Source organism: Pseudomonas sp. Pse79 (genome assembly GCF_024519615.1).
GTDB lineage: Bacteria > Pseudomonadota > Gammaproteobacteria > Pseudomonadales > Pseudomonadaceae > Aquipseudomonas > Aquipseudomonas veronii.
Genome location: NZ_JALJRR010000022.1, coordinates 57672 through 102438, shown reverse-complemented (window position 1 = coordinate 102438; position 44767 = coordinate 57672). Strand labels below are relative to the sequence as shown.

General features: G+C 62.6%; 39 protein-coding genes and 2 riboswitches (1 of these 41 running past the window's edge). Of the genes, 19 read left to right on the top strand and 20 right to left on the bottom strand.

Going from position 1 to position 44767, the window contains the following annotated elements:
* Window positions 1-227: 227 nt before the first annotated feature.
* Genes NR164_RS23635 through cobW form a run of 4 tightly spaced genes read right to left on the bottom strand, consistent with a single transcriptional unit; the run spans window position 228 to window position 6717 of the window.
* Complete coding sequence (locus tag NR164_RS23635) at window positions 228-830, bottom strand: VWA domain-containing protein (protein ID WP_256823334.1); 603 nt, start codon at window positions 828-830, stop codon at window positions 228-230.
* 53 nt (window positions 831-883) lie between these two features.
* The gene (locus NR164_RS23630) at window positions 884-1885 is read right to left on the bottom strand and encodes an ATP-binding protein (RefSeq protein ID WP_256823332.1); all 1002 of its coding nucleotides are present in this window, start codon (window positions 1883-1885) and stop codon (window positions 884-886) included.
* The gene (gene cobN, locus NR164_RS23625) at window positions 1885-5646 is read right to left on the bottom strand and encodes a cobaltochelatase subunit CobN (protein WP_256823331.1); all 3762 of its coding nucleotides are present in this window, start codon (window positions 5644-5646) and stop codon (window positions 1885-1887) included. The genes NR164_RS23630 and cobN overlap by 1 nt, the downstream gene beginning before the upstream one ends.
* A 3-nt stretch (window positions 5647-5649) precedes the next feature.
* Window positions 5650-6717: a cobalamin biosynthesis protein CobW gene (gene cobW, locus NR164_RS23620; RefSeq protein WP_046383143.1), complete on the bottom strand. Its 1068-nt coding sequence runs from the start codon at window positions 6715-6717 to the stop codon at window positions 5650-5652.
* 91 nt (window positions 6718-6808) lie between these two features.
* Window positions 6809-7009, bottom strand: a riboswitch (cobalamin riboswitch).
* Window positions 7010-7050: 41 nt separating this feature from the next.
* Window positions 7051-7261: riboswitch (cobalamin riboswitch) on the top strand.
* A 96-nt stretch (window positions 7262-7357) separates the two neighbouring features.
* On the opposite strand from cobW, the gene NR164_RS23615 reads away from it, so the two are divergent.
* From NR164_RS23615 to cobM, 4 genes are all read left to right on the top strand, one after another.
* On the top strand, window positions 7358-7546 hold the full coding sequence (locus NR164_RS23615) for a CbtB-domain containing protein (RefSeq protein WP_017846597.1): 189 nt from the start codon (window positions 7358-7360) through the stop codon (window positions 7544-7546).
* Between the two features lie 11 nt (window positions 7547-7557).
* Window positions 7558-8262 (top strand): CbtA family protein, encoded by a 705-nt coding sequence (locus tag NR164_RS23610; RefSeq protein ID WP_057005417.1) that lies wholly within the window; start codon window positions 7558-7560, stop codon window positions 8260-8262.
* Window positions 8259-8651: a cobalamin biosynthesis protein gene (locus tag NR164_RS23605; RefSeq protein ID WP_128192522.1), complete on the top strand. Its 393-nt coding sequence runs from the start codon at window positions 8259-8261 to the stop codon at window positions 8649-8651. Before NR164_RS23610 ends, NR164_RS23605 begins: the two co-directional genes overlap by 4 nt.
* Window positions 8652-8721: 70 nt before the next feature.
* Complete coding sequence (gene cobM / locus NR164_RS23600; protein WP_256823330.1) at window positions 8722-9468, top strand: precorrin-4 C(11)-methyltransferase; 747 nt, start codon at window positions 8722-8724, stop codon at window positions 9466-9468.
* 253 nt (window positions 9469-9721) lie between these two features.
* Here cobM and nfuA read toward each other — a convergent pair whose 3' ends face one another.
* Window positions 9722-10306, bottom strand: a complete 585-nt coding sequence (nfuA, locus tag NR164_RS23595) for a Fe-S biogenesis protein NfuA (protein ID WP_003190728.1) — start codon at window positions 10304-10306, stop codon at window positions 9722-9724.
* A gap of 94 nt (window positions 10307-10400) precedes the next feature.
* Complete coding sequence (locus tag NR164_RS23590; RefSeq protein WP_079444079.1) at window positions 10401-12695, bottom strand: fatty acid cis/trans isomerase; 2295 nt, start codon at window positions 12693-12695, stop codon at window positions 10401-10403.
* Between the two features lie 164 nt (window positions 12696-12859).
* Here NR164_RS23590 and metH point away from each other — a divergent pair, with 164 nt between their 5' ends.
* On the top strand, window positions 12860-16570 hold the full coding sequence (gene metH / locus NR164_RS23585) for a methionine synthase (RefSeq protein ID WP_017846602.1): 3711 nt from the start codon (window positions 12860-12862) through the stop codon (window positions 16568-16570).
* A 51-nt stretch (window positions 16571-16621) separates the two neighbouring features.
* Window positions 16622-16840 (top strand): DUF2970 domain-containing protein, encoded by a 219-nt coding sequence (locus tag NR164_RS23580; protein ID WP_017846603.1) that lies wholly within the window; start codon window positions 16622-16624, stop codon window positions 16838-16840.
* Here NR164_RS23580 and NR164_RS23575 read toward each other — a convergent pair.
* A complete protein-coding gene (locus tag NR164_RS23575) occupies window positions 16837-17904 on the bottom strand; it encodes an ABC transporter substrate-binding protein (protein WP_079444080.1) in 1068 nt (355 codons plus the stop codon). The two genes, NR164_RS23580 and NR164_RS23575, sit on opposite strands and share 4 nt — an antisense overlap.
* Window positions 17905-18326: 422 nt before the next feature.
* On the opposite strand from NR164_RS23575, the gene NR164_RS23570 reads away from it, so the two are divergent.
* Together NR164_RS23570 and NR164_RS23565 are read left to right on the top strand one after the other, a co-directional pair.
* On the top strand, window positions 18327-19985 hold the full coding sequence (locus NR164_RS23570) for a nitrite/sulfite reductase (protein ID WP_169882116.1): 1659 nt from the start codon (window positions 18327-18329) through the stop codon (window positions 19983-19985).
* Entirely contained in the window at window positions 19969-20463 is a 495-nt protein-coding gene (locus tag NR164_RS23565; RefSeq protein WP_017846607.1) for a DUF934 domain-containing protein, read from the top strand. The genes NR164_RS23570 and NR164_RS23565 overlap by 17 nt, the downstream gene beginning before the upstream one ends.
* A gap of 40 nt (window positions 20464-20503) precedes the next feature.
* On the opposite strand, the gene NR164_RS23560 is transcribed toward NR164_RS23565, so the two are convergent.
* Window positions 20504-20908: a MerR family transcriptional regulator gene (locus NR164_RS23560; protein WP_057005451.1), complete on the bottom strand. Its 405-nt coding sequence runs from the start codon at window positions 20906-20908 to the stop codon at window positions 20504-20506.
* 70 nt (window positions 20909-20978) lie between these two features.
* Here NR164_RS23560 and NR164_RS23555 point away from each other — a divergent pair, with 70 nt between their 5' ends.
* The gene (locus NR164_RS23555; RefSeq protein ID WP_256823329.1) at window positions 20979-22202 is read left to right on the top strand and encodes an NADH:flavin oxidoreductase/NADH oxidase family protein; all 1224 of its coding nucleotides are present in this window, start codon (window positions 20979-20981) and stop codon (window positions 22200-22202) included.
* A 77-nt stretch (window positions 22203-22279) separates the two neighbouring features.
* Entirely contained in the window at window positions 22280-24004 is a 1725-nt protein-coding gene (gene poxB / locus NR164_RS23550) for a ubiquinone-dependent pyruvate dehydrogenase (protein WP_256823328.1), read from the top strand.
* A 104-nt stretch (window positions 24005-24108) separates the two neighbouring features.
* Here poxB and NR164_RS23545 read toward each other — a convergent pair whose 3' ends face one another.
* On the bottom strand, window positions 24109-24666 hold the full coding sequence (locus NR164_RS23545) for an NADPH-dependent FMN reductase (RefSeq protein WP_256823327.1): 558 nt from the start codon (window positions 24664-24666) through the stop codon (window positions 24109-24111).
* 227 nt (window positions 24667-24893) lie between these two features.
* Here NR164_RS23545 and NR164_RS23540 point away from each other — a divergent pair, with 227 nt between their 5' ends.
* The gene (locus tag NR164_RS23540) at window positions 24894-25130 is read left to right on the top strand and encodes a hypothetical protein (RefSeq protein ID WP_256823326.1); all 237 of its coding nucleotides are present in this window, start codon (window positions 24894-24896) and stop codon (window positions 25128-25130) included.
* A gap of 63 nt (window positions 25131-25193) precedes the next feature.
* Here NR164_RS23540 and NR164_RS23535 read toward each other — a convergent pair whose 3' ends face one another.
* Window positions 25194-25538 (bottom strand): hypothetical protein, encoded by a 345-nt coding sequence (locus tag NR164_RS23535; protein ID WP_177030635.1) that lies wholly within the window; start codon window positions 25536-25538, stop codon window positions 25194-25196.
* 103 nt (window positions 25539-25641) lie between these two features.
* Window positions 25642-26088 (bottom strand): type II secretion system major pseudopilin GspG, encoded by a 447-nt coding sequence (gspG, locus tag NR164_RS23530; RefSeq protein ID WP_104903031.1) that lies wholly within the window; start codon window positions 26086-26088, stop codon window positions 25642-25644.
* Window positions 26089-26239: 151 nt separating this feature from the next.
* Between gspG and NR164_RS23525 the strand changes: the two genes are divergently transcribed.
* Entirely contained in the window at window positions 26240-27133 is an 894-nt protein-coding gene (locus NR164_RS23525; protein ID WP_177031758.1) for a LysR substrate-binding domain-containing protein, read from the top strand.
* Window positions 27134-27138: 5 nt separating this feature from the next.
* On the opposite strand, the gene NR164_RS23520 is transcribed toward NR164_RS23525, so the two are convergent.
* The 5 genes from NR164_RS23520 to NR164_RS23500 all read right to left on the bottom strand — a co-directional run bounded on the left by NR164_RS23520 (window position 27139) and on the right by NR164_RS23500 (window position 32296).
* Entirely contained in the window at window positions 27139-27708 is a 570-nt protein-coding gene (locus tag NR164_RS23520; protein ID WP_256823333.1) for a GNAT family N-acetyltransferase, read from the bottom strand.
* Window positions 27709-27728: 20 nt separating this feature from the next.
* Window positions 27729-29984 (bottom strand): Orn/Lys/Arg decarboxylase N-terminal domain-containing protein, encoded by a 2256-nt coding sequence (locus NR164_RS23515; RefSeq protein ID WP_017846617.1) that lies wholly within the window; start codon window positions 29982-29984, stop codon window positions 27729-27731.
* 202 nt (window positions 29985-30186) lie between these two features.
* A complete protein-coding gene (gene dnaQ / locus NR164_RS23510) occupies window positions 30187-30927 on the bottom strand; it encodes a DNA polymerase III subunit epsilon (protein ID WP_164887049.1) in 741 nt (246 codons plus the stop codon).
* Window positions 30928-30997: 70 nt separating this feature from the next.
* Window positions 30998-31450 (bottom strand): ribonuclease HI, encoded by a 453-nt coding sequence (gene rnhA / locus NR164_RS23505; RefSeq protein ID WP_017846619.1) that lies wholly within the window; start codon window positions 31448-31450, stop codon window positions 30998-31000.
* 87 nt (window positions 31451-31537) lie between these two features.
* Window positions 31538-32296, bottom strand: coding sequence for a class I SAM-dependent methyltransferase (locus tag NR164_RS23500; RefSeq protein WP_017846620.1), 759 nt, complete (start codon window positions 32294-32296; stop codon window positions 31538-31540).
* Window positions 32297-32361: 65 nt separating this feature from the next.
* Between NR164_RS23500 and gloB the strand changes: the two genes are divergently transcribed.
* The 7 genes from gloB (at window position 32362) to NR164_RS23465 (ending at window position 42234) form a co-directional block, all read left to right on the top strand.
* Complete coding sequence (gloB, locus tag NR164_RS23495; RefSeq protein WP_057005425.1) at window positions 32362-33129, top strand: hydroxyacylglutathione hydrolase; 768 nt, start codon at window positions 32362-32364, stop codon at window positions 33127-33129.
* A 98-nt stretch (window positions 33130-33227) separates the two neighbouring features.
* On the top strand, window positions 33228-34640 hold the full coding sequence (locus tag NR164_RS23490) for a lytic transglycosylase domain-containing protein (protein WP_046383128.1): 1413 nt from the start codon (window positions 33228-33230) through the stop codon (window positions 34638-34640).
* Window positions 34641-34874: 234 nt separating this feature from the next.
* Window positions 34875-36704 carry an extracellular solute-binding protein gene (locus NR164_RS23485; protein ID WP_046383127.1) on the top strand — a complete coding sequence of 610 codons (1830 nt, stop codon included), beginning with the start codon at window positions 34875-34877 and terminating at the stop codon, window positions 36702-36704.
* Complete coding sequence (locus NR164_RS23480; protein WP_256823325.1) at window positions 36701-38533, top strand: extracellular solute-binding protein; 1833 nt, start codon at window positions 36701-36703, stop codon at window positions 38531-38533. Before NR164_RS23485 ends, NR164_RS23480 begins: the two co-directional genes overlap by 4 nt.
* Window positions 38534-39607, top strand: a complete 1074-nt coding sequence (locus NR164_RS23475; RefSeq protein ID WP_017846625.1) for a microcin C ABC transporter permease YejB — start codon at window positions 38534-38536, stop codon at window positions 39605-39607.
* Window position 39608: 1 nt separating this feature from the next.
* Window positions 39609-40628, top strand: coding sequence for an ABC transporter permease (locus NR164_RS23470; protein ID WP_017846626.1), 1020 nt, complete (start codon window positions 39609-39611; stop codon window positions 40626-40628).
* Window position 40629: 1 nt separating this feature from the next.
* Window positions 40630-42234, top strand: coding sequence for an ABC transporter ATP-binding protein (locus tag NR164_RS23465; RefSeq protein WP_017846627.1), 1605 nt, complete (start codon window positions 40630-40632; stop codon window positions 42232-42234).
* A 49-nt stretch (window positions 42235-42283) separates the two neighbouring features.
* Here the strand turns inward: NR164_RS23465 and NR164_RS23460 are convergent, their stop codons facing one another.
* The 4 genes in view from NR164_RS23460 to glp are tightly spaced (at most 10 nt apart) and all read right to left on the bottom strand, a layout consistent with a single transcriptional unit that may run on beyond the window.
* Window positions 42284-42751 carry an SCP2 domain-containing protein gene (locus tag NR164_RS23460; protein WP_017846628.1) on the bottom strand — a complete coding sequence of 156 codons (468 nt, stop codon included), beginning with the start codon at window positions 42749-42751 and terminating at the stop codon, window positions 42284-42286.
* Window positions 42745-43635 carry a U32 family peptidase gene (locus tag NR164_RS23455; protein ID WP_046383125.1) on the bottom strand — a complete coding sequence of 297 codons (891 nt, stop codon included), beginning with the start codon at window positions 43633-43635 and terminating at the stop codon, window positions 42745-42747. Before NR164_RS23455 ends, NR164_RS23460 begins: the two co-directional genes overlap by 7 nt.
* A 10-nt stretch (window positions 43636-43645) precedes the next feature.
* The gene (locus tag NR164_RS23450; RefSeq protein ID WP_017846630.1) at window positions 43646-44641 is read right to left on the bottom strand and encodes a peptidase U32 family protein; all 996 of its coding nucleotides are present in this window, start codon (window positions 44639-44641) and stop codon (window positions 43646-43648) included.
* 9 nt (window positions 44642-44650) lie between these two features.
* Window positions 44651-44767, bottom strand: the final stretch of a protein-coding gene (gene glp, locus NR164_RS23445) for a gephyrin-like molybdotransferase Glp (RefSeq protein ID WP_046383124.1). It continues 1116 nt past the right edge of the window; the window shows 117 of its 1233 coding nt (coding positions 1117-1233); its start codon lies beyond the right edge, outside the window; it ends in the stop codon at window positions 44651-44653.

Here is a 44767-nt window from a genome sequence, read left to right as displayed (position 1 = left end):
GCTCAGGTGTTCGTGGCCTTCAAAGGCCAACACGTCGAGACGGGCTTCGATGTTGTGCACACTCAGGGTGTGCCGGCCATGATCGAAAAGAACCCTCGGCAGTACGCTGGAAGTCATTCCCTTTACTCCTGGACGCGAAAGCCCAGAGAGTAAAGATTTGTTATCGGTGATTAATGTCGGAAGATTCGACTTTACAAGAGCGACACTTCCCGATCTGGTTTTAGAGCCTAAAAACTATCGATATGTCGATAATCCAAATACAGATGCTGAGCCAGTTCTCGCGCCCTCCCCAACCGAATCGGCCCGCGCTCGATGTCGACCAGCAACCCCGGGCACTCCAGCGATGGCAACGCGGCAATCTCCTTGAGTCGCCCGTCAGTCAGCACCAGCAACCGCTGCTGTTCGGTGGGGAAACGCGTTCTGCGTGCCACCAGCCATTGCGCCGCCTCGCCCAGCGCGGCCAACAGCGGCGTACCGCCACCCGCGCCGAGCTGATCGAGCCAGCCAGCCAGGCTTTTCGCGGCTTTCAGGCCCTGCACCTGCCACTTCGGCGACTGCCCGCTCGCCGTCAGCAATGCCATGCGCGCCCGCTGGCGGTAGGCGTCATCCAACAGTTGCGCCAATAACCCTTTGGCATCGGTCAATGCACGATGCCGCCGCGTCGACGCCGACGCGTCGACAATCACCAACCATAACTCCTGGGCCGAGCGGCTGCGCAGGTGGAAACGCAGGTCCTCACGAGACTGCGGCCGCCCGCCGAGCAAGGTGCCCGGCCAATTGATCGAGCCCTGCTGCGCGCCGCGCGACTTGCCGTGCCTGCCTTTATCCAGTCGCCCCGCCTTGGGCCGGGCATCCGCCCCCGCGTCACGTCGGGGGCGGATGCCTAAGGCTTTTTTGGCCAGGCGGGCACGTCTCGGCGAGCGCCCGTGGGCAAGGCCGGTGCGGGCATATCGCCCCACTGGCCTTGGCCGGGTGAAGTGTCGGACGCTTGAGGCGCCTGGCCCTCACGGTTGGGCGGGCTGGGCGGCGGGGACTGCGCCTGGCGACGATGGCGCAAGGCAAACTCGGCCACGGCTTCAATATCTTCCTCGGCGATGGCGGTCGCGCCGCGCCAGGCTGCATGCGCTCTTGCGCCACGCAACCAGACAAGGTCGGCGCGCAAACCATCCACGCCCGCGGCAAAGCAGCGTTGGGTGATCTGTGCCAGCGCCTCGTCATCCAATGCAATGGCCTCGAGACAGGCGCGCGCCCGGGTGCAACGCTCGCGCAGGGCGGCCTGCGATTCGGCCCACAACGCGCAGAAGGCCACGGGGTCGCTGTCGAAGTCGAGGCGCCGGCGGATGATCTGCCCACGCTCGGTCGGCACGGTTTGCCCGCTCAAGGCCACATTGAAGCCGAAGCGGTCGAGCAACTGCGGACGCAACTCACCCTCCTCCGGGTTCATCGTGCCGATCAGCACAAATCGCGCCGCATGCCGGTGGGAGATGCCGTCGCGCTCGATCAGGTTGGTGCCGCTGGCGGCCACGTCCAGCAGCAGGTCCACCAAATGATCGGGCAGCAAGTTGACCTCGTCGACATACAACACCCCACCATCCGCCTTGGCCAGCACGCCGGGTGAAAACTGCGCGCGGCCTTCGCCCAATGCCGCATCCAGGTCCAGGGTGCCGACCAGGCGCTCTTCGGTGGCGCCCAACGGCAAGGTGACGAATTGACCGCTGGCTAACAGGTCCGCCAAGCCACGTGCCAGGGTGGACTTGGCCATGCCGCGCGGGCCTTCGATCAGCACGCCGCCGATCTTCGGGTCGATGGCGGTCAGGCACAGCGCGAGTTTCAGGTCGTCGGCACCGACCACGGCCGACAGCGGGAAATGGGGAATATCAGTCATCAGCTGTCTTCTTCTATATCCAGCAACAGGTTTTCCAACGCCTCGCGATACGCCCCCGGCGCTTGCCACATGCCACGCTGCTGGGCTTCGAGCAGGCGCTCGGTCATGTCCCGCAGGGCATCAGGGTTGTGCTGTTGCACAAAGGCGCGGGTGTCGGGGTCGAGTAGGTAGGCGTCGGCGAGCAAGGCGTATTGGTGATCGTCGATCAGCGCGGTGGTGGCGTCGAAGGCGAACAGATTGTCCACGGTTGCCGCCATCTCGAACGCACCTTTATAGCCATGACGCTTCACGCCTTCGATCCACTTGGGGTTGGCGGCGCGGGCACGGATCACCCGGTTCAGCTCTTCCTTCAAGGTGCGGATCTTCGGCACGTCCGGCTGGCTGTGGTCGCCATGGTAGCTGGCGGTCTTGTCGCCGCTCAGGGTTTCCACAGCGGCGAGCATGCCGCCCTGGAATTGGTAGTAATCGTTGGAATCGAGCAGGTCGTGCTCGCGATTGTCCTGGTTTTGCAGCACCGCCTGCACCTGGCTCAGGCGTTGGGCGAATTGCCCGCGGGCGGCGGTGCCCTCGTCGGCGCCACCATAGGCGTAGCCACCCCAATTCAGGTAGACCTCGGCCAAGTCCTCGCGGCTTTGCCACAAGCGACCGTCGATCGCGCCCTGCACGCCCGCGCCATAGGCACCCGGCTTGGCCCCGAAAATACGCCAGCCCGCCTGTTTCGCCGCCGCGGCCTCGTCCAGGCCGGACTCAAGCAACGCCTGGCGCTCGCAACGGACCTTGGCGGCCAGCGGATTCATATCGTCAGGCTCGTCCAGCGCCGCCACCGCCTGTACCGCCGCATCGAACAGGCGGATCAGGTTGGCGAAGGCATCCCGGAAGAACCCGGACACGCGCAAAGTCACGTCGACACGCGGGCGGTCCAGCAGGCTGATCGGCAGGATTTCGAAGTCGTCCACCCGCTGGCTGCCCGTGGCCCACACCGGGCGTACCCCCATCAGGGCCATGGCCTGGGCGATATCGTCGCCGCCGGTACGCATGGTCGCGGTGCCCCACACCGACAGGCCGAGCTGGCGCAGGTGGTCGCCGTGGTCTTGCAGGTGCCGCTCGAGAATCAGGTTGGCCGACTGGAAACCGATGCGCCAGGCGGTGGTGGTCGGCAGGTTGCGCACGTCGACGCTGAAAAAATTGCGCCCGGTGGGCAGCACATCCAGACGCCCCCGGCTCGGCGCGCCGCTTGGGCCCGCCGGCACGAAGCGGCCGCCCAGGGCATCGAGCAGGCCGCGCATTTCCGCCGGGCCGCACCCATCCAGGCGTGGCGCCACGACACTGCGCAGGCTTTCGATGACGGATTTGACGTCCTCCCAACCGGGCTCTTCCAGCTGTTCCAGCGGCCCCGCCAGCGCCTGCTCGATCAACCGTGCAGCGTACAGTTCCAGGCGCTCGCGGGTATCACCAGCGGTGCGCCATCGCTGTGGATCGATCCTTTGCAAAACCTCCGGGCGGCGTCCGGTCCAGGGTTCGGCCAGGGCGCAGTCCAGCGGGTCGAAACCCAGCTCGAAGGCCTTGGCCAACACCCGTAACAGGCTCGATTGCGCGCCTCGGCCGTCGCCACGCGGGATACGCAGCAACGCGAGCAAGGTGTCGATACGCAAGCGGCCCTGGGGCGACTCGCCGAAGATATGCAGGCCGTCGCGGATCTGCGATTCCTTCAGGTCACACAGGTAGGTATCCAGGCGCGGCAGCCAGATCGCCGCGTCGGCCTCGCTGTCCAGCTCAAGCTCCTGGTCGATACGGGTTTCGCGCACCAGCTTGAGGATGTCCTTTTGCAGCTCGCGGGCGCGGCGCGGGTCGAGCAATTGCGCTTCGTAGTATTCGTCCGCCAACAGCTCCAGGTCGCGCAGCGGCCCGTAGGTTTCGGCACGGGTCAGCGGCGGCATCAAGTGATCGATGATCACCGCCTGGGTGCGCCGCTTGGCCTGGGCGCCCTCACCTGGGTCGTTGACGATAAACGGATAGATATTCGGCAGCGGCCCGAGCAGCGCGTCGGGCCAGCAATTTTCCGACAGCCCGACGCCCTTGCCCGGCAGCCATTCCAGGTTGCCGTGCTTGCCGACGTGGATCACGCCGTGAGCGCCGTAGGTGTGGCGCAACCAGAAATAGAACGCCAGGTAAGCGTGAGGCGGCACCAGGTCCGGGTCGTGGTACACCGCGCTGGCGTCCACCTGATAACCGCGGGCCGGCTGGATGCCGATAAACGTCAAGCCCAGGCGCAGGCCGGCGATCATCAGGCGGCCGTCGCGGCACATCGGGTCGTTGTACGGCGTGCCCCAGCGTTCCAGCACTGCCTGGCGGTTGGCTTCGGGCAGGCGCTTGAACATCGCCTCGTAGTCGTCCAGGCCCAGGCTTTGGTGGCACGGGCGCAGGTCGAGGTTGTCCAGGTCGTTGGTGACGCCACCGAGCAGTTCGTGGATCAGCGCGGTGCCGCTTTCCGGCAGGATTTCGGGCAGCGGATAACCCTCGGCCTGCAAGGCCCGCAGGATATTCAGCGCCGCCGCTGGCGTGTCCAGGCCGACGCCGTTGCCGATGCGGCCGTCGCGCGTCGGGTAATTGGCCAGGATCAGGGCGATGCGCTTGTCGGCATTCGGCACCCGCGCCAGTTCAACCCAACGGCGCGCCAGTTCAGCGACAAAGTCCATGCGTTCCGGCGCTGCGCGGTAGCACACCACGTCCGACTGGCTGCGCTCACTGCGCCAGGCCAGGTCCTTGAAGCTGATCGGTCGGCTGATGATGCGCCCGTCCAGTTCCGGCAAGGCGATGTGCATCGCCAGGTCGCGCGGGCCGAGGCCTTGTTCGCTGGCCTGCCAGGCGGGTTGGTTGTCCTGGGCGCAAATCGCCTGGATCACCGGGATATTGCGGCGAAACGGGCGCAAATGCGGCGCTTCGGGGCTGGACTGGGCAAAGCCGGTGGTGTTGAGAATCACCGCCGCCCCGACCTCATCCAGCCAGTCCTCGACCACCGTCAGGCAGCCGGGCTCCTTCAGACTGGCCACTGCCATCGGCAACGGATTCAGGCCCGCCGCCTGCAGACGCTGGCAGAACACATCGATAAAACCGGTATTGGCCGCTTGCAGATGGGAGCGGTAGAACAGCACCGCCGCCACCGGGCACTCAGGATTCCAATCCAACTGCCAGTCGTTGAGGCACGCATGGGCCTTACGCGGGTGATAAATCGCGCTGCGCGCCAGGGTTTGCGGCTCGGCCCAGGCATAGTCGCGGCCCAGGTAGGCGCTGGCCAGGCAGCGATAAAAATCCAGCGCATTACCCAGGCCGCCCTGGCGCAGGAACTGCCACAGGCGGTCACGCGCTGCGGCATCCACGGTGCTGAGGCCGCTGAGTTCCGGGTCGGGGCGGTCATCCCCCGGCACCAGGATCAGCGTGACCCCGCGCTCGGCCAACGCCACCAGACGCTCGACGCCGTAACGCCAATAGCCGATGCCGCCGTGCAGGGAAATCAGGATGACCTTGGCGTGGCGCAGCACTTCATCGACGTACAGGTCCACCGATGCATGGTTCTGCACCTGCATCGGGTTGGCCAGGCGCAGGCTCGGGTAATCCTCGGGCAACTGCTGGGCCGCTTCGGCCAGCAGCGCCAGGCTGGAGTCGCCGCTGCACAGGATCACCAGCTCGGCGGGGGTTTGCCCAAGGTCGGCAATGTTGTCGTCCGCGACGAAACCGCCGGGCTGGGTCCTGAGCAGGTGCATGGGTTAAACGCTGAGGGCGGCGCGCAATTGCGCTTCGAGGCCCGCCGCGTCGAGGTCCTGGCCGATCAGCACCAGGCGCGTGATGCGCGCTTCGTCGGCGCTCCAGGCGCGGTCGAAGTGTTTGTCGAAGCGCGTGCCCACACCCTGGATCAGCAGGCGCATCGGCTTGTTCGGGATCGCCGCGAAGCCTTTGACGCGCAGGATGCCGTGCTGCACCACCAATTGGCTCAGGGCGTCGAGCAGCAGGGCTTCGTCGGACTGGGGCAAGTCGATGGAAATGGAGTCGAACGCATCGTGATCATGATCATGATCGTCTTCACCTTCGTGATGATGATCGTGATGGCTATGGCGACCGTCGATGTGCTCTTCGGAGCCGGCGCCCAGGCCGATCAGCACGTCCAGCGGTACCCGACCGCTGCTGGCTTCGATGATCTTCACCGCCGGCGGCAACTCTTCGGCGACTTCCAGGCGCACGCGGGCCAGGTCGTCGGGGCTGATCAGGTCGCACTTGTTGAGGATCACCAGGTCGGCGCTGGCCAGTTGGTCGGCGAACAGTTCATGCAGCGGTGATTCGTGGTCCAGGTTCGGGTCGAGTTTGCGCTGGGCGTCGACCTGATCCGGGAAGGCGGCGAAGGTACCGGCCGCCACGGCGGGGCTGTCGACCACGGTGATCACCGCATCGACCGTGCAGGCATTGCGGATTTCCGGCCACTGGAACGCCTGGACCAAGGGTTTTGGCAGGGCCAGGCCGGAGGTTTCGATGAGGATATGGTCAAGGTCGCCGCGACGGGCAACCAGTTCGCGCATCACCGGGAAGAACTCTTCCTGTACGGTGCAGCACAGGCAGCCGTTGGCCAGTTCATACACGCGGCCGTTGGCTTCTTCCTCGGTGCAGCCGATGGAGCACTGCTTGAGGATTTCACCGTCGATGCCCAGCTCGCCGAACTCGTTGACGATCACCGCGATGCGACGGCCCTGGGCGTTATCGAGCATATGGCGCAGCAAGGTGGTTTTGCCCGAGCCGAGAAAGCCGGTAACGATGGTGACGGGGAGTTTGGCCAGTGTTTTCATCGGATGCCCTTGGGGGCGGGCATACGGGACGATAGGCCCTGCGCGACGCGCAGCAGCAGATTTCGTCACCGGATCACCCCGCCCGGTTGAATTGAAAAATCGGTTGCGAGGCAGGTCTCCTGGCTTGGGGCTTGCGGGTCTTGCGACCGGCGCTGGCTGCGCCTTCCCGCCTTGATGGCAGTGGCGTGGCAGTCAGATAAACCCTTCACAGTTGCGGGGGCAGCCGCGGCTTGAACCGCGTTCCCTTCTTAGCTCCGGCCTGGGCCGAAGAACCTCGAGGGTGCAAGGCTACAGGGGCTCAGTCAATTTGACTACCGTCGCCCTGCATGCTTTCCTACACACCTTGTTTCGGGTGCCCTTCACAGGGTGAAACGGGAAACCGGTGCGTCATAGCGATATGACCAGTCCGGTGCTGCCCCCGCAACGGTAAGCGAGCGAAGCGTCACGGCCACTGTGCTTTGTGCATGGGAAGGCGATGCTTTCAGGACTCAGTTCAAGAGCCCCCTCGCAAGCCCGGAGACCGGCCCGAAAAAAATCATCTAACAAACCCGCGGTGGGCGGGCGCTGTTTGAACCCTGCGTGCCTGGCTCGCGGGTTTTGCATGCGCTCGTGTCACCCTGAACCCCTGAAGGGACGCGCCATGTCGATCATCAGCAGCACCTCGCCTAGCACCAGCAGCACCGCCACCCTGAGCCAACGCCTGGGTGCCGCCATCGGCGCGTCGATCCTCGGCGCGTGCCTGGTGTATTTCGCCGGGTTCTCGCATATCGAAGCGGTACACAACGCCGCCCACGATACCCGCCACAGCGCCGCGTTCCCGTGCCATTGAGACCTGCCGACATGATCAAGCGTATTGCGCAAACCGCAGGTTTCAGTGGGCTGCTGGCCGCCCTGTTGTTGACCTTGCTGCAAAGTTTCTGGGTCGCCCCGCTGATCATGCAGGCGGAAACCTTTGAAAAAGCCCCAGCCGCGACACAAGTGGCACACGAGCACGCCGCTGGCACCGCTGCACACACCCATGACGCCGAAGCCTGGGAGCCAGAAGACGGCTGGCAGCGCGTGCTGTCGACCACCGGCGGCAATCTGGTGGTGGCGGTCGGTTTCGCCTTGATGCTCGCCGGGCTCTACACCCTGCGCGCGCCGACTCGCACGGCTCAAGGCCTGCTGTGGGGCCTGGCCGGTTACGCAACCTTCGTGCTGGCGCCAACCCTGGGCCTGCCGCCGGAATTGCCGGGCACTGCCGCCGCCGACCTGGCACAACGGCAGATCTGGTGGATCGGCACGGCGGCCTCAACCGCGGCCGGTATCGCGCTGCTGGTATTCGGTGGCAACTGGCTGCTCAAAGCGCTGGGCGCGGCAATCCTCGTGGTGCCTCATGTGATTGGCGCTCCGCAACCTGAAGTGCATTCGATGCTGGCCCCTGAGGCTCTGGAAGCGCAGTTCAAAATCGCCTCGCAACTGACCAACGTCGCGTTCTGGCTGGCGTTGGGGCTGATCAGCGCCTGGTTGTTTCGCCGCAACCGCGACGATCGATACATCGCATGAACCTCGTGGTCGGCCTGGGCTGCCAGCGCGGCTGCGAGTTTCAAGCCCTGCTGGACCTGCTGGACGCCGCCCTCGCCGAGGGCGGTATCGAGCGCCATCGCATCACCGCCCTGGCCAGTCTTGATCGCAAGCAGGATGAACCGGGCTTGCTGGCCCTGGCCCAATGGCTGAACCTGCCGCTGCACTGCTTCAGCGCGGCGCACCTGGCGATGTATGACGACCGTCTGAGCCACAGGTCTGCCGTCGCCTTTGCCCATACCGGTTGTTACGGCATCGCCGAAAGCGCCGCCCTGGCCCTGGCCGAACAACTCGGCGACGCCCCTGCGCGCCTGTTGGTCCCGCGCAAAAAATCCGCCCGGGCCACCTTGGCATTGGCCTGCGTCGACTGAAACCGCGATAATCGCCGCTTCCGATCATGAGCGTTCCTCATGCTCGCGCGTTTTTTCACAGGATTTGTCCATGACCGTCTACTTCATCGGCGCCGGCCCCGGCGACCCGGAATTGATCACCGTCAAAGGCCAGCGGCTGATCCGCAGTTGCCCGGTGATCATCTATGCAGGGTCGCTGGTGCCGGCGGCGGTACTGGAGGGGCATCAGGCCGAACAAGTGGTCAACAGCGCCGAACTGCACCTGGAACAGATCATCGAGCTGATCAAGGCCGCCGATGCCAAGGGCCATGATGTGGCGCGGGTCCACTCCGGCGATCCAAGCCTGTACGGCGCAATTGGCGAACAGATCCGCCTGTTGCGCGAGCTGGGCATTGCGTTCCAGATCATTCCCGGCGTCACCGCCGTGGCCGCCTGCGCGGCGCTGCTGGAGACTGAACTGACCCTGCCGGACATCGCCCAGAGCGTGATCCTCACCCGCTACGCCGATAAAACCCGCATGCCCGCCGGTGAAGACTTCGACAGCCTGGCCCGCCACGGCACGACCATGGCGATTCATCTGGGGGTCAATCACCTGGAGAAGATCGTCGCCGAACTGCTGCCGCACTATGGCGCGGATTGCCCGATTGCCGTGGTACACCGCGCGACCTGGCCGGATCAGGATTGGGCTGTCGGCACCTTGGCGGACATTGCCGAAAAAGTCGCGACCAAGGGCTTCAGGCGCACGGCGCTGATTGTGGTGGGTCGGGTGCTGGCCAGTGACAGTTTCAGCGCGTCGTCGCTGTATCGGGCCGGGCATGCACACCTGTACCGCCCCTAATCAAAAACATCAAAAAACAAACATAAAACACTGATTTAACTAAACAAACACAAAATAAAATGTGGGAGGGAGCTTGCTCCCGATAGCGGCGGGTCAGTCGACTTATCAATCGACAGATACACCGCTATCGGGAGCAAGCTCCCTCCCACACTTAATTTTCAGCGTTAGGTAGGTCGCGTAAGCAGCTGAATTTTAAGCATAAAAAAACGGCGCTCACGGGGCGCCGTTTTTTTGCTCGCAGCGAACACCTGACTCAGTAGTAGGCGTTTTCTTTCTGCGTATGGTCAGTCACATCGCGGACGCCCTTGAGCTCCGGAATGCGCTCCAGCAAGGTACGCTCGATGCCTTCACGCAGGGTCACATCCGCCTGGCCGCAGCCCTGGCAGCCGCCGCCGAACTTCAATACAGCGATACCGTCATCCACCACGTCGATCAAGCTGACCTGCCCACCGTGGCTGGCCAGCCCAGGGTTGATCTCGGTTTGCAGGTAGTAATTGATGCGCTCGTTGACCGGGCTGTCGGCATTGACGTTCGGCACCTTGGCGTTCGGCGCCTTGATTGTCAATTGGCCGCCCATGCGGTCAGTGGCGTAGTCGACCACCGCGTCGTCGAGGAACGCTTCGCTGAAGGCATCGATATACGCGGTGAAGCTTTTCAGCCCCAGCGCGGTGTCTTCCGGCTTCTCTTCGCCCGGCTTGCAGTAGGCGATGCACGTCTCGGCGTACTGGGTGCCAGGCTGGGTGATAAAGACGCGGATGCCGATACCCGGGGTGTTCTGCTTGGACAGCAGGTCAGCCAGGTAATCGTGGGCGGCGTCGGTAATGGTTATGGCAGTCATGGAAACTCCTCACAGGCTTGCTGGCAGTTTACGCCAAAATATTACGCAGATACAAAGCCCCAGTAATTTTGTCGGAAAAGCCTCACCATCGCCGTCAGAGGTTTTCATAGCGGTTCATATCCAGCACACCCTCTTCCAACGGCGTGGTTTCGCGGATGTAGGTCGACAGATCGTGGAAGTACTCCCAGAACTGCGGATGACTGCGACGCACACCCCAACGATCGACGATCTTCTCGAAGTGCTGGGCGTCGCGGGCACTTTCCATGGCCGCGACGAACGCCGGCACTTGCTCGGCCGGGATATTGAACATGAAGTTCGGATAACTGCTCAGCACGCCGGGGTAGACCGTCAACGTGTCCAGGCCCGGTTGATAGCGAGAAGCCTCACCCAGCATGAACGCGACATTACTGTGGGCACGGTTGCGCAGCAGGCTGTAGACCTCGCGATGACCGGTGCGGGTTTCGATGCGCAGCATGGTCGCTTCCGGCAATTGGTCGATGACCTTGAGCCCCGCCGCCGGGCGTGACGTCAGGCGACTCAGGGCCTGCTCGGCATCGCGCAGCACCGGTTCGAGGCCCGGCCGCGAGCAGTAGGCGCCGACACAGCGATTGATCGGGTCCGGGCTGGCATTGAGGTCGCCATAACGCGCCAGCAACTGGTTGACGAAATCGCGTTTCGGGTCTTTTTCATTCAGTTTCAGGCCGGTGGGTTTATCGTCGTCGATCGACTCATAGTCCATCCACAACTTGACCTTGCCGCCGTTCTGATACCAATCGTCGAGGAAATCGTCCCGCGAATTGGCCGGCATCAGGCGCAGGAAGTTCTGTTCGGCGCCATTGCGGATCAGGTCGAAGTACAAGCGGGTCTGGGCCTGATGGGAGACGTTGCCGAACACGTCGAAGTTGACCACCAATTGGTAGTAGGTGCGCTCCAGCAACGGATAATCGAACAACCACATCGTCTGCGGGACTTCACCGATCAGGCCTTTATTGACCGACGCGCTGTCGAAGTGACGGAAGATGCTCAACAACGCATTGTCGTTGCCGGCCCACAGCGTCGACCAACCGGGCGCCGGCAACTCGCCATAACGGTAGCGACGCAGCGCTTCGTACTCGTTGCGCTTGTCACGGTACTTGAGCCACAGGCTGAGCACGCTGCCCACGTCGTCGTTCTGCCCGGGCATTGCCAGCAACGGCGTGGCACGGCCGCGATAGAGCGGATCGGTGATGTACAGGTCGTGTTCGGGGGCCTGGAACAGCGCCCAGAAGTTGTCGCGGATCACGTCCGTGGCGATCTGGCCCCGGCACACCGGGCCGCGGATGAAGGTGCGGACAAAGTACTCGGCATTATCGAGCATGAACTGGTAGCGCGCCTGGGCCGGAATCGCCTCGAACGTCTCGAACGGGTTGGCACGACGGCCCGGACCGTAGCCTGGCAAGGCGCTGACCTGCCAGTCGCCGCTGTAGAACAAGGCTTTGACCCGTTCCATTTTCGCCGCGCTGAGCGGGTACGTGATGTGGGTCTTATGGACGATCACCCCTTGTATCGGCCACAGCCGGTAGTAGATCCGGGTACCGGGATCGTCGTTGGGGCGACGGGTATTGATCAGGTCGATCGGCTGCCCGCTGGGGGTGCGCGAGCGGACCCACTGGAAGAAATGCCCCGGCTCACCGCCTTCGAAATACAGATGTGCGATAAACAGGTGTTCAAACAGCCAGCGGGCGACCAGGCTTTCGCGGGCGCCGGGGGCGTTGAGCAGGTTTTCCCACTGCAGCACCTGTGCGGCTTCCTGGGCACTTGGCGCCACGCCCTGCTGGTCAATCGGCGCACCTGAGGCCAGCCAGCGTCGCAGGGTCTGGTACTGCTGGTCGCTCAAGCCGGTCACGGCCAGCGGCATGCCTTCATTGGGGTGCACGTCGGCGTAAGTGTCGAACTCCTCTGGCAGCGGGCACATGTTCTCGCGGTTCAGGCCCAGCACGATGTCCTCCGGCAGCTTGCCGTTGGGCTGCAACGGCGCGCGGCTGTGGCCCAGTTCGAGCATGCGCGCCATCAACGCAGCCTGGCTGCCTTGGGCGTCGAGCACGGAAGTGAAGCCTTCGTGCCGCCAGGCAGCCTTGCCGAACGCGTCGTAGAACAGACGCGTCGGCTTGGTCGCCTGACTGCGATCACCATCGTAGACCAGCACCTTGGTCGCCCCCCGCGCCGCGCCCTCGCCACTGCCCAGGTTCAACTGGCAGGCCGAGTCGTAGCAGGCATGGCACGCCACGCACTTCTCAGTGAAGATCGGTTGGATATCACGGGTGTAGGAAAGCGCCGGAGCGGGATCTTGGGCCTGTGTAGTGCTGCCAATCAGCAACAGAACGAAGCTGATGATGATGCGATACGGCATGAGCCTGGTCCCGATATGAAGCCAAAATTGAAAATCCCGCGGATTCTACCGATCTAACACGCGCACCAACATGAACGATATTCATGCAAAACCTGCACATGCTCCAAATCCACACAGGTTTGCTATGATCCACGCCCTCCGTAATGCCTGAACAGAGTAGTCCCATGTCCGATCGTAGCGCTCGTCTGCAAGCCCTTCACCAAGCCCTCAAGGAACGCATCCTGATCCTCGACGGCGGCATGGGCACGATGATCCAGAGCTATAAGCTGGAAGAACAGGACTACCGCGGCAAACGGTTTGCCGACTGGCCGAGCGACGTCAAGGGTAACAACGACCTGTTGCTGCTCAGCCGTCCGGACGTCATCGCCTCCATCGAGAAGGCGTACCTGGATGCCGGCGCCGACATCCTCGAAACCAACACCTTCAACGCCACCCAAGTGTCCCAGGCCGATTACGGCATGGAGTCGCTCGCCTACGAGTTGAATGTAGAAGGTGCCCGCGTCGCGCGCAAGGTGGCCGACGCCAAGACCCTGGAGACGCCGGACAAGCCACGCTTCGTCGCCGGCGTGCTCGGCCCGACCAGCCGTACCTGCTCGCTGTCGCCGGATGTGAACAACCCCGGCTACCGCAACGTGACCTTCGATGAACTGGTGGAGAACTACACCGAGGCCACCAAGGGCCTGATCGAAGGCGGCGCAGACCTGATCCTCATCGAAACCATTTTCGACACCCTCAACGCCAAGGCCGCGATCTTTGCCGTGCAGGGTGTATTCGAAGAGCTGGGCTTCGAATTGCCGATCATGATCTCCGGCACCATCACCGACGCCTCCGGCCGTACCCTGTCGGGCCAGACCACCGAAGCGTTCTGGAACTCGGTCAGCCACGCCAAGCCGATTTCCGTGGGCCTCAACTGCGCCCTGGGCGCCAGCGAGTTGCGTCCGTACCTCGAAGAGCTGTCGAACAAGGCCAACACTTATGTGTCCGCGCACCCTAACGCCGGCCTGCCCAACGAATTCGGCGAATACGACGAATTGCCGGCGCAAACCGCCAAAGTCATCGAGGAATTCGCCCAGAGCGGCTTCCTGAACATCGTCGGTGGCTGCTGCGGCACCACGCCGGGGCATATCGAAGCCATCGCCAAGGCCGTGGCCGGTTACGCGCCGCGCCAGATCCCGGACATTCCCAAGGCCTGCCGCCTGTCGGGCCTGGAGCCGTTCACCATTGATCGCCAGTCGTTGTTCGTCAACGTCGGCGAACGTACCAACATCACCGGCTCCGCCCGTTTCGCCCGGCTGATCCGCGAAGACAACTACACCGAAGCCCTCGAAGTCGCCCTGCAGCAGGTGGAAGCCGGCGCCCAGGTGATCGACATCAACATGGACGAAGGCATGCTCGATTCGAAGAAGGCCATGGTGACCTTCCTCAATCTGATTGCCGGCGAGCCGGACATCTCCCGCGTGCCGATCATGATCGACTCCTCCAAGTGGGAAGTGATCGAAGCCGGCCTCAAGTGCATCCAGGGCAAGGGCATCGTCAACTCCATCAGCATGAAGGAAGGCGTCGAGCAGTTCATCCATCACGCCAAGCTGTGCAAACGCTACGGTGCCGCCGTGGTGGTGATGGCCTTCGACGAAGCCGGCCAGGCCGACACCGAAGCGCGCAAGAAAGAGATCTGCAAACGCTCCTACGACATCCTGGTCAATGAAGTCGGCTTCCCGCCGGAAGACATCATCTTCGACCCGAACATCTTCGCGGTCGCCACCGGTATCGAAGAGCACAACAACTACGCCGTCGACTTCATCAACGCCTGCGCCTACATCCGCGACGAGCTGCCGTATGCGCTGACGTCCGGCGGCGTGTCCAACGTGTCGTTCTCGTTCCGCGGCAACAACCCGGTGCGCGAGGCGATCCACTCGGTGTTCCTGCTGTACGCGATCCGCAACGGCCTGACCATGGGCATCGTCAACGCCGGCCAGCTGGAGATCTACGACCAGATCCCCGCCGAACTGCGCGACGCGGTGGAAGACGTGGTGCTCAACCGCACCCCGGACGGCACCGATGCCCTGCTCGCCATCGCCGACAAGTACAAGGGCGACGGCAGCGTCAAGGAAGCCGAAACCGAGGAATGGCGCGGCTGGCCGGTCAACAAGCGCCTGGAACACGCGCTGGTCAAGGGCATCACCACGCACATCGTCGAAGACACCGAAGAGTCCCGGCAGTCGTTCGCGCGCCCGATCGAAGTGATCGAAGGCCCGCTGATGTCCGGCATGAACATCGTCGGCGACCTGTTTGGCGCGGGCAAAATGTTCCTGCCACAGGTGGTGAAATCGGCGCGGGTGATGAAACAAGCCGTGGCCCACTTGATCCCGTTCATCGAACTGGAAAAAGGCGACAAGCCGGAAGCCAAGGGCAAGATCCTCATGGCCACGGTGAAGGGCGACGTGCATGACATCGGCAAGAACATCGTCGGCGTGGTGCTGGGGTGCAACGGCTATGACATCGTCGATCTGGGCGTGATGGTGCCGGCGGAGAAGATCCTGCAGGTGGCCAAGGAACAGAAGTGCGACATCATCGGGCTGTCCGGCCTGATCACCCCGTCCCTCGATGAGATGGTCCACGTCGCCCGCGAAATGCAGCGCCAGGACTTCCACCTGCCGCTGATGATCGGTGGCGCCACCACCTCCAAGGCGCACACGGCGGTGAAGATCGAACCCAAGTACAGCAATGATGCAGTGATCTACGTGACCGACGCCTCGCGCGCGGTGGGCGTGGCCACGCAGTTGCTGTCCAAGGAATTGAAGGCCGGTTTCGTCGAGAAGACCCGCCTGGAATACATCGAAGTGCGCGAGCGCACCTCGAACCGCAGCGCGCGCACCGAACGCCTGAGCTACCCGGCGGCGATCGCCAAGAAGCCGCAGTTCGACTGGAGCACTTACACGCCGGTCACGCCGACCTTTACCGGCGCCAAGGTGCTGGACAACATCGACCTCAAGGTGCTCGCCGAATACATCGACTGGACTCCGTTCTTCATCTCCTGGGACCTGGCCGGCAAGTTCCCGCGCATCCTCACCGATGAAGTGGTGGGTGAAGCCGCCACGGCGCTGTATGCCGACGCCCAGGAAATGCTCGCCAAGCTGATCGACGAGAAGCTGATCAGCGCTCGCGCGGTGTTTGGCTTCTGGCCGGCCAACCAGGTGAACGATGACGACCTGGAAGTCTACGGCGACGACGGCCAGCCCCTGGCAACGCTGCACCACCTGCGCCAGCAGATCATCAAGACCGACGGCAAGCCGAACTTCTCCCTGGCCGACTTCGTCGCACCCAAAGACAGCGGCATCACCGACTACGTGGGAGGGTTTATCACCACCGCGGGCATCGGCGCCGAGGAAGTGGCCAAGGCTTACCAGGACGCGGGCGACGACTACAACTCGATCATGGTCAAGGCCCTGGCCGACCGCCTGGCCGAAGCCTGCGCCGAATGGCTGCACCAACAGGTGCGCAAAGATTACTGGGGTTATGCCAAGGACGAGCAACTGGACAACGACGCGCTGATCAAGGAACAGTACAGCGGCATCCGCCCTGCCCCCGGCTACCCGGCGTGCCCCGACCACACCGAGAAAGGCACCCTGTTCCAACTGCTGGACCCCGAGGCCCGCGAGATGCATGCCGGCCGCAGCGGCGTGTTCCTCACCGAGCACTACGCGATGTTCCCGGCGGCTGCGGTCAGCGGCTGGTACTTCGCCCACCCGCAGGCGCAATACTTCGCCGTGGGCAAGGTCGACAAAGACCAGGTGGCGAGCTACACCGCACGCAAAGGCCAGGACCTGGCCGTGACCGAGCGCTGGTTGGCACCGAACCTGGGTTACGACAACTAAGCACGCGCAGATTGTCTATGCTTGCCTCACACATCTTGTGTCGAGGCACGTATGGACGATCCAGCCAACAACAAACCGCCTACCCTGTGGCAGATGCTGCACAGCGTCGTCGCCGCCGCCTTTGGCGTGCAGAGCGGCAAGAACCGCGCCCGCGACTTTACCCATGGCAAGCCCAGCCACTTTGTGGTCCTGGGCATTCTGTTCACAGTGGTGTTTGCCTTGACGCTGTTCGGCATCGTCAAGCTGGTGTTGCTGCTGGCCGGGGTCTAGTGCAGCAACAGACGCATGCTGAAGGGGTAACCATAGGACGCAGGCTTGCCCAGGGCGGACAGTGCGCGGAAATTTACCGTCGGCATGGGCCCCAGCAAGCGCCGCGCCTGGGCGGAATCGATCAGTTGGAATAGCGCCTCCTGGCGGTCGCGCCCGCCGTGAGCGACGATGTCCACGCCCTTGGCATCATCATTGATCAGCACCATCGCCCACCCGCCCACGGTGAAATGCCCGGCGACCAGGGACGACAACTGCCCGTTCAGACGCGCCTGCAAGATCTCCGGCGAACTGTTGACCGCACTGAACAGCGCGTCCTTGCCAGGCACGCGCCCGCTGTCCCGAAACGCCTGCATGGCACCCAGCGCCATCTGATCGTTGGCCGACCACACCAGCGCCGTGTGCGGGTAACGCTTGAACAGCTGCGTCGCTTGCTCGAAGGCGCGCTCGCGGCTCCACTCGCCATAAACCAACTGACGCAGGCGCACCTCGGGGTGTTCGGCCAGCGCCCGGCGCATGCCCTGCTCTCGCAACAGGGCAACGGGAGTGGTCTTGATGCCGGAAAACGCCAGCAGGTCGAGGGATTCGCCGGGCGCAACACGGCCGTGCTGGCGCAACATGTCCTTGAGCATCAGGTAGCCGGCCTCTTCGTCGTCGGCGACCAGGCTGCCGATCAGATCGATGCCCGTGCGGGCGCCCAACAACTGCACCTGGTCGGCGGTCAGCGCGCTGTTCACCACCAGTAATTTGACCCCACTGCCCTGGGCCATGCGCAGAATCTGCGGGGCGACATACTGCTCATTGACCAGCACCAGATAATCCGGCCGCTCGCGGCCTTGCAGTTCCTCCCGGGCCTGGACCAATGTGGTGTGAAGATCGCGCTCGCCATAGCGCACGCGCAAATCCAGGCCGAGGTCCTTGGCCGCGGCCTGCATGAATTGCGCGTAACTGACCCAAAAGGTTTCCGTCGACATGCCCGGGTTGAGAAACACCACCGACGCCGCCTGAGCCACGCCACAAAATGCTGGCCCCAGCAACCACACACACGTAAACAGAACCTTCACCATGGTTATTCAAGCCTTGAACATTGACCGCCATGATACTGGCAATCGGACAGTCATTCGAGGCTCGGTCAACGCTGTTTACTGGTGGCCGACCCAGAACACCGCCGTCCCTACCACGAGAATGATCAGAAATAGAATGGCCCAGGCATCCACGGTACTGTCGGGTTTACGGGCTTTTGTCGGATGGCTCATCGCATCGCCTCTTGTCGGTTTTATAGGTGATTGCATTCAGACTCGCCCACAGTAAAGTCGATGATTGCCCGCATGACAAATGCGTGTATACCGACAATCGTTCCCATTAGTCGATTTGGTTCTTTGCATATATTCAAACATCACTTTTGCGCATAAACGCAAACTGGTATCGTGCCCCGGCTCCGTTGGGAGTGCGCGGCCGTGCGCGCAGATTTGCCGAGAACAGGACCTATATGTACGTATACGACGAATACGATCAGCGCATCATCGAGGACCGCGTCAAGCAGTTCCGTGATCAGACCCGACGCTACCTAGCAGGTGAACTGAGCGAAGAAGAGTTCCGCCCTCTGCGCCTGCAAAATGGCCTTTATGTTCAGCGCTTTGCGCCGATGCTGCGGGTGGCCGTGCCCTATGGCCAACTGACTTCGCGCCAGACGCGCATGATGGCCAAGATTGCCCGCGACTTCGACAAGGGCTACGCCCACATCAGTACCCGCCAGAACGTGCAGTTCAACTGGCCGGCGCTGGAAGACGTGCCGGACATCCTGGCTGAGCTGGCCACCGTGCAGATGCACGCCATTCAGACCAGCGGTAACTGCCTGCGCAACGTGACCACCGACCAATTCGCCGGGGTTGCCGCCGACGAACTGATCGACCCGCGCCCCTGGTGTGAAATCGTCCGCCAATGGACCACGTTCCACCCAGAATTCGCTTACCTGCCGCGCAAGTTCAAGATCGCCATCAATGGCTCGACATCGGACCGTGCGGCGATCGAAGTACACGACATCGGCCTGGAGCCGGTCCACAACGCCGCCGGCGAGTTGGGCTTCCGTGTACTGGTAGGCGGCGGCCTGGGGCGTACCCCGGTGGTCGGCGCGTTTATCAACGAGTTCCTGCCGTGGCAGGACCTGCTGAGCTACCTCGACGCGATCCTGCGGGTCTACAACCGCTATGGCCGTCGCGACAACAAATACAAGGCGCGGATCAAGATCCTGGTCAAGGCGCTGACCCCTGAGGTGTTCGCGCAGAAAGTCGACGCCGAGATGGAACACCTGCGTGGCGGCCAGACCACCCTGACCGACGCCGAAGTCCACCGCGTGGCCAAACACTTCGTCGACCCCGAGTACAAAGCCCTGGGCAATCAGGACGCCGAACTCGCCGTGCTCGACCAGCAGCACCCAGGCTTCGCCCGCTGGCGTGTGCGCAACACCCTGGCGCACAAAAAGCCGGGCTATGTCGCCGTGACCCTGTCGCTCAAGCCTACCGGCGTCGCCCCCGGCGATATCACCGACAAGCAGCTGGACGCCGTGGCCGACCTGGCCGAGCGCTACAGCTTCGGTCAACTGCGCACCTCCCACGAGCAGAACATCATTCTCGCGGATGTTGAGCAGAGCCAACTGTTCACCCTGTGGGGTGAACTGCGCGAAGGGGGTTTCGCCACGCCGAACATCGGCCTGCTGACCGACATCATCTGCTGCCCGGGCGGCGACTTCTGCTCCCTGGCCAACGCCAAGTCGATCCCGATTGCCGAATCGATCCAGCGCCGTTTCGACGACCTGGACTACCTGTTCGACATCGGCGAGCTGGACCTGAACATTTCCGGTTGCATGAACGCCTGTGGTCACCACCACGTCGGCCACATCGGCATCCTGGGCGTGGACAAGAAAGGCGAAGAATTCTACCAAGTGTCCCTGGGTGGCAGCGCCAGCCGCGATGCGAGCCTGGGCAAGATCCTCGGCCCATCCTTCGCCCAGGAAGCCATGCCCGAGGTGATCGGCAAACTGATCGATGTGTACATCGAGCAGCGCACCGAAGATGAGCGTTTCATCGACACCTACCAGCGCATCGGCATTGACCTGTTCAAGGAGCGCGTCTATGCAGCGAATCATTAAGAACAACGAAGTCGTCGACGAAACCTGGCACCTGCTGCCCAAGGACGCGACCTTCGACGGCATCTCCAACTGCGACGACCTGATCGTGCCGCTGGCGCTGTGGCGCGAGCACGGTCATGCGCTCAAGGCCCGTGACGGCGGCCTGGGCGTGTGGCTGGACGCCGATGAAGAAGCCGAAGAGATCGGTGACGACGTGGCTCACTTCCAGGTCATCGCCCTGAACTTCCCGGCCTTCACCGACGGGCGCAACTACTCCAATGCGCGCCTGCTGCGTGACCGCTACGGTTACAAAGGCGAATTGCGCGCGATTGGCGACGTGCTGCGCGACCAACTGTTCTACCTGCACCGCTGCGGGTTCGATGCCTTCGCCTTGCGCCCCGACAAAGACCCGTATGAAGCGCTGGAAAGCCTCAAGGACTTTTCCGTGACGTACCAGGCTGCAACGGACGAGCCGCTGCCGCTGTTCCGTCGCCGTTAAGCGTTAGCATCGTGAAAAGCCCTGGCATGCCAGGGCTTTTTTATACATCGATTTTGATCGACGCCAGCACCTGCTTCTGCTCCATAGAACACGGCACACCCTCCGGCTGCGCGCGCACCGCCGCGATCACGCCCAGCAACTGCGCCTTGCTGTGTGCCAATTGCGCCTGCATCCCTTCGATCTGCTGCACCTTACGCTCCAACGCCTCAATCAGCGCCTCGCGCTTGTGCTCGCCCGGCGCCGGCATCAGCGCCTTGAGTTCCTGCAAGGTAAACCCGGCCTGTTGGGCGCTCTGGATCAGTTGCAGGGTTTGCAGGGCCTCAGGGGCATAACGCCGATAGCCGTTGGCCTGCCTGCCCACTTGGCTGATCAACCCTTCGGCCTCATAAAACCGAATACGCGACGCCGCCAGCCCGCTCTGTTTCGCCAGTTCACCAATATTCATCGCCATGCCCGCTTGACATTAAAGTTAACTTTAAGCTTAGCCTGAGGCCTCCCCCCTTCAGGAGTCAACCATGTCACCTTTCGAACCCTTGCAACTGCCCAACGGCCAAGTCCTTGTCAACCGTATCGCCAAGGCTGCGATGGAGGAGAACATGGCCGACGCCCAACAAGCGCCGTCCCGTGAATTGAAGCAGTTGTACCAGGCCTGGGCGGATGGCGAGCCCGGCTTGCTGCTGACCGGTAACGTGATGATCGACCGCCGCGCCATGACCGGCCCCGGCGGCGTTGCGCTGGAGGACGAGCGGTCACTGGACAGCTTTCGCGAATGGGCCGCCCTCGGACGCAACAACGGCGGGCACTTCTGGGTGCAGCTCAATCATCCGGGGCGCCAGACGCCGGCCAACCTGCGCCAGCAAGCCTTGGCGCCGTCCGCCGTGGCCCTCGACCTGGGTATTTTTTCGAAGATGTTCGCCAAGCCCAGGGCTATGTCCGAAGACGAGATCCAGAACGTGATCACGCGCTTTGCCACCAGCGCGCGCCTGGCCGAGAAAGCCGGGTTTACAGGCGTGCAGATCCACGCAGCGCATGGCTACTTGCTCAGCCAGTTTCTCTCGCCCTTGAGCAACCGGCGCACCGATCACTGGGGCGGCTCGCTGCCGAACCGCGCACGCTTGCTGATTGAAGTGATCAAGGCCGTTCGCGCCAGTGTCAGCCCCTCGTTTTGCGTGGGGGTGAAACTCAACTCGGCAGACTTCCAGCGCGGCGGCTTCGACGCGGACGACGCACGTGCCGTGATTGAGCTGCTCAATGCCCTGCCCATCGACCTGCTGGAGCTGTCCGGCGGCAGCTACGAAGCACCGGCCATGCAGGGCGAAGCCCGGGACGGGCGGACCCTGGCCCGCGAAGCGTATTTCCTGGAAATGGCCCGCGAGCTGGCGACCCTCGCAAACATGCCGGTGATGGTCACCGGTGGCATTCGCCGCCTGCCGGTAGTGCAGCAAGTCCTCGACAGCGGCATCGCCATGGCCGGTATCGCCACCGCCCTGACCCTGGAACCGCAACTGATCAAACACTGGCGCGAAGGTCGCGACCCCAACCCGCAAATCACATCGATCAGTTGGAAGCGCAAGCCCCTCGCCGCCCTCGCCGTGGTGCGTCACCAGATGCGTTGCCTGAGCCGCGGCCATCGCCCCAATCCCAAGGTTGCGCCGTGCATGGCACTGGTCCGCGATCAATGGTTTATCGCCCGGCGCACTCGCCAATACCGCGCAACCATGACGCAATCTTCACATTAAGCACGGAGCATTCGCCGTGATCGAACTGTCCTCTATTGATCAGCCACTTTTAACCTCACTGACGATTGGAGTTCTTCATGGCGAAAATCAACCTGGCCCAGCAATTGGCAACCACCCTTGAACAGGCGGGCATCAAGCGCATCTGGGGCCTGACCGGCGACAGCCTCAATGGCCTCACCGACGCACTGCGCACCATGGACAGCATCGAGTGGATGCATGTGCGCCACGAAGAGGTCGCCGCGTTCGCCGCCGGTGCCGAAGCCGCCGCCACCGGCGAGTTGGCGGTGTGCGCCGGCAGTTGCGGGCCGGGGAATCTGCATTTGATCAACGGCCTGTTCGACTGCCATCGCAACCATGTACCGGTGTTGGCCATCGCCGCACAAATCCCGTCTTCCGAAATCGGCTTGAACTACTTCCAGGAAACCCACCCCCAGGAACTGTTCAAAGAGTGCAGCCACTTCATCGAACTGGTAACCAACCCCGAGCAGATGCCCCAAGTGCTGCATCGCGCCATGCGCGCGGCAATCCTCAATCGCGGCGTGGCGGTGGTGGTGATCCCCGGGGATGTGTCGCTGCTGGAAGTGGAAGACACGCTCAAACCCTGGCCGGCCCTGCATGCGCCGCGCACCCTGCCGGCGGAACAGGACCTGCAACGCCTCAGCGAAATCCTCGACAGCAGCCAGAAAGTCACCTTGCTGTGCGGCAGCGGATGCGCTGGCGCCCATGCCCAAGTGGTGGCCCTGGCCGATGCCTTGGGCGCGCCGGTGGTACACGCCTTGCGCGGCAAAGAGCACGTGGAATGGGACAACCCGTTCGACGTGGGCATGACCGGCCTGATCGGTTTCAGCTCCGGTTACCACGCCATGCTCAATTGCGACACACTGATCATGCTCGGTACCGATTTTCCGTACCGCCAGTTCTACCCCACCGACGCGAAGATCATCCAGATCGATCGCAACCCCCAGGCACTGGGTCGGCGCGCCACCCTGGACCTGGGCATCGCCGCTGACGTGAGCGAGACCATCGATGCACTGCTACCGCGCCTGACCCGCAAGGCCGACCGCAGCTTCCTCGAAACGTCCTTGAAACACTACGAGAAAGCCCGCCAGGGCCTCGATGACCTGGCGCAAGCGTCGAGGGCCAACCGGCCGATTCACCCGCAATACGTGGCGCGCCTGCTCAGCGAACTGGCCGACGACGATGCGATCTTCACCGCCGACGTCGGCTCGCCCACCGTGTGGGCGGCGCGCTACCTGAAAATGAACGGCAAACGGCGCCTGATCGGCTCGTTCAACCACGGCTCGATGGCCAACGCCATGCCCCAGGCCATCGGTGCCCAGGCGGCTTTCCCCGGGCGACAGGTGATCTCAATGTCCGGCGACGGCGGTTTTACCATGTTGATGGGGGATTTCATTTCGCTGGCGCAGCTGAAACTGCCGGTGAAGGTCATCGTGTTCGATAACGCATCACTCGGTTTTGTCGCCATGGAAATGAAAGCCGCCGGCTACCTTGAGGCCGGCACCGAGCTGAAAAACCCGGACTTCGCCGCCATGTCCAACGCCATGGGCATCCTGGGCATTCGCGTGGAGCAATCCGAAGACCTCGAACCGGCCCTGCGCCGCGCCCTGGCCCATGACGGCCCGGTGCTGGTGGACGTGGTGACGGCGACCCAGGAATTGGTGATGCCACCCAGTATCAAGCTGGAACAGGCCAAGGGTTTCAGCCTGTACATGCTCAAGGCAGTGATGAGCGGGCGCGGGGATGAAGTGATCGAGCTGGCGCGCACCAACTGGTTACGCTGATGTGAACACAGGCTGACGGGCTTGCCCGCGATTGCGCGGCTTCAGTGTATGCATCTTCAACTGATACATCGCCATCGCGAGCCAGCCCGTTTCCACATCGGCGATCAGCCCTGCTGTTTCTCTACCCACTTGCCGTAGGCATCGATAAACGCCTGCAGGAACGGCTTGGTTTTCTCCGACAGTTTGCCCGCCTCGTCGAACACACTGCCCGCGCCGCCCAGGTAGGCTTCCGGCTGCTGCATGCACGGCACGTCGAGGAACACCAGGGACTGGCGCAGATGGTGGTTGGCGCCAAAGCCGCCGACAGCCCCCGGCGACACACTGATAATCGCCCCCGGCTTGCCGCTCCAGGCGCTTTGCCCGTAAGGGCGCGAGCCCACATCGATGGCATTCTTCAGCGGGGCGGGCACGGAGCGGTTGTATTCGGGGGTCACGAACAGCACTGCGTCGGATGAACGCACTTGTTGACGGAAAGTACTGTAGGCTGCGGGCGGTGATGCCCCGTCGATGTCCTCGTTGTAGAGCGGCAAATCGCCAATTTCGACAATGTTCAATGTGAGGTTGGCGGGGGCCAGTTCGGCCAATGCCAGGGCGACCTTGCGGTTGATCGACTCTTTTCTCAAGCTGCCCACCAGGACGGCAATCGTGTAGACCTTGCTCATTGAGGTTTCCCGACGTCTGACTAAAGGAGCTTGTAGTTATAGAGCCTTCGCGACGCGTTCACCAGAAGGTTTTGATAATTCCCCCGGCGTCTGCCTCGCGACCACCCGCGTAGGAAGCGTCTGAAAACATCAACGAATAGTATTTTTTTTCCATAGGTAAACTACCCCGCTCCATGACGGTCTACAGAACCGCAAATCGAGTGTTTATCTCCAGAGGTTCTAAACAGATGGCAGCAGTACTTGTCGGACAGTTCCATGCCAGAGACGCAGAAGGACGCGTGTATTCGGTGCATGAGTTCCAGGAATCCCCCCCGCCGCTAGACGGCCTGGCTGGCTCGGCGCCCACCACAACCTACAAGCTGGCCATTGGCGACCGTGTAGAAAAACTGGAAGGCGATGAATTCAAATTGATTCAGTCCGGGACCATTATCGTCCGCGAATCGGAAACCGTCCGCGCGCAATAAGCTTGAGCCCCCGAGCGTACCTGCTCAGTCCTGGCCATTGACGGCATAGACTGGGCCGGACGATCACGGGCGGCGAACCTCCGTCACTTCAATCCCCGGGTCTCCCTCAACCTGTTTGAGCGTGACCATCAGTCGCCCCTTCTCGCCCTCGACGTCATACATCAAGCGCTTGTAGCCCGGCGTACCATACGCGGGATACGCCACCACCTGCCTGACCAGCGTGATGCCCAACACCGTACCCACCTGCGCGCCCACCTGTTCCTGGGAACGGATGAACGCATCGAGTGCGAGGTTTTCGGACGTAGTGTCGTCGGGATTGCTCAAGAGATAAGCGGCCACGCCTCCCACGGTCACCAGGACCAGCAGTTGCCTGGCCGTTACCCCGAAGAAGTTCGCGGGCATCGGCATTTGAGACCAGACCTGTTTTTGTTGTAAGTACCGGGTAACCGGCATTGGTCGTTGATGATCAGACCAACCATTCTAAACAGGTCGATGGGTAATGCCAGATGAATCAGTTGTCGCCGTAGGTAATATCCTTGTTATCCCCGACACCGCCCAACGTCCGATCCTTGCCGAAGGAGAACAGGTCGAACGGAACCTGGGGTTGGCTCGGCGGAAAGTGATACTGATAAGCAACACCCCACGGATCGGTCAGCAGCTCCTCGTTGACATAGGGGCCTTTCCAATTCGCGTCGGCGGCAGGCGGCTTGATCAACCCCTCCAGGCCTTCCTCATCGGTCGGATAGCGGCCAGTGTCTTGATGGAAGTGCTCGACGGCCTTGCCCAGCTCGGCGACCTGGGCCTTGGCCATAGCGATTTCCGTCAGGGTCATCTCGCCAAACAGCCGCGGCCACAATGCCAGGGCCAACACGCCGATGACGACGAGTACCACCAGCACCGCCCACCGCGTAAAGCCGCCGTGGGTGCGCCGGTTGCCGACTATGACTGGTGCAGACATTCTGAGCCCCCTTGTCGCTCGGTTGATACGCTCGTTATATGCCCTGCTTGTTGCAGTTGCGCAAGGCTAACGTAAGTCGATGCGAATCAACGCTCCCGCTGTTTTTTTCCAGGCCATTGAATCCCGGCCCTGCTGACCCTAGACTCCGGCCATGCGTTTACGTCATATCGAAGTGATTCAGGCCATCTTGCAGACCGGACACCTCGGCACGGCCGCCGAATGGTTGCAGCTTTCTGTGGGCGATGTGGACGCGACGCTCAAGGACGCCGAGCAGCAATTGGGCTTTATGTTGTTCGCCAGCGTGCGCGGACGCCTGCAGCCAACACGGGAAACCCTGGAGTTACAGGCGCAAATCGCCCATGTGTATGAAGCGCTGGAGCCGGTACAACGCTTGGCCAGCCGCCTGAAGCACCATCACGCGCCAACCCTGCGTGCCCTGTGTACGCCGCCCCTGGCCAATCAACTGCTGCCGCAAAGCATCGCCGTGCTGCGCCGACGCTTCCAGGACACGCCGTGCAACCTGTCGAGCCAGCCGACCCGCGAGATCGTCAGGAGCCTGTTGCTGCACGAGGCCGACGTGGGCCTGAGCCTGCATGACCCAGAACATCCGCAAATCCAAAGCAGCGTATTGGCCCAGGGCAAACTGCAACTGCTCGCGCCCCATGGCTGGCTCAAACCCAAGCAGAAGTACATCGCCCTGCAGGACCTGGCCGGGCAGTCGATGATCGGGCTGGAGGGCCAGGACCCGCTCAGTCGCCTGCTCGACGCCAAACTGCAAGCCCTGCGCCCGCTGCCGGTGGTGCAGACGCGGGTGCAGACTTACCAGATGATGCGCAGCATGGTGGAGGCCGGCGAAGGCCTGGCGATCGTCGATCCGTTCACCGCGTTCGGCGCCCGGGAGGCCGGGCTGGACGCGTGCCCGGTATCGCCGCCGATCATGGTCAGCCTGTATGCGCTGACCCTCAGGGAGGGCGTGACCTCACCGGCACTGAATGCACTGCTGGAGATTGTCACGCAGAAAGCCGAAGGCCTGCTCACGAGCTGAACGCGTCAGACCGCCTCGACTTCCGCCTTGAACAAGCGATACCAGAAAATCGCCACCTCACGGGTTTGCGGGTCGATCCCGCGATAGCGCAGGTGGTCGATCCCGCCCACCACATACCCACAACGCTCATACAGGCGGCAGGCGCCGAGGTTGTTGTTCTGGGTCTCCAACATCATGCCCGGCAGGTTTTTCTTGCGACTCCAGAACTGCGCCACGTCCAGCAGCGCCTTGGCCACGCCGTGACGGCGCGCGGGCAACGCCACGGCCAGCTCATCGACGTGCGCGAAGCCATTCCAATTGGTACTGACCACGACATGCCCGACCGGTCTGTCGTCCAGAAAGGCCATGAAGATCGCGCTGTCGGGCGCGCCGCGAAAGCTGGCGAACTCCTCCGGGTCGATGCCGTAGCACTTGCGGTACGGCAGGATGCGCTCCACGAGCCACTGTTCGACCCGCTTGCCCAGCTCCGGCACGCCATAGGCGCTGACCTCAAAACTGAAATCATTGCCCCACACGTAGGCGTCAAAGCCCTCGTCGGCGACCCGCACACTGAGCCCTGGATACTTCGGGTTCATTACAGCTTGCATAAACATCCTTATCCCTTGATGCAATCGACGGTGTAACAACGACCACTGCCGTCGTCTTCGTGTTGCAACCCATGAACATCCGCGACAAAGCCGGGGAAACTGCTATCGAACGTGCGGGCAAAGGCCAGGTAGTCGATGATCGAACGCGTTGACTCGGTAAAGCGCTCACCCGGCATGATCAACGGAATGCCCGGCGGATAAGGCACCAGCATCACCGCAGCGATGCGCCCAGCCAAGGCATCGATGGACACCGCCTCGACGTCACCCCTGACCAATTGGTCATAGGCGTCGGCCGGTTTCATCGCGATTTCGGGCAACACGGTGTACATCCGCTTGAGGTGTTTGGCGGTGGCGTTGCTACGGTAACAGCTATGTAATTGGTCGCACAGGTCGCGCAGCCCCAGGCCTTGATAACGCACTGGGCCCTGGGCAAATACCGAAGGCAGGCAACTGGCAAGGCTGACATTGGCGTCGTAGTTGCGTTTGAATTCCAGCAATTCGGTGAGCAAGGTACTCCATTTGCCCTTGGTGATGCCCATGGAAAACAGCACGAGGAACGAATACAGGCCGGTTTTTTCCACCACCAGGCCACGCTCCCAGAGGAATTTGCTGACCACCGCAGCGGGAATCCCGCAGTCGCTCAACGCACCGCCGGCAGTGAGCCCGGGCATCACCAACGTGACTTTGATGGGGTCCAGCAGCACGTAATCTTCGGCCACGTCGCCAAAGCCATGCCAGTCATCCTCGGGCTGCAACAGCCAATCCGCCGTGGCGACCCGGTCGATGCCAGCCACGGACGGCGGCTGCCAGATGGAAAACCACCAGTCTTCGGCGGCGATGTGCTGGCGCAGGTTGGCCAGGGCACGGCGGAAGCTCAAGGCTTCGTCGAACATTTCCTGCAGCAGCGAGCGCCCCGCCGGGCCTTCCATCATCGCCGACGCCACGTCCAGCGAGGCGATGATGCTGTATTGCGGCGAGGTGGAGATATGCATCATGAACGCTTCGTTGAACCGATCGCGGTCCAACTGCCGCGCGCCGCCGTCCTGCACATGGATCATCGAGGCCTGGCTGAATGCCGCCAGCAACTTGTGCGTGGAATGCGTGGTGAATACCAGCGGGCTGTCCGGCGTGCGCGACGTGCCCATGCCATAGCGCCCGGCAAAGAACTCGTGGAACGCCGCGTAGGCGTACCAGGCCTCGTCGAAGTGCAGCACCTCGACACTGTTGCCCAATTGCTGCTTGATCAGCTCGGCGTTGTAGCACAGGCCGTCGTAGGTGGAGTTGGTGACCACCGCCAGCTTCACTTTCGCCGGCCGCCCGCGGGTCAATGGGCTGGCCTCGATCTTGGCGCGGATCGACGCGGGGCTGAATTCACTGAGGGGAATCGGGCCGATAATGCCCAGTTCGTTGCGCTCCGGGCACAAGTACAGCGGGATCGCGCCGGTCATGATGATCGAGTGCAACACCGATTTGTGGCAGTTGCGGTCGACCAGCACCAGATCATCTCGAGCGACCATCGAGTGCCAGACGATCTTGTTGGCGGTCGAGGTGCCATTGATCACAAAGAAGGTGTGATCGGCACCGAAATTCCGCGCAGCACGCGCTTCGGCTTCGGCCAGCGGCCCGGTGTGATCGAGCAGCGAGCCCAGCTCCGGCACAGACACGGACAGGTCGGAGCGCAGCGTGTTTTCCCCGAAGAACTGATGAAACGCCTGCCCCACCGGGCTTTTGCGATAGGCCACGCCGCCACCGTGACCGGGGGTGTGCCAGGAATAATTGGAGTCGGCGGTGTGTTGCACCAGGGCTTTGAAGAAGGGCGGCAGCAGGCCATCAAGGTACGTGCGCGCGGCGCGGGCGACTTGCCTGGCGAGAAACGGTACGGTGTCTTCGAACAGGTAGAGAATGCCGCGCAGTTGGTTGAGTTCGCTCATCGCATCAGCCGGGGCGTTTTCCAGGGTGACTTGTTCACCCAGGGCGAAAATCGGCAGGTTGGGCGCCCTCAGCCGCGCTAGGCGGATCAGTTCGACCATGTTTTGCAGCAGATGGGTGTTTTCCCCAGCACCTTCGGCGGCGATCAGCATGCAGGCCAGGCCATGGTGGGTCGAGGCCACCAGCCGGCCTTCGGCGTAGTCCACCGCAGAAAAGATACTGAAGCCCTCTTGTTCCAACTCTTGAGCGATACCCCGAACCCGGTCGCCGGCAACGGTGTCGGCCTTGATGTCGCGATGCACGATAAGGATGGGGAACTTCAGGTCTTTGTACATGGGGGCTTTGAGTCCTGAGGATGATGCACTCAGGGTAGAAGCTGTGAGCGGATGTAGCGAATGAAGATTTTGAAAGCAGCGACTCACCAATGTGGGAGGGAGCTTGCTCCCGATAGTGGCGGGCCAGTCGACATTGATGCCACAGATCCACCGCTATCGGGAGCAAGCTCCCTCCCACATTGTTGGATTGCGCTCAGCCAGATTATTGCTGGGTCAGTTGGGTCCACAACGCCGGCGCGCCCGCCGACTTGGCAATCGCTTCGAGCCGCGCGGCATGCTCGGCGAGGTCCTGCGCGCTGGCGCGGATGATCGGCGTCGGTTTGCGATCCGCCGGCAGGCGACGGATTTCCGAAGGGCGATTGCCCGAACCCTCCGCCGAACCGGCACCGTCGGAGGCATTGCCGGCCAGGGACAGGCTGGTCTGCCCGCCGGTCATGGTCAGGTAAACGTCGGCCAGGATCTCGGAGTCGAGCAACGCGCCGTGCAGCTCACGGCCGGAGTTGTCGACGCCATAGCGTTTGCACAAGGCATCCAGGCTGTTGCGCTGGCCCGGGTGACGCTCACGGGCCATCATCAAGGTGTCGAGGATCGAGCAGTGCCGGGAAATATCCGCGCGATCCGTCTGCCCCATCAGGGCAAATTCGTTATTGATGAAGCCGACGTCGAACGCCGCGTTATGGATGATCAACTGCGCGCCGTTGATGAACTCGAAGAACTCGTCGGCGACTTCCGCGAAGCGCGGTTTGCCTTTGAGGAATTCGTCGGTGATACCGTGGACGCCGATCGCGCCCTCGTCACTTTCGCGGTCCGGTTGCAGGTAGACGTGGAAGTGACGACCGGTGAGGCGACGGCCCATGAGTTCGACACAGCCGATTTCAATGATCCGGTGACCATCGGTCACCGGCATGCCGGTGGTTTCGGTATCGAGTACAACAGATCGGATGGCCATCAGGGTTCAGCTCTCAACGGTGTGGTGTATTTCAAGGGGCGCAATCTTAACACGTCAGCCGGCATCAGCCCTGCTTGTAGCCCCGCACTTCGTCGACGCCACGGTTGGCCAACTGGTCGGCACGCTCGTTGCCATGGTGGCCGATGTGCCCGCGCACCCATTTCCAGGTGATGTTATGGCGGTTGCATTGCTCATCGAGCAGTTGCCACAGGTCGGCGTTCTTGACCGGCTCTTTGGCCGCCGTCTTCCAGCCGCGTTTCTTCCAGTTGACCATCCACTCGTTGATGCCCTTCATCACATATTGCGAGTCGGTCACCAGCAGCACGTCGCAACGCCGCTTGAGCTCTTCGAGGCCGCGAATGGCGCCCATCAGCTCCATGCGGTTGTTGGTGGTGTTGGCTTCGCCGCCCCACAGTTCCTTCTCCACGCCCTTGCACACCAGCAAGGCGCCCCAGCCGCCGGGGCCAGGGTTGCCTTTACAGGCGCCATCGGTGAAGAGTTCAACGCTATCGGTCATCGGTTACATCCATCAAAACGGGTTGCCGGGCTTAGGCCGGCAGTATCCCGAGGCCGACTGATCCGGCCTGAAATCAAAAAGAGGGTTCTACGGTTGGCTTTGCTTGCGGTTGACCTTGGCCATCGGCATCGGCACCAGCTTGCCCATGGGTTGGCGTAGCACCTGACGCACCGGCCGCAGCCCGACCACGATCTTGCGTGCGACCAGTAAATAGAAGCCGCCACCCGACAGCTGCCAAGCCCCCGCCCGACGCTCCCAGCCGGCCAGACGGGCCTGCCACTTGGTCGACGCCAGCGGCGGACGATAGCACCCGAAGCGGCGTTTCTCCAGCGCGAAGCCCAGCAGGTTCAGCCAGTCCCCCACCCGCGACGGCGAAATGCAACGGGCCTGGCGCAGGCCGTCATGGGCGAACACATGGCGCAGGCCCCAGCTGCTCCAGGGGTTGATACCGACAATCAGCAAATGGCCACCTGGGCGCACGCTGCTGGCGGCTTCGCGCAACAAACCATGGGGTGACAGGCAGAAATCCAGGCCGTGCTGCAGCACCACCACATCGGCGGCGTGCTCGCTCAACGGCCAGGCCTGCTCTTCGCAGACGATCTCCACCCCCGGCAACGGCGCGCCCAGGCGCACATTGCGTTGCACCTGCGGCGCGGACGGCGGCGTCTGGGCCGACGGGCCGTAATGCACCAGGTAACCGCCAAAGAACCGGCCCAGCTCGTCTTCGAGCATGCGCCGTTCTTCATCCAGCAAAAATTGCCCGATCGGCCCGGACAGCCAGTCACGGGCCGCGCTGATCAGGGCCAGCCATTCAGGATCGGCCTGGGCGAACGCTTTATCAGTCATTGCATTCTCCAACTCGCCTAGACGTTCTAAGATGCACCAATGTGTTCAGCTTGGCGAATCGAAGAATGATACAGATCAGTGCCCTGCCCGCCTTCACCGATAACTACATCTGGTTGTTACAGGAACCCCAGTCCCGCCGTTGCGCCGTGGTCGACCCCGGCGATGCCGCCCCCGTGCTGGCCTGGCTCAAGCAGAACCCGGGGTGGACGCTCAGCGACATCCTCGTCACCCACCATCACCATGATCATGTGGGCGGCGTCGAAGCGCTGAAACGCGTGAGCGGCGCCACGGTCTACGGCCCGGCCCACGAAACGATCCCGGCGCGGGACGTTGCCCTGCAGGACAACCAGCGCATCAGCGTGCTGGGTTGGGACTTCGCGGTGTACGCCGTCCCCGGCCACACCCTCGGCCATATCGCCTTTTACCACCCAGGCGTGCTGTTTTGCGGCGACACGCTCTTCGCCGCCGGTTGCGGCCGCCTGTTCGAAGGCACGCCGGCGCAAATGCATGCCTCGCTGCAACGCCTGGCCGCCCTGCCCGCCGACACGCGGGTGTACTGCACCCATGAATATACACAGAGCAATCTCAGGTTTGCCCAGGCAGTGGAACCGGACAACGCCGATATCGCCGAACGGGTGGAAAACGTCAACCGACTGCGCGCCCGTGGCGAGATCACGCTGCCGTCCAACCTGGCCCTGGAAAAACGCACCAACCCGTTTCTGCGTACCGCTGAAACATCCGTTAAACAAAAAGCGGACGAACGGAACGGCCGCGACAACCGCTCTGGGGACGAGGTATTTGCTAGCTTGAGGGCTTGGAAAGATAAGTTCTAACGTGACGCAATCTGATACGTAATTTCTGAATGGTTGACCGGAACCAAAGCGCTTTCTAGAATCGCCCGACATTTTTGCCCGGAACTTACTTCCAGCCAATGTCGTCATCTACTCGTAAATCCAATCATTCAGACGCATTGACCCGCCTGGCTCAAGCCGTGGCGGTGGCTGTCTCCGCAACTCTGGCGGGCTGCCAATCGACAAATTTCGCTGCACAATCCACCGTGCAACCCAAACCGAATCTTGCTGCCAAGATCAAGCAAAAACCTATTTGGCTCTCAGAGAAGCCGAGCCCCGAAGCGCCCCAGGATGTCTGGGAACGCATGCGTCGGGGCTTTCAATTGCAGGACGGTCTCGGCGTCAACCCGCGTATCGAGCAACAACGCCTGTGGTTCGCCAGCAACCCGTCCTTCCTGGAGAACGCCGGCGAACGCGGCAGCCTCTACATTCATTACATCGTCGAACGCCTTGAAGAACGCAACATGCCCCTGGAGCTGGCGCTGCTGCCAGTGATTGAAAGTGCCTACAACCCAATGGCCTATTCGCGCAGCGATGCCGTCGGCTTGTGGCAGTTCATTCCCTCCACCGGGCGTTACTTCAACTTGCGCCAGACCCGCGCCTACGACGGTCGTCGCGATATCACCGCGTCCACCACCGCCGCCCTGGACTATCTGACACGTCTGCATGACATGTTCAACGGCGACTGGCTGCTGGCCCTGGCCGCGTATAACGCTGGCGAAGGCACGGTAAGCCGGGCGATCGAGCGCAACGAGAAGCTCGGCCTGCCGACCGACTACTGGAACCTGCCCCTGCCCCAGGAAACCAAGGACTACGTGCCCAAGTTCCTGGCGCTGTCCCAGGTGGTGCTGGCCCCGGATGCCTACGGCGTCAACCTGAACCCGATTGCCAACACGCCGTACTTCAAAATGGTTGAAGTCAAGCAAAGCATGGACCTGTCACGGGTCGCCGCGCTGGCCGAGATCGACGAAGACGAACTGTTCCAGCTCAACCCGGCGCTGAAACAACGCACCACCCTGGACGGCCCCCAGCATTTGCTGGTGCCCAGCTCCAAGGCGCAACTGCTGACCAGCAGTCTTTCGGCGATGAAGCCTGAAGAATTGCTGGCATTACGCCCTAAAAAGCCGGTTTTCGACGAAGTCGAGAGCAAATCCGTGGCCGGCCGCAGCCGTAGCTACAAAGTGCGCAACGGCGACAACCTGACGCTGATCGCCAAGGCCAACAAGGTCGACGTGCATGACCTGCAGCGCTGGAACAAGCTCAACGGCCAGGCACTCAAGGTCGGCCAGACCCTGGTGATGCAGGACACGCGCAAGCTGGTGGCCAAGGCCGACAGCAAGAAGCCAGTGCAGTACAAGGTCAAGAAAGGCGACTCGCTGTATATCGTCGCCAAGCGTTTCAACGTCGAGATGCAACATCTCAAGCGCTGGAACCCACGCACTGGCATGGCGCTCAAGCCTGGGCAGATGCTGGTGGTTTCCGGGCCAAGATAAACCGCAGGCAAGCGCGCTCCTGTGGGAGCTGGCTTGCCTGCGATGCAGACACCGAGGTGTATCAGTTACATCAGGGTGATGCCATCGCAGGCAAGCCAGCTCCCACATTTGATCTCTACGCCGCTCAATACCTCGCCAGCCTCCTGCCACCCTTCCCAACAGCCTTTTTCCAACGGGAACAAGCTGTTACTGTACCGATCATGAAGCCCAAGCTGCCTGGATCGGATCTCTGACTTGACGCGTCCCCTCCTTCTACTAATAAGTCTGGCCTTGAGCTTTGCTGCGCACGCGACGATTACCGAAAGCCACGGTTATGCGCAGTTCGGCACGCTCAAGTACCCGACCAAATTCACCCACTTCGATTGGGTAAACCCTGCAGCGCCGAAAGGCGGGACATTGCGGGTCATGGCGTTTGGCACGTTCGACACCCTCAACCCTTATACCTTCAAGGGTTCGAGCCCGGTTTCCACACCGAACTTCCTGCAATACGGCGTCAATGAGCTGAACGAACCGTTGATGGTCGGCACCGGCCAGTACGCGCCGTCCGGCGATGAGCCGACGTCCAGCTACGGGCTGATTGCCCAATCGGTGGAGTACAGCGAGGACCGCAGCTGGGTGGTGTTCAACCTGCGCCCGGAAGCGCGCTTTCACGATGGCAAGCCGATCACCGCGTATGACGTGGCGTTTTCCTATCGCACCCTGCTGACCGAAGGTCATCCGCAGTACCGCACCAACCTGCAGGAAGTCGCGCGGGTCGACATCCTCAACCGCCACCGTATCCGTTTTGTGTTCAAGCGCGCCGGCAACCCGTTGCTGATCCTGCGCCTGGGCGAACTGCCAGTGCTGCCCCAGCATTACTGGAAAAACCGCGACTTCAAGGCCACCACCTTCGAACCACCGCTGGGCAGCGGGCCCTATCGCCTCAGCAAGGTCACCCCGGGCCGGCAACTGGTGTTCGAGCGGGTCAAGGATTATTGGGGCAAGGACCTGCCGGTCAACCAGGGTTTCTATAACTACGACAAGGTCGAAGTGGAGTTCTACCGCGACAGCGACGTCGCCTTCGAAGCCTTCAAGGCCGGCGAGTTCGATATCTATATCGAGCATCAGGCCAAAAACTGGGCGAATGGCTATGACTTCCCGGCGGTCAGCCGCGGCGACGTGATCAAGGCGCAGATCGCCCACCAGATCCCGACCCAAAGCCAGGGCCTGTTCATGAACACGCGGCGCCCGACGTTCAGCCAGGCCAAGGTGCGTGAAGCCCTGGGGCTGATGTTCGACTTTGAATGGACCAACCGCACCCTGTTCAGCAACGCCTATAAACGCACCTTGAGCTATTACCCCAACAGCGAATTTTCGGCGACCGGCGTCCCGGTCGGCCATGAATGGTTGATGCTCTCGCCCTACCGCGACCAACTGCCGGCCAATCTCTATACCCAACCGTTCAGCCTGCCCCAGACCGACGGGCACGGCATCCCCCGCGACACCTTGCGCCGTGCCCTGGCCCTGCTCGGCGAAGGCGGCTGGAAGCTGTCCGGGCAGCGCCTGCTCAACAAGGACGGGCAGCCACTGCGCTTCGAGATCCTGCTGGTCAACCCGAACCTGGAGCGCATCCTGCAGCCCTACGTGGAAAACCTGAACAGTATCGGTATCGACGCGCACCTGCGCACGGTCGACCGGGCGCAGTACAAACAGCGCCTCGATCAGTTCGATTTCGACATGATCCTGATGACCCTCAACCAGACCCTCAGCCCCGGCCTTGAGCAGTGGCAGTACTTCCACTCCAGCCAGGCGGCGATCAAGGGCAGCAAGAACTACGCCGGCATCGCCAACCCGGTGGTCGACCGTCTGCTCGAACAACTGCTGGCGGCACAGACCCGCGACGAACAACTGGCCGCCGGCCGGGCCCTGGACCGGGTCCTGCTGTGGCAGCATTACAGCATTCCCAACTGGTACCTCAACTATCATCGCCTGGCCTACCGCAACCGGTTCGCCTTTGTCACCACGCCGCCCTACAGCCTGGGCCTGAGCGCGTGGTGGCTGAAAGCTTCGGAGAAAGCCCAATGATGTCTTTGCGTACAGCACTGCTCGGCAGTCTGTTGCTCTGCACGGCGGCCAACGCCGCCCCGCAACATGCGCTGACCCTCTACGACGAGCCACCCAAGTACCCCGCCAGCTTCAAGCACTTCGACTACGTCAACCCCGATGCCCCCAAGGGCGGCTCCTTTCGCGAGTCGAGCATGGGCGGTTTCGACAGCCTCAACCCCTACATCAGCAAGGGCGTGCCGGCGGACAATATCAGCCTGATCTACGACACCCTGGCCATGCAGAGCCTGGACGAACCCATCACCGAATACGGCCTGGTGGCCGGCAAGATCGAAAAAGCCCCGGACAACAGTTGGGTGCGCTTCTACCTGCGCCCCGAAGCACGCTTCCACGATGGCCACCCGATCCACGCCGAAGACGTGGTGTTCACCTTCCAGATGCTGATGAAGGAAGGCTCGCCGCTCTACCGCACTTACTACGCCGACGTCGACGAAGTGGTCGCCGAAGACCCGCTGCGAGTGCTGTTCAAGTTCAAGCGCACCAACAACCGCGAATTGCCGCTGATCCTCGGGCAACTGCCGGTATTGCCCAAGCATTGGTGGGCCACCCGCGACTTCACCAAGGGCAACCTGGAAATCCCGCTGGGCAGCGGGCCGTACAAGGTCGCCGAGGTCAAGGCCGGGCGCATGATCCGCTACGAGCGGGTCAAGGACTACTGGGCCAAGGACCTGCCGATCACCCAAGGTTTCTACAACTTCGATCAGCGCATCACCGACTATTACCGTGACAACACGGTAGCCCTGGAAGCGTTGAAGGCCGGGCAGTTCGACTACTGGCTGGAGTTCAGCGCGAAGAACTGGGCCACCGCCTACAACATTCCGGCGGTGGCCGAGGGGCGCCTGGTCAAGGAAGAGATCCCCAACGGCAACCCCACCGGCATGCAGGGTTTCGTGTTCAACACACGCAAGCCGATGTTCCAGGACGTGCGCGTGCGCAAGGCCATCAGCCTGTTGCTGGATTTCGAATGGAGCAACAAGCAGCTGTTCAACGGCGCCTACACCCGCACCCGCAGCTACTTCGAGAACTCGGAGATGGCCGCCACCGGCCTGCCCGGCCCGGACGAACTGGCAATCCTCGAACCGCTGCGCGACAAGATCCCCGCCGAAGTCTTCACCCAGGCCTTCGAACCGTCCAAGACCGACGGCAGCGGCATGATCCGCACCCAGCAGCGCGAGGCCTACCAGCTGTTGCAGGAAGCCGGCTGGCGCATCGTCGACGACAAGATGGTCGACGCCACCGGCAAACCGGTGAGCATTGAATTTTTGCTGGCGCAGACCGAGTTCGAACGCATCCTGCTGCCCTTCAAGCGCAACCTGGCAGACCTGGGCATCGACCTGGTGATTCGCCGGGTCGACGTCTCGCAATTCGTCAACCGCCTGCGCTCGCGGGATTTCGACATGCTGGTGGGCAGCTTCCCGCAGTCCACCTCGCCGGGTAATGAACAACGCGAATTCTGGAAATCCTCCAGTGCCGACAAGCCCGGCAGCCGCAACTACATGGGCCTCAAGGACCCGGCCGTCGACCAACTGGTCGAAGAACTGATCGACGCCGACTCGCGCCAAAGCCTGATCGCCCATGCCAAGGCCCTGGATCGCGTGTTGCAATTTGGCTACTACGTGATCCCCAACTGGCACATCAAGACCTTCCGCGTGGCGTACTGGGACCATCTCGGTCATCCCAAAGTGCCACCGCGTTATGACGTCGGCACCGCCACCTGGTGGGCCAAACCCGACGTCAAACCTGCCACCACCCTGGACACGAGCGCCGACCCGGCGAGCGGAGGCGATTAAATGCTGGCCTATATCATTCGGCGCCTGTTGCTGATCATCCCCACGTTGTTCGGGATTCTGCTGATCAACTTCGTCATCATCCAGGCCGCCCCGGGTGGCCCGGTGGAGCAGATGATCGCCAAGCTCGAAGGCTTCGAAGGCGCCACCAGCCGCATTGCCGGCGGCGGCGCCGAAGTCGCGGTGGCCGGCTCCAGCTACCGTGGCGCCCAAGGCCTGGACCCGGCGCTGATCAAGGAAATCGAAACCATGTACGGTTTCGACAAGTCGGCACCGGAACGCTTGTGGATCATGGTCAAGAACTACGCCCGGCTGGATTTCGGCGACAGCTTCTTTCGCGACGCCAAGGTCATCGACCTGATCAAGGAAAAGATGCCGGTGTCGATCTCCCTCGGGCTGTGGAGCACGCTGATCATGTACCTGGTCTCGATCCCGCTGGGGATCGCCAAGGCCACGCGACACGGCAGCCACTTCGACGTATGGACCAGCTCGGCGATCATCGTCGGCTACGCGATCCCGGCGTTCCTGTTCGCGATCCTGCTGATCGTGGTGTTTGCCGGCGGCAGTTACTTCGACTGGTTCCCCTTGCGCGGGCTGACCTCCAACAATTTCGATGAGCTGAGCTGGGGCGGCAAGATCCTCGACTACTTCTGGCACCTGGCCTTGCCCATCACCGCGCTGGTGATCGGCAACTTCGCGACCATGACGCTGCTGACCAAAAACAGCTTTCTCGACGAGATCAACAAACAGTACGTGGTTACCGCCAAGGCCAAGGGCCTGACCAACCACCGCGTGCTCTACGGCCATGTGTTCCGCAACGCCATGCTGCTGGTGATCGCCGGTTTCCCCTCGGCGTTCATCGGGATCTTCTTCACCGGCTCGCTGCTGGTGGAAGTGATCTTCTCCCTCGACGGCCTCGGCCTGATGAGCTTTGAAGCCGCGATCAACCGCGACTACCCGGTGGTGTTCGGCACGCTGTTTATCTTCACCCTGCTCGGGCTGGTGGTGAAGCTGATCGGTGACCTCACCTACACCCTGGTCGATCCGCGTATCGACTTCGCCAGCCGGGAGCATTGAGATGAATCTGTCCCCCCTCAATCGCCGCCGGTTCGAGCGGTTCAAGGCAAACAAACGCGGCTGGTGGTCGCTGTGGCTGTTCCTGATCCTGTTCGGCCTGAGCCTGGGCGCCGAGCTGATCGCCAACGACAAACCGCTGGTGGTGCATTACGACGGCGACTGGTATTTCCCGGCGCTCAAACGCTACCCGGAAACCACCTTCGGCGGCGAGTTCCCCCTGGAGGCCAACTACAAGAGCCCGTATATCCAGGAGCTGCTCAAGGCCAAGGGCGCGTGGACGCTGTGGGCGCCGATCCCGTTCAGCTATCAGAGCATCAACTACGACCTGAAGGTGCCGGCCCCCGCGCCGCCGTCTTCGGTCAACCTGCTGGGCACCGATGACCAGGGCCGCGACGTCTTGGCGCGGGTGATCTATGGCTTTCGCGTGTCGGTGCTGTTTGCCCTGACCCTGACCGTGCTCAGCTCGATCATCGGCGTGATCGCCGGGGCCCTGCAGGGCTTCTATGGCGGCTGGGTCGACCTGGCCGGGCAACGCTTCCTGGAGATCTGGTCGGGCTTGCCGGTGCTGTACCTGCTGATCATCCTCGCCAGTTTCGTGCAGCCCAACTTCTGGTGGCTGCTGGGGATCATGCTGCTGTTCTCGTGGATGAGCCTGGTGGACGTGGTCCGCGCCGAGTTCCTGCGTGGGCGCAACCTGGAATACGTGCGCGCGGCCAGGGCGCTGGGCATGCAGAACGGCGCGATCATGTTCCGCCATATCCTGCCCAATGCCATGGTCTCGACCATGACCTTCATGCCGTTCATCCTCACCGGCGCCATCGGCACCCTGACCGCCCTGGACTTCCTCGGCTTCGGCCTGCCGGCGGGTTCGCCGTCGCTGGGGGAACTGGTGGCCCAGGGCAAATCCAACCTGCAAGCGCCGTGGCTGGGCATGAGTGCCTTTGCCGTGCTGGCGATCATGTTGAGTTTGCTGGTGTTTATCGGCGAGTCCGCTCGCGATGCCTTCGACCCGAGGAAATGAGATGAATCAGGACAATCTGATCGAAGTCCGCGACCTCTGCGTCGAGTTCGTCACCGGCGAGCATCACCACCGCGTGGTGAACCACGTCAGCTTCGACATCAAGCGCGGCGAAACCCTGGCGCTGGTCGGCGAAAGCGGCTCCGGCAAATCGGTGACCGCCCACTCGATCCTGCGCCTGCTGCCCTACCCCTTGGCGCGGCACCCCGCCGGCACCATCGAATACGTCGGCCAGGACCTGCTGACCCTCAACGAAAAAACCATCCGGCATATTCGCGGCAACCGCATTGCGATGATCTTCCAGGAGCCGATGACCTCGTTGAACCCGCTGCACTGCATCGAGAAGCAGATCAACGAAGTGCTCGGCCTGCACAAAGGGCTGACCGGCAAAGTCGCGACCCGGCGCACCCTCGAGTTGCTCGAACTGGTGGGCATTCCCGAGCCGCATAAACGCCTCAAGGCGCTGCCCCACGAACTGTCCGGCGGCCAGCGCCAACGGGTGATGATCGCCATGGCCCTGGCCAACGAGCCGGAGCTGTTGATTGCCGACGAACCGACCACCGCCCTCGACGTGACGGTGCAGTTGAAGATCCTCGAGCTGCTCAAGGAACTGCAGGCGCGCCTGGGCATGGCGTTGCTGCTGATCAGCCACGACTTGAACCTGGTGCGGCGCATTGCCCACCGTGTGTGCGTGATGCAACAGGGTTGCATCGTCGAGCAAGCCGATTGCGAAACCTTGTTCCAGTCGCCGCAGCACCCTTACACCCAGGAACTGCTCGCCGCCGAACCCAGCGGCGGGCCGGCCGCCACCGCCGTCGGGCCACCGTTGCTGGAAGTGGACGACTTGAAAGTCTGGTTTGCGATCAAGAAAGGCTTTTTGCGCAACACCGTCGATTACGTCAAGGCGGTGGACGGCATCAACTTCAGCCTGCCCCAGGGGCAAACCCTGGGCATCGTCGGCGAAAGCGGCTCGGGCAAGTCCACCCTCGGCTTGGCGATCCTGCGCCTGATCGCGAGCAAAGGCGGGATTCGCTTCGAAGGCCAGCAACTCGACCGCCTGAGCCAGCAACAGGTGCGCCCGTTGCGCCGGGAAATGCAGGTGGTGTTCCAGGACCCATTCGGCAGCCTCAGCCCGCGCATGTGCGTCAGCGAGATCGTCGGCGAAGGCCTGCGCATTCACAAGATGGGCAGCCCGGCGGAGCAGGAAGCGGCGATCATCGCAGCGCTCAAGGAAGTCGGCCTCGACCCGCAGTCGCGGCATCGCTACCCCCACGAGTTCTCCGGCGGCCAGCGCCAACGCATCGCCATTGCCCGCGCCCTGGTGCTCAAGCCGCGCCTGATCCTGCTCGACGAACCGACCTCGGCGCTCGACCGCACGGTGCAGCGCCAAGTGGTGGAATTGCTGCGCGGTTTGCAGGCCAAGTACAACCTGACCTATCTGTTCATCAGCCATGACCTGGCGGTGGTCAAAGCGTTGAGTCACCAGTTGATGGTGGTCAAGCATGGGCAGGTGGTGGAACAGGGCGACGCGCCGGCGATTTTCGCCAACCCGCAGCATGCCTATACCCGGCAGTTGCTGGAGGCGGCGTTTCTGGTGCCGACGCCTTAGCCCAGGGCCGTGACCTATCCGTTCAGCGCGAAAGGATAGGTCGTTCGCCTCAGGCCGCCAGCCCGCGCCCGGCCCGCTCCAGGTTGCGCCACAACCAGCCCGGCAATACGTCCGGGTCCAGGCTGTCGATCAGGTTCTTCAAGCCCAGCCCCAACTCCGTGTCGCCTTCAATCACCAAGCGACGCCGGAAGAACAAGGTGTCCGGATCTTCCTGGCGACTGGCCAGCAACAAGAACTCGCGCCAGTTACCACTGATGGTCACCTGGGCCTCGGCTTTTTCAGCGATGCGCAAGCCATCCCGCGCCAGCGTCAGGTACCAGCACAGCCCAAGGTCGGGGATGCGCAGGCACATCCAGCGCCCGCGCAACAGGTCGAAGCCGCCGTCGCGCAACGGCTCGGCCAGGCAGCGGTTGAGGCCTTGCTGCAAGGCCAGGCGCTGCACCCGGAACGGCACGTGGCGCACCAGCGGCAACAAGCGATCGGCGCCCTTGAGCAGCCATTGTTTGCGACTCAACACAGGCCCACCTCCTCGACCCGCAGCATGCCGGCCTGGCCATGCCAGTAACCGTTGCAGCCGTCGACGCACAACGGCGGCATCGCGCCCTGGCGCACCTGGTCGAACGCCTGGACCACACCGACCATCCCTTCGGCGCGTGGGCTCAGGCGCAACAGGTCAGCGCCACACGCGACCAGGCCGGGGTAATCGGCGAGCAGGTTGGTGACATCGGCCGACATCGTCTGAATCCCGTTCAAGGTGAACAACGGTTGCCCTTCCTGGCTGGTCAGGGCCATGCCGTCGGGGTAGTTGATGCAACAGAACTGGCAATCGTCCTTGGGCCGGTTTTCCGCGCGGGCGGTGAAGCAACGGGCCGAGTACGCCAGGGGCAAATGCCCATAGGCGAAGATCTCCACTTCGGGCAGCGGCCGGCCGAGTTCGCGCACCTGTTCCAGCACATCGGCGATCAGGCTTTGCGAGCACTCCACCGGCGGCACCCAGCGCTGCATGCCCGCATCGAGCAATTGCGCCAGGGCGTGGCCGTTGTACAGGTTGAGCGCCGGGCCGCCGACAAAAGGCAACTTGCGCTCGATCAGCAACTGCACCGCGCCCATGTCGTTGGCCTCGACCAGCACCTCGCCGTTGTCGCACAGGCGGCGCAGGCTCGACAGTTCAGAGGCGGCTTCGATCAAGGTCAGGCTCGACAGCACGATCTGCGCCGAGCTGCACGACTGCAACTCGCGGCCCAGGCCCAACCATTGATCCAGGGAAAACGCGCGGCGTTTGGAGCACACGGTTTCCCCCAGGTAAATCACGTCCAGGGGCAAGCCGGCCATGTCTGAATAGAAGCGCCCCAAGTGTTCCTTATCCCAATAAAACAGCACCGGTCCCAGGCTGAGCTTCATCTGTGTTTCCTCATTGCCATGCGCGATGGTAAGCACCCAGGGTGGTCTGGCTGCCTTCGGAAAGTCCGGCCAGCACCTGGCGCCACTGGTCCTTGACCACAAAATTGGCCGGGGCGCTGCGGTGGGCGTCGAGGGCGGCGCGCCAGACTCGGGTGACTTGTTCCACATAGGCCGGGCTGCGTTGCCGGCCTTCGATCTTCACCGCCTCCACGCCGATGGCGCTGAGTTCGGGCAACAGGTCCAGGGTGTCGAGGCTGGTCGGTTCTTCGAGGGCATGGAAGCGCTTGCCGCCGACCAGGAAGCGGCCTTTGCACAAGGTCGGGTAGCCGGCCGGTTCCTCCGGGGTGTAGCGGTCGATCAGCACTTCACTGAGCCGCGCGCTGAGGCCATCGGCGTCGTCGCTCCAGCGCACCGCCTTGGCCGGCGAGCACACGCCGCACAGGTTGGGCGACTCACCGGTGATATACGACGACAAGTGGCAACGCCCTTCGGCCATGATGCACAGGCTGCCGAAGCCGAACACTTCGATCGGCACCACGCTGCTCGCCGCCACCTGTTTGACCTGGGCCAGCGACAGCACCCGCGGCAGCACCGCGCGGCGGATGCCATAACGTTCGACGTAGAACTTCAGCGCCGCCGCATGGGTGGCCGAGCCCTGCACCGACAAGTGCAACGCCATCTGCGGATGGTGCGCGGCAGCATAGCCGAGCACACCCGGGTCGCCGGCGATCAGCGCATCCACGCCATGATCGGCCGCACGGTCGACGGCGCGTTGCCAGCGTGACCAGATCTTCGGTTGCGGGTAGGTATTGACCGCCACATACAGCTTGCGCTGGTGCTGGCGGATATGGGCGACGGCGGCGTCGAACTGCTTGTCGTCCATGTTCAGCCCGGCGAAATGCCGGGCATTGGTGTCATCGCGAAAACCGACATACACCGCATCGGCGCCTTGGCGCACCGCGGCTTTCAGCGCAGGCAGGTTGCCTGCCGGGCAGACCAGTTGCATGGAGACTCCTCATTGAAACTCGGCGAAAGACAAGAAAGGCACCGGTGCATCCTTGAGCAGCAGTTGCTCGCGCTCGACAATCACCAGGCCATCGGCCCAGCAGGCGGCGGTGAGCATCGCCGAGCT

What these genes read in the sequence shown, in the direction of transcription:
- NR164_RS23565 (WP_017846607.1), top strand. Translation starts at nt 19,969, where the DNA reads ATGCAGCGAATCATTAAGAACAACGAAGTCGTCGACGAAACCTGGCAC.
- NR164_RS23540 (WP_256823326.1), top strand. Translation starts at nt 24,894, where the DNA reads ATGGCAGCAGTACTTGTCGGACAGTTCCATGCCAGAGACGCAGAAGGA.
- NR164_RS23500 (WP_017846620.1), bottom strand. Translation starts at nt 32,296, where the DNA reads ATGACTGATAAAGCGTTCGCCCAGGCCGATCCTGAATGGCTGGCCCTG.
- NR164_RS23615 (WP_017846597.1), top strand. Translation starts at nt 7,358, where the DNA reads ATGTCGATCATCAGCAGCACCTCGCCTAGCACCAGCAGCACCGCCACC.
- cobW (WP_046383143.1), bottom strand. Translation starts at nt 6,717, where the DNA reads ATGAAAACACTGGCCAAACTCCCCGTCACCATCGTTACCGGCTTTCTC.
- gloB (WP_057005425.1), top strand. Translation starts at nt 32,362, where the DNA reads ATGATACAGATCAGTGCCCTGCCCGCCTTCACCGATAACTACATCTGG.
- NR164_RS23520 (WP_256823333.1), bottom strand. Translation starts at nt 27,708, where the DNA reads ATGAACCCGAAGTATCCAGGGCTCAGTGTGCGGGTCGCCGACGAGGGC.
- NR164_RS23515 (WP_017846617.1), bottom strand. Translation starts at nt 29,984, where the DNA reads ATGTACAAAGACCTGAAGTTCCCCATCCTTATCGTGCATCGCGACATC.
- NR164_RS23465 (WP_017846627.1), top strand. Translation starts at nt 40,630, where the DNA reads ATGAATCAGGACAATCTGATCGAAGTCCGCGACCTCTGCGTCGAGTTC.
- NR164_RS23470 (WP_017846626.1), top strand. Translation starts at nt 39,609, where the DNA reads ATGAATCTGTCCCCCCTCAATCGCCGCCGGTTCGAGCGGTTCAAGGCA.
- cobN (WP_256823331.1), bottom strand. Translation starts at nt 5,646, where the DNA reads ATGCACCTGCTCAGGACCCAGCCCGGCGGTTTCGTCGCGGACGACAAC.
- gspG (WP_104903031.1), bottom strand. Translation starts at nt 26,088, where the DNA reads ATGTCTGCACCAGTCATAGTCGGCAACCGGCGCACCCACGGCGGCTTT.
- NR164_RS23570 (WP_169882116.1), top strand. Translation starts at nt 18,327, where the DNA reads ATGTACGTATACGACGAATACGATCAGCGCATCATCGAGGACCGCGTC.
- NR164_RS23605 (WP_128192522.1), top strand. Translation starts at nt 8,259, where the DNA reads ATGAACCTCGTGGTCGGCCTGGGCTGCCAGCGCGGCTGCGAGTTTCAA.
- NR164_RS23610 (WP_057005417.1), top strand. Translation starts at nt 7,558, where the DNA reads ATGATCAAGCGTATTGCGCAAACCGCAGGTTTCAGTGGGCTGCTGGCC.
- NR164_RS23525 (WP_177031758.1), top strand. Translation starts at nt 26,240, where the DNA reads ATGCGTTTACGTCATATCGAAGTGATTCAGGCCATCTTGCAGACCGGA.
- NR164_RS23580 (WP_017846603.1), top strand. Translation starts at nt 16,622, where the DNA reads ATGGACGATCCAGCCAACAACAAACCGCCTACCCTGTGGCAGATGCTG.
- rnhA (WP_017846619.1), bottom strand. Translation starts at nt 31,450, where the DNA reads ATGACCGATAGCGTTGAACTCTTCACCGATGGCGCCTGTAAAGGCAAC.
- nfuA (WP_003190728.1), bottom strand. Translation starts at nt 10,306, where the DNA reads ATGACTGCCATAACCATTACCGACGCCGCCCACGATTACCTGGCTGAC.
- NR164_RS23590 (WP_079444079.1), bottom strand. Translation starts at nt 12,695, where the DNA reads ATGCCGTATCGCATCATCATCAGCTTCGTTCTGTTGCTGATTGGCAGC.
- NR164_RS23630 (WP_256823332.1), bottom strand. Translation starts at nt 1,885, where the DNA reads ATGACTGATATTCCCCATTTCCCGCTGTCGGCCGTGGTCGGTGCCGAC.
- cobM (WP_256823330.1), top strand. Translation starts at nt 8,722, where the DNA reads ATGACCGTCTACTTCATCGGCGCCGGCCCCGGCGACCCGGAATTGATC.
- NR164_RS23450 (WP_017846630.1), bottom strand. Translation starts at nt 44,641, where the DNA reads ATGCAACTGGTCTGCCCGGCAGGCAACCTGCCTGCGCTGAAAGCCGCG.
- NR164_RS23480 (WP_256823325.1), top strand. Translation starts at nt 36,701, where the DNA reads ATGATGTCTTTGCGTACAGCACTGCTCGGCAGTCTGTTGCTCTGCACG.
- NR164_RS23535 (WP_177030635.1), bottom strand. Translation starts at nt 25,538, where the DNA reads ATGCCGATGCCCGCGAACTTCTTCGGGGTAACGGCCAGGCAACTGCTG.
- NR164_RS23475 (WP_017846625.1), top strand. Translation starts at nt 38,534, where the DNA reads ATGCTGGCCTATATCATTCGGCGCCTGTTGCTGATCATCCCCACGTTG.
- NR164_RS23575 (WP_079444080.1), bottom strand. Translation starts at nt 17,904, where the DNA reads ATGGTGAAGGTTCTGTTTACGTGTGTGTGGTTGCTGGGGCCAGCATTT.
- NR164_RS23560 (WP_057005451.1), bottom strand. Translation starts at nt 20,908, where the DNA reads ATGAATATTGGTGAACTGGCGAAACAGAGCGGGCTGGCGGCGTCGCGT.
- metH (WP_017846602.1), top strand. Translation starts at nt 12,860, where the DNA reads ATGTCCGATCGTAGCGCTCGTCTGCAAGCCCTTCACCAAGCCCTCAAG.
- NR164_RS23545 (WP_256823327.1), bottom strand. Translation starts at nt 24,666, where the DNA reads ATGAGCAAGGTCTACACGATTGCCGTCCTGGTGGGCAGCTTGAGAAAA.
- NR164_RS23555 (WP_256823329.1), top strand. Translation starts at nt 20,979, where the DNA reads ATGTCACCTTTCGAACCCTTGCAACTGCCCAACGGCCAAGTCCTTGTC.
- poxB (WP_256823328.1), top strand. Translation starts at nt 22,280, where the DNA reads ATGGCGAAAATCAACCTGGCCCAGCAATTGGCAACCACCCTTGAACAG.
- NR164_RS23490 (WP_046383128.1), top strand. Translation starts at nt 33,228, where the DNA reads ATGTCGTCATCTACTCGTAAATCCAATCATTCAGACGCATTGACCCGC.
- NR164_RS23455 (WP_046383125.1), bottom strand. Translation starts at nt 43,635, where the DNA reads ATGAAGCTCAGCCTGGGACCGGTGCTGTTTTATTGGGATAAGGAACAC.